The sequence below is a fragment of the Sphaerotilus uruguayifluvii genome, from assembly GCF_013294065.1.
GTDB lineage: Bacteria > Pseudomonadota > Gammaproteobacteria > Burkholderiales > Burkholderiaceae_C > Sphaerotilus > Sphaerotilus uruguayifluvii.
Window position 1 is genome coordinate 1 of sequence record NZ_JABSNM010000028.1, and the last position, 44,144, is coordinate 44,144.

General features: G+C 63.9%; 36 protein-coding genes, 4 pseudogenes and 1 other annotated feature. Of the genes and pseudogenes, 21 read left to right on the plus strand and 19 right to left on the minus strand.

What is annotated here, in order from left to right; translation table 11 throughout:
* Positions 1–301: 301 nt before the first annotated feature.
* Positions 302–1,471, plus strand: coding sequence for a sensor histidine kinase (locus HNQ01_RS20550; RefSeq protein WP_173807386.1), 1,170 nt, complete (start codon positions 302–304; stop codon positions 1,469–1,471).
* A 17-nt stretch (positions 1,472–1,488) separates the two neighbouring features.
* Positions 1,489–1,686 carry a sensor histidine kinase gene (locus tag HNQ01_RS20555; RefSeq protein WP_173807387.1) on the plus strand — a complete coding sequence of 66 codons (198 nt, stop codon included), beginning with the start codon at positions 1,489–1,491 and terminating at the stop codon, positions 1,684–1,686.
* Between the two features lie 236 nt (positions 1,687–1,922).
* On the opposite strand, the gene HNQ01_RS20560 is transcribed toward HNQ01_RS20555, so the two are convergent.
* A complete protein-coding gene (locus tag HNQ01_RS20560) occupies positions 1,923–2,117 on the minus strand; it encodes a hypothetical protein (protein WP_173807388.1) in 195 nt (64 codons plus the stop codon).
* A 228-nt stretch (positions 2,118–2,345) separates the two neighbouring features.
* A pseudogene (locus tag HNQ01_RS20565) lies at positions 2,346–2,491 on the minus strand (IS3 family transposase); the annotation flags it as partial.
* Positions 2,492–2,558: 67 nt separating this feature from the next.
* Between HNQ01_RS20565 and HNQ01_RS20570 the strand changes: the two are divergent.
* A protein-coding gene (locus tag HNQ01_RS20570) for an IS3 family transposase (protein WP_173807389.1) occupies positions 2,559–3,697 on the plus strand; the annotation gives its coding sequence in 2 pieces (ribosomal slippage) (positions 2,559–2,820 and positions 2,820–3,697; 1,140 coding nt in all).
* A 54-nt stretch (positions 3,698–3,751) separates the two neighbouring features.
* On the opposite strand, the pseudogene HNQ01_RS20575 reads toward HNQ01_RS20570, so the two are convergent.
* From HNQ01_RS20575 to HNQ01_RS20585, 3 genes and pseudogenes are all read right to left on the minus strand, one after another.
* Positions 3,752–4,842 (minus strand): annotated as a pseudogene (locus HNQ01_RS20575) (IS3 family transposase); the annotation flags it as partial.
* Positions 4,448–4,563 (minus strand) — a sequence feature (AL1L pseudoknot). It overlaps the preceding pseudogene by 116 nt.
* 47 nt (positions 4,843–4,889) lie before the next feature.
* Positions 4,890–5,060: a transposase gene (locus HNQ01_RS20580; RefSeq protein ID WP_173807390.1), complete on the minus strand. Its 171-nt coding sequence runs from the start codon at positions 5,058–5,060 to the stop codon at positions 4,890–4,892.
* A 161-nt stretch (positions 5,061–5,221) separates the two neighbouring features.
* On the minus strand, positions 5,222–6,145 hold the full coding sequence (locus tag HNQ01_RS20585) for a LysR family transcriptional regulator (protein ID WP_173807391.1): 924 nt from the start codon (positions 6,143–6,145) through the stop codon (positions 5,222–5,224).
* A gap of 83 nt (positions 6,146–6,228) precedes the next feature.
* Here HNQ01_RS20585 and HNQ01_RS20590 point away from each other — a divergent pair, with 83 nt between their 5' ends.
* The 9 genes from HNQ01_RS20590 to HNQ01_RS20630 all read left to right on the plus strand — a co-directional run bounded on the left by HNQ01_RS20590 (position 6,229) and on the right by HNQ01_RS20630 (position 13,451).
* Positions 6,229–7,080: a carboxymuconolactone decarboxylase family protein gene (locus tag HNQ01_RS20590; RefSeq protein WP_173807392.1), complete on the plus strand. Its 852-nt coding sequence runs from the start codon at positions 6,229–6,231 to the stop codon at positions 7,078–7,080.
* Positions 7,081–7,130: 50 nt separating this feature from the next.
* Entirely contained in the window at positions 7,131–7,754 is a 624-nt protein-coding gene (locus tag HNQ01_RS20595; protein WP_173807393.1) for a hypothetical protein, read from the plus strand.
* Between the two features lie 11 nt (positions 7,755–7,765).
* A complete protein-coding gene (locus HNQ01_RS20600) occupies positions 7,766–8,569 on the plus strand; it encodes an SDR family oxidoreductase (RefSeq protein ID WP_173807394.1) in 804 nt (267 codons plus the stop codon).
* Between the two features lie 11 nt (positions 8,570–8,580).
* Complete coding sequence (locus HNQ01_RS20605; RefSeq protein WP_173807395.1) at positions 8,581–9,777, plus strand: MFS transporter; 1,197 nt, start codon at positions 8,581–8,583, stop codon at positions 9,775–9,777.
* A 159-nt stretch (positions 9,778–9,936) separates the two neighbouring features.
* Positions 9,937–10,755: an AfsA-related hotdog domain-containing protein gene (locus HNQ01_RS20610; RefSeq protein WP_173807396.1), complete on the plus strand. Its 819-nt coding sequence runs from the start codon at positions 9,937–9,939 to the stop codon at positions 10,753–10,755.
* Between the two features lie 26 nt (positions 10,756–10,781).
* The gene (locus tag HNQ01_RS20615) at positions 10,782–11,627 is read left to right on the plus strand and encodes a hypothetical protein (RefSeq protein WP_173807397.1); all 846 of its coding nucleotides are present in this window, start codon (positions 10,782–10,784) and stop codon (positions 11,625–11,627) included.
* A gap of 14 nt (positions 11,628–11,641) precedes the next feature.
* Positions 11,642–11,863 (plus strand): tautomerase family protein, encoded by a 222-nt coding sequence (locus HNQ01_RS20620; RefSeq protein WP_173807398.1) that lies wholly within the window; start codon positions 11,642–11,644, stop codon positions 11,861–11,863.
* A 32-nt stretch (positions 11,864–11,895) separates the two neighbouring features.
* Positions 11,896–12,633: an HAD family hydrolase gene (locus HNQ01_RS20625; protein ID WP_173807399.1), complete on the plus strand. Its 738-nt coding sequence runs from the start codon at positions 11,896–11,898 to the stop codon at positions 12,631–12,633.
* A 26-nt stretch (positions 12,634–12,659) separates the two neighbouring features.
* Positions 12,660–13,451 (plus strand): NHL repeat-containing protein, encoded by a 792-nt coding sequence (locus HNQ01_RS20630; RefSeq protein ID WP_173807400.1) that lies wholly within the window; start codon positions 12,660–12,662, stop codon positions 13,449–13,451.
* 229 nt (positions 13,452–13,680) lie between these two features.
* Here HNQ01_RS20630 and HNQ01_RS20635 read toward each other — a convergent pair.
* The 3 genes and pseudogenes from HNQ01_RS20635 to HNQ01_RS20645 all read right to left on the minus strand — a co-directional run.
* Positions 13,681–13,977: pseudogene (locus HNQ01_RS20635) on the minus strand (integrase core domain-containing protein); the annotation flags it as partial.
* A gap of 9 nt (positions 13,978–13,986) precedes the next feature.
* Positions 13,987–15,075 carry a ParB/RepB/Spo0J family partition protein gene (locus HNQ01_RS20640; protein WP_173807401.1) on the minus strand — a complete coding sequence of 363 codons (1,089 nt, stop codon included), beginning with the start codon at positions 15,073–15,075 and terminating at the stop codon, positions 13,987–13,989.
* Between the two features lie 56 nt (positions 15,076–15,131).
* Positions 15,132–16,385 carry an AAA family ATPase gene (locus tag HNQ01_RS20645; protein WP_217427635.1) on the minus strand — a complete coding sequence of 418 codons (1,254 nt, stop codon included), beginning with the start codon at positions 16,383–16,385 and terminating at the stop codon, positions 15,132–15,134.
* Between the two features lie 594 nt (positions 16,386–16,979).
* On the opposite strand from HNQ01_RS20645, the gene HNQ01_RS20650 reads away from it, so the two are divergent.
* Entirely contained in the window at positions 16,980–18,398 is a 1,419-nt protein-coding gene (locus tag HNQ01_RS20650) for a replication initiation protein (RefSeq protein ID WP_353621751.1), read from the plus strand.
* A gap of 73 nt (positions 18,399–18,471) precedes the next feature.
* Here HNQ01_RS20650 and HNQ01_RS20655 read toward each other — a convergent pair whose 3' ends face one another.
* The 7 genes from HNQ01_RS20655 to HNQ01_RS20685 all read right to left on the minus strand — a co-directional run bounded on the left by HNQ01_RS20655 (position 18,472) and on the right by HNQ01_RS20685 (position 31,680).
* Complete coding sequence (locus HNQ01_RS20655) at positions 18,472–21,333, minus strand: ATP-binding protein (protein ID WP_173807403.1); 2,862 nt, start codon at positions 21,331–21,333, stop codon at positions 18,472–18,474.
* A 76-nt stretch (positions 21,334–21,409) separates the two neighbouring features.
* Positions 21,410–21,967 carry a DUF4276 family protein gene (locus HNQ01_RS20660; protein ID WP_173807404.1) on the minus strand — a complete coding sequence of 186 codons (558 nt, stop codon included), beginning with the start codon at positions 21,965–21,967 and terminating at the stop codon, positions 21,410–21,412.
* Entirely contained in the window at positions 21,964–23,154 is a 1,191-nt protein-coding gene (locus tag HNQ01_RS20665) for an AAA family ATPase (RefSeq protein WP_173807405.1), read from the minus strand. The genes HNQ01_RS20660 and HNQ01_RS20665 overlap by 4 nt, the downstream gene beginning before the upstream one ends.
* A 16-nt stretch (positions 23,155–23,170) precedes the next feature.
* Positions 23,171–26,068, minus strand: a complete 2,898-nt coding sequence (locus HNQ01_RS20670) for a DUF1156 domain-containing protein (RefSeq protein ID WP_173807406.1) — start codon at positions 26,066–26,068, stop codon at positions 23,171–23,173.
* Between the two features lie 11 nt (positions 26,069–26,079).
* Positions 26,080–26,724 (minus strand): retron Ec78 anti-phage system effector HNH endonuclease PtuB, encoded by a 645-nt coding sequence (gene ptuB / locus HNQ01_RS20675; RefSeq protein WP_173807407.1) that lies wholly within the window; start codon positions 26,722–26,724, stop codon positions 26,080–26,082.
* Positions 26,711–28,144 (minus strand): AAA family ATPase, encoded by a 1,434-nt coding sequence (locus HNQ01_RS20680; protein ID WP_173807408.1) that lies wholly within the window; start codon positions 28,142–28,144, stop codon positions 26,711–26,713. The genes ptuB and HNQ01_RS20680 overlap by 14 nt, the downstream gene beginning before the upstream one ends.
* Complete coding sequence (locus HNQ01_RS20685) at positions 28,135–31,680, minus strand: helicase-related protein (protein WP_173807409.1); 3,546 nt, start codon at positions 31,678–31,680, stop codon at positions 28,135–28,137. The genes HNQ01_RS20680 and HNQ01_RS20685 overlap by 10 nt, the downstream gene beginning before the upstream one ends.
* A gap of 369 nt (positions 31,681–32,049) precedes the next feature.
* Between HNQ01_RS20685 and HNQ01_RS20690 the strand changes: the two genes are divergently transcribed.
* From HNQ01_RS20690 to HNQ01_RS20715, 6 genes are all read left to right on the plus strand, one after another.
* Positions 32,050–32,349, plus strand: coding sequence for a hypothetical protein (locus HNQ01_RS20690; RefSeq protein WP_173807410.1), 300 nt, complete (start codon positions 32,050–32,052; stop codon positions 32,347–32,349).
* Between the two features lie 170 nt (positions 32,350–32,519).
* Positions 32,520–33,488: a DUF932 domain-containing protein gene (locus tag HNQ01_RS20695; protein ID WP_173807411.1), complete on the plus strand. Its 969-nt coding sequence runs from the start codon at positions 32,520–32,522 to the stop codon at positions 33,486–33,488.
* 41 nt (positions 33,489–33,529) lie between these two features.
* Positions 33,530–34,558: a YqaJ viral recombinase family nuclease gene (locus tag HNQ01_RS20700; protein ID WP_173807412.1), complete on the plus strand. Its 1,029-nt coding sequence runs from the start codon at positions 33,530–33,532 to the stop codon at positions 34,556–34,558.
* A gap of 78 nt (positions 34,559–34,636) precedes the next feature.
* Positions 34,637–35,557 (plus strand): recombination directionality factor, encoded by a 921-nt coding sequence (locus HNQ01_RS20705; RefSeq protein WP_173807413.1) that lies wholly within the window; start codon positions 34,637–34,639, stop codon positions 35,555–35,557.
* 215 nt (positions 35,558–35,772) lie between these two features.
* On the plus strand, positions 35,773–36,054 hold the full coding sequence (locus HNQ01_RS20710) for a type II toxin-antitoxin system TacA family antitoxin (protein WP_173807414.1): 282 nt from the start codon (positions 35,773–35,775) through the stop codon (positions 36,052–36,054).
* Positions 36,051–36,548, plus strand: coding sequence for a GNAT family N-acetyltransferase (locus tag HNQ01_RS20715; protein WP_173807415.1), 498 nt, complete (start codon positions 36,051–36,053; stop codon positions 36,546–36,548). The genes HNQ01_RS20710 and HNQ01_RS20715 overlap by 4 nt, the downstream gene beginning before the upstream one ends.
* A 135-nt stretch (positions 36,549–36,683) precedes the next feature.
* Here HNQ01_RS20715 and HNQ01_RS20720 read toward each other — a convergent pair whose 3' ends face one another.
* Entirely contained in the window at positions 36,684–37,151 is a 468-nt protein-coding gene (locus HNQ01_RS20720; protein WP_173807416.1) for a nuclear transport factor 2 family protein, read from the minus strand.
* 96 nt (positions 37,152–37,247) lie between these two features.
* On the opposite strand from HNQ01_RS20720, the gene HNQ01_RS20725 reads away from it, so the two are divergent.
* On the plus strand, positions 37,248–37,835 hold the full coding sequence (locus tag HNQ01_RS20725; protein WP_173807417.1) for a TetR/AcrR family transcriptional regulator: 588 nt from the start codon (positions 37,248–37,250) through the stop codon (positions 37,833–37,835).
* A gap of 137 nt (positions 37,836–37,972) precedes the next feature.
* On the opposite strand, the gene HNQ01_RS20730 is transcribed toward HNQ01_RS20725, so the two are convergent.
* From HNQ01_RS20730 to HNQ01_RS20740, 3 genes are all read right to left on the minus strand, one after another.
* Positions 37,973–39,220: a YagK/YfjJ domain-containing protein gene (locus HNQ01_RS20730; protein WP_173807418.1), complete on the minus strand. Its 1,248-nt coding sequence runs from the start codon at positions 39,218–39,220 to the stop codon at positions 37,973–37,975.
* A 1,095-nt stretch (positions 39,221–40,315) separates the two neighbouring features.
* Entirely contained in the window at positions 40,316–42,055 is a 1,740-nt protein-coding gene (locus tag HNQ01_RS20735) for a YfjI family protein (RefSeq protein WP_173807419.1), read from the minus strand.
* Between the two features lie 725 nt (positions 42,056–42,780).
* Positions 42,781–43,755: a tyrosine-type recombinase/integrase gene (locus tag HNQ01_RS20740; protein WP_173807420.1), complete on the minus strand. Its 975-nt coding sequence runs from the start codon at positions 43,753–43,755 to the stop codon at positions 42,781–42,783.
* A 150-nt stretch (positions 43,756–43,905) separates the two neighbouring features.
* Here HNQ01_RS20740 and HNQ01_RS22235 point away from each other — a divergent pair.
* Positions 43,906–44,144, plus strand: a pseudogene (locus HNQ01_RS22235) (transposase); the annotation flags it as partial.

Genomic DNA, 44,144 nt, shown 5'->3' on the forward strand with positions numbered 1-44,144 from the left:
CTGGCCAATCTGTGGATCGCCAAGCGGCGAATCCAGGGAGCGTGGGCATGAGTGCGTCCGGAAACGGGCAAAGCGGCCTCGAAGGCTGCTGGCGATGCTCGTTTCTGGCGCGTTGGGCATCAGAGGGCCTCGATTTCAGCGTTCATGCACGCCGTGCGGCGACTTTTGCAGAGCATCCCTAGCCCGATTCGTTATAATCACGCCCTCCAGGGATCGCTCAAGCCGGACGTCGTGCATTTATTTTTCGGGTTGGTATTCCACTTCAAAAACGCGCATATTTAGAATATGCAAGGAGCCAATGATGGAAAGGGATCGCCTAGATTTGCCAGCGGATTACAACCTCCGGCATGGGCGGCCGCGTCTCAGTCTCGATGGCATTCTTAATTGGGTGCTGACCGAGGAAGTGGTGGATTCGGTTGTTCGTGATCCTGCCCGGATACGGCTGGCGCACGGCCTGGCGTTGTTGAGCCATGGTCGGGACGAGCCCCTCAATGAACTGGTGAGTCTGGCCCGGACGCTTTTGCAGGCCCCGGTGGCCTTTTTGGGCGCGATTGGCGAGGACTTTGACTTCTATAAGGGTTTGGAGGGCGCTGGAGAGCCTTTCGCAAGCGAGCGAAAACTCACTGGCCGGACCTTTTGCCACTACACCCACGCTGCCGGTAGCACGCTGGCACTGTCGGACGTACGTGGCATGGGAGCGCCTTGGTGTGACGTGCCGACTGTGCACAGCATGGGTATCGCGGCCTACTTGGGCACGCCAGTCCGCATCCAGGGCCATGTGGTGGCATCGCTGTGCTGCGTCGACTTTCAGCCGCGGACATGGACGGATCGCGATCAAACAACCATAGAGGCATTGGCCATATCTTTCCAGCGCGAACTGGAATACCGAGTCAGCCTGGAATCTTGGCGCCGGGCCGCAGAGGATAGGGAGGAACTTATTCGCCACGCAGAGCGACTTGTGGCAGGCGTGGCGCACGACCTGAGAAACCCCATGATGGTGACCCAGTTGTGCGCGGTCACCCTGACGTCCAAACCAGCTGAGCATACCGCTAGGGCCGTGGCGCCGCGCCTGCGCAGAGCGAATGAGCAGATGCGCTCGCTTATCGAATCCTTGCAGACCGACTGGATTACACCGAGCAGCCCGCGGGATCTGGCCGCGCAACAGGTATCGGAGCTGCTACGTCAATCGCAAAAAATGTACCAGATCAAGGGGGCGCAGGGTGGAGTGGTAGTCTCCATCGGGCAAACCTGCGAGGCCCAAGTTCTGGCGGACTCGGGACAAATCCTGCGGGCGCTGTCCAATCTCGTGAGCAATGCTGTCAAGTTCAGCCCGGATCAAGGCAACGTGGTGTTGTCGGCGCACTGGCTGAGTCGGGACAATGTGCTCGAGGCCGCAAAGCACGACGGCAAGGTCGCACAGGCTTTGGCTCGAGCGGGTGAGGGCACGCGAGCTGGGTGGAAATCGCGGTGACTGACCAAGGACCCGGCATGAGCGCCAACGATTTGAAGCATTGCCATCGCCGTGGCTATCAAGGAGAACAGGCACTGGAGCGCGGCGACGGCAGCGGCTTGGGCCTGGCCATCGCTGCCGAAATCGCCGAGCGGCATGGCGCCTGCCTGCGAATGCAGAGCGCCCTAGGGCAGGGTACCCGTGCGGCGTTATGGTGGCCTGCGGTGTGTCAATGACCGGTGTGGCGGCACGGGACGAAAAAAACCCCTGGTCACGATGAAGCGATCAGGGGTCAACCGCGCCAAGATCTGCAGGCTCGCTGCCAAGAGAACCTGCAGCCGCTCAAGCCGTCGGACAAACCGACGCCGAGCTCGGGCGCGGAGCCGCTAATGAAAGGTGCCGGCTGCGAGCAGCCCCGAAAAAACAAAAGGCCCCAGGGGGGCCCTCGAGCATGCAGTCGGCAGGTTGCTGCTTACTTGCTGGCCGCCGGAGCAGCAGCTTCAGCCTTGGCAGCGGCCTTCTTGGTGTGGTGATGCTTCTTGTGGACCTTCTTGGCCGGTGCAGCAGCAGCGGCAGCCGGAGCCGCATCAGCGGTCGGCGCAGCGTCAGCGGCGAAGGCGCCGACAGCAAACAGGGAGGCGATCAGGGCAGCAAGCAGCTTCTTCATGGTCAGTGACTGAGCTTCAGTCCGTGGGTTGGTGTACCTCCTCAACGTGGCGCACCACAGGCTGTTGACCGTCATGATGCAAAGAAATGTGTCTATTTCGCCTCCCGCTGCATTCAGGCAAAGAGCCATGAAGGGTACGTGCAGTTCCGCCTCCCCGACACCCCCTGACCCGCGCATCCCCTCAAACTTTGAACCGCCCCGGATTTCGTAGAGGCCCGTTGGGTTAAGTCAAGCCGCCTCCTTGACGGTTTGACGGGAGAGTTGTCGATAGTAGTTGGCTTCGGCCTCGGCAGTGGGATGTAGCCGATAGGTTCGAGCAGCCGCTGATGGTTGAACCAGGCGACCCATTCGAGGGTGGCCAGTTCGACTGCTTTGACCTGCCCCCCGCCAGCCGTACCAAGCTGAAGTAGCAGGAGTCCGCCAACCAGGAGAATGGCGGACATGAGGAAGAGCAAGTTCACCGAGGAACAGATCATCGGGTTCCTCAAGCAGGCAGAGGCCGGAGTGGCCGTGGCGGAGATCTGCCGCAAGGGCGGGTTCTCGGATGCGACGTTCTACAAGTGGCGAGCCAAGTTCGGCGGCATGGAGGCGTCGGATGCGAGGCGGCTGCGCGAGCTGGAGGCGGAGAACGCCAAGCTCAAGCACCTGCTGGCCGAGGCGCACCTGGACATGCACGCGCTCAAGAGCGTCCTCGGGGTAAAAAGATAGCCCCACAGGCCAAGCGGGAGGCCATCGGGCGGCTGATTGCGCAGCATCAGTTGTCCGAGCGGCGGGCCTGCAGGCTTGTGGGGCTGAGCCGAGACAGCTACCGACACCCGCCGGTGGCCAGCGCCCAGACCGAGGCGCTCAAGACCAGGATCGTCGAGATCGCCCATGTGCGCCGGCGCTTCGGGTATCGACGCGTGCACGACCTGCTGCGTGCGGAGTTTCCGGGCGTCAATCACAAGCGGGTGTACCGGCTGTACAGCGCAGCCAACCTGGCCGTGCGCAAGCACAAGAAGGCGCGCAGGCCACCAGCCGAGCGCACGCCGCTGAACATCGCCACCAAAGTCAACGAGGTGTGGAGCATGGATTTCGTCAGCGACAGCCTGGCCAACGGCAGGCGACTGAAGTGCCTGACGGTAGCCGACGACTTCAGCCACGAGGCGGTAGAGATTGCAGTCGACTACGGCATCAGCGGCCAGTACGTGACGCGCCTGCTCGACCAGGCGGCGCTGTGGCGGGGCTACCCATCAGCGGTAAGAACCGACAACGGCCCGGAGTTCACCAGCCGGGCCTTCATGGCTTGGGCGCAGAGCCATGGCATCAGGCATATCCTGATCGAGCCGGGGCGGCCGATGCAGAACGGCTACATCGAGAGCTTCAACGGGCGTTTCAGGGACGAGTGCCTGAACGAGCACTGGTTCGAGACGCTGCATCAGGCCCGTACCGAGATCGCCAGGTGGCGGCAGGACTACAACGAGGTGAGGCCGCACGGCAGCATCGGACGCATACCCCCGGCGCAATTCGCCGAGCAGCATCGCCGGCATGCTGGCGATGCTGCTCGACACCTGGTTCCCGCAAACAACGAGATCCAGTAACCTTCAAACCCAGGACTCCTGATGAATCGCTGGTACGGTAAATGGGGGCAGGTCAGCTTCGCCACTCTTCCACGATGGACGCCGATGGATGACCTCGGCCTTGTACAGGCCGTTGATGGTCTCGGCCAAGGCGTTGTCATAGCTGTCGCCGGTGCTGCCCACCGAGGGCTCGATGCCGGCCTCGGTCAGGCGCTCGGTGTAGCGGATGCTGACGTATTGCGAGCCACGGTCCGAATAGCAGATCAGCCCGTCGTTGGCTGCCGGCTGACGGGCGTAGAGGGCCTGCTCCAGCGCGTCGAGCACGAAGTCGGTGCGCATCGAGTGGCTCACGCGCCAGCCGACGATGCAGCGAGCAAAGACATCGACGACGAAGGCCACGTAGGCAAAGCCCTGCCAGGTCGAGACATACGTGAAATCGCAGACCCACAGCTGATTGAGCCGCTCGGCCTGGAAGACCCGGTTGACCTTGTCGAGCGGGCACGCCGCCTTGGCGTCGGGCACCGTGGTGCGAACCGCCTTGCCCCGGATGACCCCGCGCAGACCCAGTCGTCGCATCAGCCGCTCGACGCTGCAGCGCGCCATGACGATCCCTTCGCGCTGGAGCTGGCGCCAGACCTTGTCTGCGCCGTAGACCCGCCGGTGGGCGTGCCAGACCCGTTCGATCTCGGGCATGAACAGCTCGTCGCGGCGGGCTCGCGCGCAGCGCCGCTCGGGCTCTCGACTTCGGGCCGCGTGGCGCCGGTAGCCCGACGGGGCGATCTGCAGCACTCGGCAGATCGGCTCGACCCCGTGGACATCCCGATGCTCGTCCACCAGTCGGTACATCACTTCAATCGGCGGTCGATCCGGCAAGGGCGAAAAACGCACTGGCCAGCTTCAGGATCTCGTTGGCTCGGCGCAACTCTCTGACCTCGCGTTCCAGCTCCTTGATGCGCTGCGCCTCGGCTGTAGCCACCCCCCGGCCCCGCACCTGCGTCACTCTCGGCTTGCTTGACCCAGTCCAGCAGCGTTTGCGGCACGCAGCCGATCTTCGGCGCGATCGATTCGATCGCCGCCCACAGCGAGGCGTACTCCCCGCGATGCTCCTGCACCAGCCGCACCGCACGCTCTCGGACCTCCGGCGAGAACTTGTTCGTCTTCTTCATGGCTCCATCTTCTCAAGTGTTGGAGCCTCCTCAATTCCCGGGGCGGTTCACCGCGTGGCCGGTTTCTCGGCGTAGAAGCGCTTGAGCCGGGCGTTCTCCGCTTGCAGCTCGCGCATGCGTGTCAGGTCCGAGACCGTCGCGCCTGCGTATTTGCTTTTCCACGCGTGGTACGTCGATGCGCTGATGCAGTGCTTGCGGCACACTTCGGCCATCGGCATGCCTGCTGCGTATTCCAGTGCAAAACCACCAGCGATTCCGCTTCAACAGCGTCAACCGTTCCAGTTCAAACCCGTCACTGATTCCGATTGAAGTCCGCCACCCTGCCTGACGGTGCCTCCTGTCATATGTCATATGGGCAGAAATGCAAGGCGTGCCTCATTCATGCTTCGTGCCTAGCGTTACGCGCCGCGAACCATTCCTTGAGCATCGAAACTAGCGCCTGAACTTGCTCATCTGAGTTGGTCGCCTGATAAGCCACACCGACGCGGATGCATAGCTGGTCCCCTTCCACAATCTTCTTGAACGTCACGCCCTTACGCGTCACGTTGTGCAACGAGTTGGGCACCAGCGCGAACCCCTGGCCTTCGGCGATCAGTCCAAGCAGAACGTGATGATCGGCCGGCTCCCGAATCCGCTGCGGCGAGAAGCCGACCCGCTCGAAGATCCGCTCGCAGTAGTCGTAATAGACTGGGTTCAGCTTGCGCTCGAACCAAAACAGTTTGTCGTCTCCCAAGTCGAGGATCGAGACCCGTTGGCGCTTGGCCAGCCGATGGCTGGATGAGATGCAGGCGACCATCGGATCGTCGAACAGCGGCTCGACGGTCAATCCGTCCGCTCTCGACGGCAGCCCGATCACCGCAATGTCGATCCTGTCTTGATTGAGGTCGCGGATCGAATGCGCGGAGATCTGGCGTTTGGTGCTAATGCGCATACCGGGGAACCGCTGCTCGAACGCCGGCTCGATTCCGGCGAACAGCCCGACGTCGACCACAGTCGTGATGCCCACCCGCAGCAGTGGAAGCTTGTCCGCAACACCCGACGGCTTGAAGCGCCTCACTACCTGCTCCGATTCGCGCAGCAGGGCTCTTGCGTCTGCCAGGAAGCGTTCCCCCGCCTCGGTCAGGCGCACGCCACCGCGATCGCGATCAAGCAGGCGGGCGCCTACCGCCTCCTCAAGCATCTGGATCTGCCGGCTCAGCGGCGGCTGCGTGATGAACAGCCGCTCGGCCGCGCGCCGGAAGTTGAGTTCTTCAGCCACGGCGACGAAGTACTTGAGCTGTCTGAGATTCAGTTGCTGAGTCACGAGATCTCCCTTCGCACTGATACTTCAAAGGTATCAGAAAAAAAGCAATGGCCTGACCGCGTCAGCGGACCTACTGTTGGGCCATGGAAAACCCTCATCAAGTCTCCCAAGACGCGAACTACGGCATAGGTCTCGACTGCCTGTGCCGGCTGGAAGCCACTGATCGGCCGTCGATCATCGAAGCCCTCGCGGACGTCGCACCAGACTTGGCCAGCCTGGCCATCAGCTTCGTCTACGGCCAGATCTACCCTCGCCCCCACTTGACGCTGAAGGAGCGCCAGCTCGTCACCGTCGCAGCGCTCGCCGCGCTGGGCAATGCCCGCCCTCAGTTGAAGTTCCACCTTGCCGGCGCGCTGAATGCTGGTGCAACCAGCACCGAGCTCGTGGAGTTGATGTTGCACCTAGTCGTCTACGCCGGCTTTCCCGCTGGGCTCAACGGCGTCTTCGCCGCGCGCGAAGTGTTCGCCGAACGGGGCATCGCCCACACCCCTGCGCAGCAGGATGCGCGGGCAGCGGCAGGCAGCGACGCGCGCTACCAAAGTGGCTGGGATGCACTGCGCCGCATCGACGGGCACGTCGGCGAACAGATCGTTGCGTCGCTGGCGGACTTGGCGCCCGACCTTGGGCGCTTCATCGTCGAGTTTGGCTTCGGCGACATCTACACCCGGCCCGGTCTCGGGTTGCTCGATCGCGAGCTGGCGACTGTCGCACTGCTCGCGGCTCTGGGCACGGCGGCGCCGCAACTCAGGGTCCACATCCACGGACTGCTCAACGTCGGTGGCACGCGCGAGCAGTTGGTCGAGGCGTTGATCCACACCGCCGCCTACGCGGGGTTCCCGGCGGCGATCAACGCGATGCTCGTGGCCAAGGAAGTTCTCGCCGAGCGCGGAACCGCTCCGACCGGCAGCGCGCCGACTTCCGCTTCCCCTCCGTGAGCCCGCCATCGGGCCGAATCGCCTCCCTCTCCACTCCAGAAAGGCACGTCATGTCCACTCCCGTCCTGCTCATCACCGAAGTTACGCCGAAGCCCGGCGCAGCGCTGCGCGTCGCCCGTGCGTGGAATGCCCTGCCCAGCGCGGCAACCGTGCGCGAGCGCAGGATCTATACGGCGCTGGACGACAGCGCCGTGCTTGAGCTCGCTGCGCTGGAGACCCTGAATGCTGCAGCGACGCTCGCGATGTCGTGGCAGGTGGCATGGGACCGCTTGGGGCAGGACCTGGCGAGCGACTTCCGCCGCCAGTCGCTGACCTTTGTCGAAGCCCCCAAAGACACGGCCGCGGCGCTGCCGCCCACGCCCTACGTGCAACTGCGGCATGTCGAAGTGCCGCCGGGCAACTTCGCGGACTACCGCGCTTGGCGTGAACGGACGATCTTCGACGTGGTGCGCGGCGCGCCGGAGGTCGAGGTTTTCCTCGCCTACCACTCAGCCATCAGCACCGAGCCCGGCGTCATGTTCGTCTCCGGCTTCTCGGGCGACGTCGACCGCTACGGCGCCGTGTTCAGCTCGACGCGCTACCAGCAGATCGTGCGCGAAGCCGGGGACCAGTTCATCACCGGCGGCCACAACGGCCTGTACACGCGGATTTACCGTCACGTGGCCAGCGAATGAGCGCGCGAACCATGAACGAGCCCCCGCACCAGAACAGCCTCGACCGGCTGGCCCTCGTCAGCGGCGCGACCGGCGGCATGGGCCGGGCGATCTGCGCCGCGCTGCTCGCCGATGGCTTGCGCGTGGTTATGCTGGGCCGGGACGCCGCCCGGCTGGAGGCCGCACGGGCCGAACTCGCCGAGGGCGCTGCTGCCGAGCGCCTTGCCGCCCAGGTCATCGACATCGGCGATGCCGCCAGCGTCGACGGCGCTTTGGCACGGATTGCCGCGCGATTCGGCGCGGTGACGGACCTCGTGCATGCGGCCGGCGACGGTCCGGTAGCGCCGCTGCTCGAAAGCTCGGAGCGCCAGTGGGTTGACACGGTCAACGGCAAGCTGCTCGGCACGGTCCGCCTGACGCGTAGCACCGCCGCTGAGATGGTCAAACGCCGCAGCGGCCGCATCGTGATCGTCAACGGCGTGTTCAGCCAGGAGCCGGATCCGTTGTTCCCGATCAATAGCACCGTCAACTGCGGCCTCGCGGGCTTTGCCAAGGCGATTTCGCGCGACCTTGGCGCGCATGGCGTACGTGTCAACGTGGTTAACCCCGGCGCGACGCGCACACCGCTATGGGGCGAGATCTGCCGCGCGCTCGCGCCGCGCTTCGGCGTCACGGCCGAAGAAGTCGACCGGACGGTTCAGGCCAAAGTGCCGTTGGGCCGTCTCGCCGAATCCGAGGACGTGGCCAGCGCGGTCGCGTTCCTGCTTTCACCGCGCGCGGCCCACATCAGCGGCGCCGTGCTCAACGTCGACGGCGGCGCCACCGCGGCCGTTTAGGAGAGAGAACCATGCGCACGTCCGCCTCCTTCCGCACAGGCCTGGCCGTGTCGATCGCCTGCGCGGCAACCTGCTGCGCGGTCGCGATCGTCTACTCCACGCAAGCCGTCTTCAGCGACATTGCGACCAAGTACGGCATCCCGCTCAGCGACGCTCGGTTGTCCTTCAGCGTGTGCAGCATCGCCTATGCCTTGGCCTTCTTCGTGCTTGGCCCGCTGTCAGACGTCGTCAGCGCTCGTTGGCTGGCCGCGGCGGGGCTGTCGATCGCGGCAGCGGCCACGGCGATCACGGCGATCACGAGTAGCGCACCGGCCTTCCTCGCCGCTTCGGCGATCCAAGGCGCTTCGACGGCGGCGGTACCGGTCGCGATGTTCGCGCTGTTGCCGCGACTAGCCCGCAAGGAGCAGCTCGGCACCTTCTTCGGCTTGATCATCGCTGCCTCGGTCCTTGGCATCACACTGGGACGGGCGGGTATGGGACTGTTGACGGCCGCTGCCGGACTGAGTGGCGCACAGATAGCCGGCACGCTGATGCTGCTGGTCATGGCAGCGCTGCTGACCTTGCTGCCGCCAGAGACGCTGGCAAACACGGGCGGTGCCGGCGTGCAGACCTATGGACGCGCGCTGCGCATGCTGGCCTCGAGCGAGCTGCTACGGCTGTTCGCGACCGGCTTCCTGCTGTTCTTTGGCTACTTGGGCACCGTCACGTTCCTGACCCTTCGGCTGCATGAAGCGCCCTTTGCGCTCGACAGCGCCACGATCGGCGCCATCAGCCTGCTGGGACTGGGCGCGATCGTCGGCGCGCCAGTCTCGGGACGCTTGACGGCGCGCTATGGCTCGCTCGCGGTCGGCACCGCTGGCCTGTGCATCGTGGCTTTAGCCATCTCTTGTCTTGCGCTAGCCGACACGACGCCGCTTGCCGGTCTCGGCCTGTTCCTGATCTTCCTGGGCACCTTCGTTTGCCAGCCGGCGGTATTCGTGCGCATCGCCGAGCGCGTGCCAGCCGACCGACGCGGATCGGCCTCCTCGCTGTACCTGCTGACCTGCCTGGGCGCGGGTAGCTTGGCCAGCGCCGTACTTGGACCGCTTTGGCAGCACGCCGGCTGGCACGGCGTCACTACAGCATGCTTGGCCGCCACCGCCGGGAGTCTGGCGCTCCTGGCGAGCGATGGCGCCTCCCGACGCACTGCCCCATTGCCGAGCGCCTGAACACGCAACCCACGAATTGCCCCCTGCGGCTGTTGCACAACGTAGCGCGGGTGGATTGATACACAACGAGACCATCCGGACCGATGGCATTGCAGGAGACAGAACGACCGTGCCGTGATGCGGACACGGATAGCTCCACCTTCCAAGCGGAGGAATCAGATGAAAACCATCTTTGTCGTCGGCAACAAGTTCCGCGATTTCGCGCGCAACGAGGGCGTGGTCACGATCGGCGAACTCGCCGAGATGGTGCGCACCAGCAACTTCGAGCGGCTTGCGCCGGGCAGCCGCCTGGTCGCCGGCCAAGGCGTACGCGAGGCCGATCTGCAGACCATCCACGACCAAGCCCGCCACGCGCTGAAGGCGCAGGGCATCGACGTGCAGCCGATCTTGCGCCGCGGCGTGCGCGCGAGCCGTTTGCAGACGCACAAGCACCGCATCGAGAACGCCATCATCTCGCATCCGGCACAGGTGACCGAGGACTGCTTCGAGGCGGCCTTGCTGCTCGACGAGCGCAGCGAACTGATGGCGGATCACCAGACCGGCCAGCACATCCAGGGGATGATCCTGATCGAGGCGGCGCGCCAGATGTTCCTCGCCGTGACCGAGGAGTACTTCATTGGCCAGGCCGTGCACGATCGCTACTACTTCGTGATCCATGGCGCGAACGTCAAATACACCGGGTTCGTCTTCCCGCTGGCCGCGACGCTGCGCTATGAGGTCGTCTCGAAGGAGACGGGGAACCCGGCCCGTATGCGCTTCGAGACCCTTGTCTCCGTGCTGCAGGGCGGCGCCTGCGTCACCCAGGTGGAGTTCACCTTCACGGCCTTCCACGCCAGCAAGATCGAAGCGAAAGAGCAGCAACAGGCGCTGGCTCTGCTGCAGTTCGAGCGGCAGCCCCAGGAATCGGAGGCGCCGCAGCCGGTTGAAGCGGTGTCCTCGGCCACTCCCCACGCCGTGCTGCAGTTGGTCACGGTTTGAGCCGTGCAGACGTCCGGGAGAAAGACATGGACAACGAGAAGCTCTTCGAGCTGAGTGTCACCACGCAGGGGCCGACCTACCCGCCGAGCGAGGTAATGGACGCCCAAGGCAATTTTATTGTGATCGGCCGAGTAAACCGGCGCGCAAGCGACGGCGCGCTGCGCTCGGACTGGTCGAGCGCCGTCGTCTCGGCTTCCAGCGCGGTGCCTGCATTCGGCGAGAACCTGCCCTACGACATTGTGCGCGAACTGGACGAGACGCTGACGCCCGCCGACGAGGCGATCGTCCTACACACGCTGCCGCTTCCATTACCGTGCAACAACTACCCAATGGTTTTCGCGCCGCAGCAGTGCCCGGATGCCGGCTCGCTGACGCGACCGAGCTACCCGCTCCACGAAGTGCCCATTCCTGACCTTCGCCCCGAGGATGGCCCGAAACGGAAAGGGCCTATCACGCTCGGCGCGTGGTGCCGCGCGCGCGGCGAGCTCGCGGTAAGCATCGCCCAGGATCGGCGGTCCGCGGCCTTCGACTTCGCGTTCTCCGGGCTGATTCCCGACAGCCTCTACACCGTCATGTCGCTGCGCCAGCGCGACCTCGATCCATCGGGGCCAACCCGGCCGGGACCGCTGGGCGTGCCGAACGTCTTCGTCACCGACGGGTACGGCGACGGGCGCTACCAAGCCGTGCTGCCGAACCCGTTCCCGGCAGCCGGCACGCCCGGTGCGAACCGGATCGTCAATGTCGTCGTGCTGTGGATGAGCTACCAGATGAACCGCGGGGGTGCCATCGGCTGGTTCGGCCTTGGGGGCGACATTCATGCGCAGCTCAAGCTGCGAGCCGGCTCGTTCGGCGAGTTCGTAACCCTTCCCTGATCGAAAGGACCACCATGCCCTTCATCTCCATCACTACTTGGCCGACGCTCGGCGACGAGAAGAGCCAGGCCCTGATCGAGGCCGTGACGCAGACCGTACATGAGGTCTCCGGCGCTCCCCTCGACAAGATCGTTGTGGTCATTCACGAAATCGCGCAGAACCGCTGGGGCGAGGCCGGCGTGTTGGGTTCGAACCCCGCCTTCCCCGAACTCAGCCGACGCCGAACCGCGTCCTGATCCCGTCCACCAACTTCTCAGGGACTATTGCCATGCCCCATGCCTACGCCTTCTTCGACGTCGACGGCACGCTGCTGAACATGAAGAGCATGTTCAGCTTCCACGACTACTGGTATCGCCGGTGGCTGCCGTCGCACAGCGGCGCCGTCGGCGACGAGTTCGAGGATGTCTCCGCCATCCTGCGAGCGCTCACCGAGAACGGGTCTCCGCGCGAGTTGGTCAACCGCCGCTACTACGCGTTCTTCGCCGGCCGTTCGGTCGAAGCCGTCGCCGCCTGCGCGGAGGCGTGGGCTCGCAGCGTACTGGCTGACCCCGGCCTTTTCATTCCCGAAGTGCTCGATGAACTGAGCAACCTGCGCGCCAGGAGCGTCGAGCCGGTGTTCGTGTCAGGCTCCTTCCTTGAGATCCTGCAACCTATCGCCGAGCACCTAGGCGTGCGCCAAGTGCTGGCAACGCGGCTGTTGCAGGCCGGCGGCAAGTACACGGGCCGCTTCGAGGCGCCGCAGACGATCGGCACCGGCAAAGCCGTCGCGATCACAGCGTTCCTCGCGCGGGGAACGGCGCAGGCCGCAGAGTGCTGGGCCTTCGGCGACGACGCATCGGACCTTCCCATGCTGGAGGCCGTAGGTCGTCCGGTGGCGGTGATCGGAGACCCAGAGCTCGGCGCGATTGCGCAAGCGCGCAGCTGGCGCCGCCTGTATGTGGGAGCCGACCCGGACCAGTCGCTGCTGCTCGCGGGGTCGTCCGTTCTGGCCGAGGATGCTGTATGAATGCGCGCCGTAGGCTCCTGTACACCATGGCCTCGATGCTGCCCCTGCTGTGCACCCACGCCCACTCGGCCCCCAACCGCTGGAGCAGCGACCGGGTGGTGGCCACGGGGTTGTCCTCGCCCGTAGGCATGGCGCTCGACCGCGACGGTCGCCTGCTGGTGGCCAACTGGAGCGCCGGCACGGTGCTCGCCATCAATGCCGACGGTAAAGCATCGGTCGTCGCCGAAGGCCTGACCGGCCCGTCTGGCCTAGCCCTCGGCCCGCGAGGCGAGATCTACGTTGCCTCGTATAGCGGCGACTTGGTGTGGAGGTTCGGCCGTTCCGGGCAGAAGGAGGTCTTCGTGCGAGGACTCGCGACGCCAGCCGGGCTGTCCTTCGATTTGAAGGGGCGCTTGCTGATAGCCAACCGCAGGACCAATCAGGTGCTGGCAGCCGATGCCGCGGGGCGGCTCTCCATTGCCGTTGAGGGCGAGCTTCAAACCCCCGTCGGCGCCGTCCAACTGCCCGACGGCAGCTACTTCGTTTCGAACATCAACGGCGGCGTGTCCTTCGCGGGACCGGACGGTCGGGCGCGCACCGTGTCCACGGAGTTCTTGCAGCCTGGTCCGGGTATCGCGATCGCCGACAGCGATTCGGTGTACGTGGTCGACTATGGCGGGACCGAGGTGAAGCAGGTATCCAAGGATGGCAGCACGCGGGTAGTTGCAGGCGACCTTCGCAGCCCGGTCGGCCTCGTGGTAGCCGCCGATCAGGGCACTGCGATCGTGGCCGACTGGGGCACAAACACCGCCTACGGCTTCCGCATCGGTGTGGCGTGAAAACGCCTGCCCGACACAACTGTGTCGGTATCGTAGTGGCATCTGTGCGGCTACTCAGGTCCGCAGGCTGTGCATCCACCGCCAAGGCATCCAGCAGAATAGTCTGTTGACGATCCACATTGCCCCAAGCCACAGTGCCAGCGTGATGGCCGACCCCAAAGACTGCTTCCATGATGGTGCACTCGACTGAACCGCCCCGGGTTTCGCGGAGGCCGGTTGGTTTAAGTGCTCATGCCGCCGCGGCTGACTGTTCGGCGAGTTGGCGCCAGTAGTTTGCCTCGACCCCGGCTGGCGGGATGTAGCCCAGCGGCCCCATCAGTCGGTGGTTGTTGAACCAGGAGACCCAGGTCAGCGTGGCGAGCTCGACGGCCTCGCGGGTCTTCCAAGTGCGGTGGTGGATGACCTCGGCCTTGTACAGGCCGTTGATCGTCTCGGCCAGAGCGTTGTCGTAGCTGTCGCCCTTGCTGCCCACGGAAGGCTCGACACCGGCCTCGGCTAGGCGTTTGGTATGGTGAAAACTGATGTAGTGTCAGTATCAGACGGAATCAAGCAGCCGGGCCACGGCTGCCGCCAGGGCTTCCGGCGTCATCGCGCCGCCCAGAGCGCTGGCATCGATCTGGATGTACATGCGACCGTCACGGTCCTGGCTCCAGCGCCCCGTCGATCGCCCGTCACCTCGGAGCAGCTGACCGGCCGATCGCACTTCATCCGCCGCCGCGCCGACCAGCTCGGCCACCACCGCCGCAGCCCCAAGCACGCGCTCTTGCAGACGCAGGCGCTCGGCCCGGCGCAGCACGCCCTTGGGGTCGGCATCCAGGGCCGCCGTCAGCGTCTTGGCATGCCGGTGCGTGATCGTCGTCGGCGAGGCAAAGCAATCGATCACGGCCGCCGGCAGATCGGCCACCAGCAGCACGTTCGCCACCCAGGTGTGCGACACCCCCAGCGCATCGGCCAAGCGGCGGTTTGACAGGTACAGCCCCTGATCCAGCGCACGCCGGTACATCATCCCCTGCTCGTAGGGCGACAGGTCCGCACGCTCGCGGTTCTCGCGGTCCATCATCGCGAACAGGTCCGCATCCGACAGCGCTTGCGTTTCCACGGTCGCCAGCACCGGCAGGCCCAGCTCGGCGCAGGCGCGGTGACGCCGATGCCCGAAGACCAGCTCATAGCGGTCCGGCTGATCCACGAGCGGCCGGACCAGGATGGGCTGGACATTGCCGCCGGCCTGCTGGATGTCGCGCTTCAGGCTCTGGAAGGCCGGATTGGCAAAGGCGTCCGCGTGTCGGTTGGCCCAGCGGCTGGGCACGATCTGCGCCGTGTCCAGCCGACGCGTGACCGCAGCACCGTCGTAAGCGCTCAGCTGTTCCTTGAGGCGGCTGATCTCGCTCTCGGTCGCCAGCATCTGGCCACGGAACTGCAGCATCTGGCCCGGACCGGTGCGCGGCACGCTGCGGGGCACCACGGGCGGAAACTGAGTCCCCGCCGGGGCCGGCTGCGCAGCCGGAACGGCCGGTGCATCGTCCTGCCGCGGCCCGATGGGCGCAGCAGCAGGGAGGAGGGGAGAGTTGCCCGTGAGTGCCCGCAGGCTGTCGGTGACGGACTGCAGCTTCGACTTCGTGCTCATGTCGTTGTTCTCTTGCTAACTGACTGGCTGACTGGCAACCGGGTTGCCACAGTGACTCAGACCGCCGCGCGGCGTGCGCGCCAGGCCTCGACCAGCGACTCCTCGACCAGATCGACGAAGCGGTCATAGGCATCGAGCGCACGCTTGTAGGTCTTGACCGCACCTTCGTACTTCTGGATGTCGTAGACCGTCGCGAACTCAGCCGCCTTGTTGCTTGTGACCGAGGTCTTCGGGATCTCGACCGGCAGCACATACTCGCCATAGGTCGCCTGGATCCACTGACGCACCGCAGGCGAGGCAGTGTCGGTGTGATCCACCCGACTCAGCAGGATGTGCAGGAAATCGAAGGCCTTGCGGGCGTCTTCCGGCTCCTGCTCGTCCAGGCTGGCGCCCAGGTCCGACAACAGTGCCCAGAACTGCGCCGAGCTGGCGAAGTCGAGCCCGGACGGCGGCACCGGCACCACCACGCCGTCCGCCGCCCACAGCCCGTTGATCGTCACGTAGGACAGCGAGGGCGGGGTGTCGATGATGATGACGTCATACAGATCGCGGACCGACTCCAACCCCTGGTTCAGCACATCCCAGAAACGCACGGACGAGTCGCTCATCTGGCGAGCCGGCAGCGCGAACTCGGCCGAGAAGAGAAACGGCGCAGCCGCCACCAGATCGATGCCATCCCAGTAGGTCGATCGGATCGCCGGGGTGATGTCATCGCTGGCGCCGTGGCACAGCGGCGCGATGGTCATGTCCTCGCTGACCTCGGTCTCGGGCAGGATGCCATGCAGGGTGGTCAGCGAGCCTTGCGGATCGATGTCGATGGCAAGCACTCGGTGGCCCCGCATGCTCAGGCCCTGGGCCAGGATCATCGCGCTGGTGGTCTTCGAAACGCCGCCCTTGAAGTTGGCCACCGCAATGCACAGCGCCGGCTGACCACGCGGCCGCATCTTGTCCTTGCGGTAGGTGCGGGCCCAGATCCGGGCCTCGGTCAGAGAGAACTCCCGCTTGCCTCCGTTGGGCGTGAGCTTGCCTGACGGCAGGTCACCCTTGGTGACACGGTAGTTCACATGCGGCTTGTCCACACCGCACAGCGCCGCGACCTGAGCCGTCGAGAACACCGGCGCCACCTTGCGCGACTCCGGCGCAAGCAGCCGTCCGCGGATCTGCTCGACCATGCTTGAGGCACGCGCAGAGATCGCATGAATGCGCTGCATGTCGATCAGATGACGAGGAGACACAGAGAGGAGAGGGTCGCTGGCAACCTGGTTGCCAGCCTCTGCGGACAGGGTTCGAGCGACTTTTGGGGAGGTCATGAGGGCAGTCTTGTTGCTTCCCGGACAGTCTACTTTTTTCCACCCTCGTTTCAACGCATCAGCGCAACAAGATTTGGAAAACGGTGAGACAATTTGGGGACCGCACTTTTTCAGGAGACTTTATGGGGATCCCGGATGAGCCAGGACGGCCGCCGGATTGGTTCCAAACGGAGGCAAGTGACCAGCCTCACGGACCTCCGCTTCGGACACCCCAGATCCCCATATCCACTCCGGAACTACCCCAGAAGCTCTCCGCAAAAGCCACCAAGATCCCCAGAAGCTCTCAGCGAGTCTCCCACAGACTCTCCGCGACAATCCCATATCCACTCCACAAAAGACACGTAAGTCTTTGATCTAAAACGTTTTTTTGGCTCTTCAAATCTTCAAGTATTCAAGTCTTGTATTTCAATCTATCAAGAGGAGTCCCCATGGGGATCCTCGCGTTGTTGATGTGAACAAAAGACTCCGTCCTGTGACATGGCCTTTGGACCACACCTCCGCCACCAGGCAATGGCGAAAGAGAGATGTGAATTGACAAGCTCACAGTTCGCCGACAAGCTAGCGCGCTTACCTTTGCAACGCTCCTTTGATCTCGTGCATCAGACCGACTGTGGCAACCCAAGCTTGGCTGATGGGACTGTGCATGACGCGACCGATCCGAAAGAGAAGGAGCAGGCTGTTGCCAAGGCCAACGAAGCCATCGCCATCCGTCCAAAGCGCGGGAAACTGACGCTGCTGTCGCGTCGCATTTACAACGTCTTCCTGTTTCACGCACAAAGGCAGGGTGTCGACAAGCCGACCTACTGCCTGCCACTGGCTGAACTCATCAAGGACGCACGCTTCAACTCGAACAACACCGAGATCCTGAAGTCGCACATTCGTGACATGCAAGCCACCACCATCGAGTGGCACACCAGTGTGGGTGGCACACGCAGATGGACCTCGACGCAGCTGCTTGGAACGGTCTCAATCGACGATCCAGGCCGCGGGCGGCCGTGTCATATTTCGTGGACCTATCCCGATCCGATACGTGAACACCTGATCAGGCCTGCGCACTACACACGCATCCTCCTCGAGATCAGCTCGCAGATGCGCAGCTACGCAGCCTCCGTGCTGTACGAGCTGGGGGCACGCTATCTCTCATCGCCAACGCGGCTGACCATGCGCGAGGACGTGCTGTGGTGGGCCTCCGTCCTGACGGGGCGCAGCGACATCGTCAAGGTCGACTACCGCATCCTTCACCGCGACACGATCAAGAAAGCGCTGGCTGAGCTGGACACCCTCAGCGAGGACTTCCGGATGGAAGTCGTTGAACACAAGCGGGGGCGCAAGGTCGAGGAGCTGCAGTTCAAGATTCTTCCCAAGGGAGAACAGCCTGCTGACAGCCGATCCTCCCCAGTGCCTCTGGCCTGCGTGCTGGACTTGGCACTTATCGAACAGCTCGTGAGCCTGGGTTTCAAGCCCAGGGATGCGCAAGATTTCTACGCTGCGACGGATGAAACGCTGCTTCGTGCCGCACTCGATCACGTCACTGAACGGATGCAGAACGCGGCTCTTCCACCACTGAAGTCGCCTGCAGCCTATCTGCGCACGGCCGTGAAGAAAAAGTATCCTGGCTTGCCAGCACGCGAGCGCACAAGCGAGGGCACGGCAAGCGCCGTATCCGCTCCGGCCGTGCCTGAAACCCGTCTGGCAATCCATCCCGGGCCTGAGCTCAGCATGGAAGAACGGTTGAGACAGCTCAGGGAGGACTGGAACCAGCACCAAGCCACGATGGCACGCACCCGATTTCTGGCGATGGGTGTCTCCGAGCAAGATGCCTACGTCTCCCGCTTCGAGATCGAGCGACTGCCACACGTGGTCATTCCGGTGGCCAAGGCCTGGCGAAAGGACGGCATCGACAGCCGCATTGCGGGCAGCACCTTCAACCGGTGGCTGGCAAGCGTGCTGTGGCCGGGTGACGCAACGGATGCGGAGCTGCTGAGGTTCGCGGTGTCGCTCAAGCGGGGCTGATTTTTCCTACCGCTCGTAAGCTCCCCCTGCAAGACCAGCGCCTTGGGCACCGCGGGGATGGCGGCAGGCCCCGTCACTGATCGGACTCGAACTCGGCAGAGTTGAAGCGCAGCACCTTGCAGTTCTCGTTCACCGCGCGTTGCACACCATCGTCAAACCCGACGGGCGCCTCTGCCTCGAGCTCGATCGAGATGCGCACCTTCACGCCGTGCTTGGCGGTGAACTGCTGAACCACCTCGTCAACGATGTCGGCGAACTGCTTCTTGGCCAGGGTGGGGTCGAGGTCAATGCTGCCGTAGAAGCGGCGCTTGGGTGCTGCGGGTTGGGGCGTCGGGGCGCCCGTGGAGCCGCCGGTGGCTCCATACCCTGACGTGCCTTCTTTGACGGCAGGGGATGGCGTACCGGTGTTCGTTCCGCTGGGGGCCGGTGCAGGCGGATGCGTCGGAGTGGTCTTGCGGGCAGCCTCTTCTTCAGCGCGCAGCTTCTCGGCATAGGCCTGGGCAGCCGGCGGCGCGATCAGCAGCAGGCTGGCATCCAGGATGATGGTGCTGCGCTTGCCGTAGACGAAGCCCAGGTAGCGCCCCTCGGACTTGCCTTGAGCCACGGCGAAGAAGTCCTGGCTCTCGACGCCCGCGCCCACGGTCAGTTGGAAGATCTGGTCGTCCTTCAGCCGCGGCAGGTACAGGTACTGGCAGGTCTTCTGCCAGACCTCCAGGGCGTTGGCCTCGGGCTGCCCATCCTTCCAGAACCACTGGCGCAGCATGGCGGCCATGTGGATCGGGGACCATTCGGTGATCAGGAGTTCGTTCTCCTTCATCACGCGCTCGATTTCCTGCGACGCGTTGGCCGCGCCCGGGTTCAGCGGGAAGTGCTCCCACTGCACCTCGCTCAGGCCCTTGCCGGGGCGGGCTTCTTGCACCGGCGCCAGCAGCCACTTGTAGGTCTCGCGCATCATGCGACGCAGCGCGTCGTTGGCGTCATCAAGTCCTTTCTGCGCCTGCTTGGTCTGGATGCCGTCCAGGTTCAGCTTCCCATCCTTGCCGTCGCTGACGATCGACTGCCACGCCAGCATGGAGCGCACCTGGTCGCGCAGGCGGGACACGTTGTCGTAGTCCGCCGCTATGAAGATCAGGCGGTTCTGCTTCTGGCGGGGTGACTCGCCGCGGTTCTTCAGGATCTCGTTGGCGCGATCAACGGCGAGGTTGGTGCCGCTGCGGCTGAAGCCCGCGTCAGGTGCCAGCACCACGAGGCGCAGCGCCCAGTCGTCGGGCACATCGCCACTGCCGGTGAACACGTGGGTGCCGGTGAACATGCCCGTGGCCAGGCTCTTGCGCACGCGGTCCTGGATGGCCGGGAACACGTCCTCCTTGTCCTGGAAGCGGCGCTTGCGGTCCTCCATCTCCCGGCGCAGATTGGGCCGGGTGTCGAACCAGAAGCGGTTGCCGCCGCTGTTCAGGTAGTGCAAGCGGTCACCCAGGCGGCGCAGCGCGTCCTTGTAGACGCCCAGCTGCTGGCCGGGGATGGCCACACCCAGCACCACACGCTCCAGCTCCAGCCCGCGCACCACCTGGTTGGCCGTGCTTGGCGCGCTGCCCAGGAAGATGGCCCGCGCCGTGCGGCGGCAGGCCTGCACCGCGCCCAGGCGGGTGTCCTGGTTCTCGATGCCGGTGGTCTCGGCGCGCTCGCCGTCCACGTCGCGTTCCAGCACCGGGTCCCAGCCCTGGGGCAGGTAGTAGATGATGTCGTTGCGGGTGTCGGCATCGTAGACGGGCAGGCTGCCCGGCATGATCAGCGGGTCCTTGTTGTCGTCCTTCCACAGCCGGTGGATGACCTTGGCCATCAGCTTCAGCACGCCACGGGTGCGCTGGAAGTTGTCCAGCGACGACCAGTCCTCGTACAGCCGGTCGAACACCTCGGGGTGGATTGGGTAGGCGTGCAGCAGGCGCTCGTAGTAGCGGCCTTCCTGCGTCTCACGCGGCAGGTCGTCCTTGTGGGCGACGTAGTAGTCGGCGAAGGCGCGGCACACGCTCTCAGCGGCCAGCCGGTCGCCGATCTGGCTGAACAGGCGACGGCGCACGATCTCGAAAGCCTCTTCGGTGGCCACCGGCTTCCACAGCGCCTGCACCCGGCCGAAGTAGTGCGCCAGGGCGGCCAGCGCTTTCACGCCGCGTTGGCTACCGGCTTCCTTGTCCGACTCCGGCAGCGAGGCCAGCAGCACGGCCGTGGGCACGGCCTTCAGCGCTTCGGTCAGGGCCTGGATGAAGCTGAGGTTGGAATCGAAGGTGCCGCCCGTCAGTGCCTTGCCTTCCTCGAACTGGCGCACGTAGGCCACCAGCTCGTCGATAAGGATCACGCAGGGCGCATAACGCGCCAACAGCGTCTCCAGCACAGCCTTGCCCGGCGAGGTGCCCGAGGCGTCTGCATCGGCCACCAGGGCGTAGCCATCCGCACCGCCCAGCTGCCAGGCCAGGTCGCCCCACAGCGTGCGCACGGTCACGCCGCCGTGGCTCACGGGCTGGTTGGGCGAGGACTTGATGCCGTCCAGCACCGCGATGCGCGCGTGTGGCAGCTCGGCCACGCCGGCAACGTCCAGGATGGCCGAGACGCCGGGCATGTCGCTGGCGGGCGCCTTGGCGCTGGCCAGGTGGTAGACCGCCAGCATCGTGTGCGTCTTGCCGCCGCCAAAGGCCGTCTGCAGCTGGATGACCGGGTCACCGCCCCGACCCGACAGGCGCTTGACCACCGAGTCCAGCAGCAGACGCATGCCCTCGGTGATGAAGGTGCGCTGGAAGAACAGCGCCGGGTTCTGGTACTCGGCCGTGGCGGTGCCGGCATGCACGCGCGAGATGTCGGCGGCGAACTCGGCTTGGGCGAAGGTGCCCTTGAGCACGTCTTCGTGGGGGACGGCGATCTCGCGCCAGGGTTTCAGAGTCATGACAACGTTTCCTCGGCGTCGTTTTGAAGTCCCATCGTGGAACTGCGCCGTATCCTGAGAGCAAACAGAACTTTGATCAGATAGACAGGCGTTTCAAGCCGTCGATGAGTGCGCAAAAACTGGCAGAAGTGTTGCGGCCGTCGATTCGAAGGTGGGGCCCGATCGCACGTGAACCTGCCAGTTTCTGGTAGCGGGACTTGGTCAGCTTGTCGAGCTCTTCGGCTGGATTGGCCAGACGGTCCGGGGTCTTGAACTTGCTGGACGCCTGCTGTTTCGCCAGTCCGCGCAACTCGAGCCCTTGCTCGACCGCCGCCAGATCACCCAGATAGAACGTCTCCAGCTCGTGACAGGCGATGCGAACCAGCGCCTGAGACCGACCGGCGGCCTCGCACAGCAAGCGCAGTTCCTGCTTGAGCAGACGGCAATCCGAGCTGTCTTGATCGCGCAGCACCACGAAGCACGAGTCAGGTGCCAGCCAATGCTTCAAGCGATGTGTCAGCCGCTTGTGCATGTCCTGCTTGCCCTCGAAGACGATGTACTGGACCTGCACCCCGGGCGGCAGCAGACGGGGCAACAGGCCCTGCAGCATCGCCCGGGCCGAGGGCTCTTCCAGACAGAAGACCAGCGTGCTCATGCCGGATCGACTCCCGTGAAGAAGCCCTGCTTCCACAGATAGCCGAGCTGATCGCCTTCGGCCATGTAGGCGGCCAGCTGGGCGTCGTCGCGCGCGCGCTTGACCTGGGTGTAGCCGGCCTGCTTGGTCAGCCAGAACACCTCGTCAAGTCGCAGGGCGTTGAGGAAGTCCGGCGAGTGGGTCGAGACGATCACCTGGCCACCGCGCTGCGCGTAGGCCCGGAACTCCTCGGCCAGCTCCCACAGCAGGGTCGGGTAGAGCTGGTTCTCGGGCTCCTCGATGCACAGCAGCGGATGCGGCGTCGGGTCGTGCAGCAGCAGCAGATAGGCGAACATCTTGAGCGTGCCGTCCGAGACGAACCGGTCGATGAACGGATCGACGAACGCCCCATCGCGAAACTGCAGCAGCAACCTGCCGTCTTCGGTCAGCTTCGGCGTGACCTCGCTGACACCCGGCACGCGGTGCTTCATGCGGTCGAGCACCTGCGCGAAGAGATCCGGGTGGTTCTCGTAGAGGTTGCGCGCCACCAGCTGCAGGTTGTCGCCCGTGACCGAGAGGTGGTCGTCGATGCCGATCGCGTCCTTGCTGCCGCGCGCCAGATTGATGTGGAAGTCGGAGACGTGCCAGCTCTCGATCATCTGCCGGAAGGCATTGGCGGCCTTGAAGCGCTGGAACTGCCCCAGCCCGCTGATGGCCAGCGTGTCGGGGGAGACCTTCTGCTCCTCGCGCTCCAGTTCCTCGTCCGGGCGATTGAAGTCTTCCTCGTTGGTGATGGCGTAGCCTTCGCCGAGCCGGAAGTCGATGAAGTGGAACGGCTTGCCACTGGCGCCGCGCTTGTAGCGCAGCACCTCGCGCAGCACCACCGGTCGGCCCTTCTGCTCGCCGATCACCAGCCAGTAGGTCACGAGCCGGTTCACGCCGGCGATGTCCACGCGGAACTTGATCTCGATCTCGATCGGCTCGGTGCGTGCCACGCCGCGCGACAGCACTTCGGCAAACCCGCCCCGGCTCTGCAAGGCCGGGCGCACGCCGTGCAGCATGCTGTCCTTGAGCAGGCCGAACACGCTGAACAGCGTCGTCTTGCCGGTGCCGTTGGCGCCTACCACCACGCACAGCCGCGGCAGCTCGGTGATGCGCACATCCCGCAGGCTCTTGAAGTTCTTCAGCGACAGGCTCTCGATCTGCATTGCGGCTTCCTCTCGCTCACCAGTCCATGGTGGTCTGCTGCCCCACCGGCCCCGATTCTGCGGCCGCCGCCTCCACGCTGCCCCACGCCGCCACCAGCTCGTTGTAGGCCCGCGCATCCTCGGCCCAGCCCTGGCGCTCGCACAGGGTGTAGAGGCGGTAGGCGAGCGATCGGATCGGCTCGGCGCGGGCGGGCATGCGCGCCAGCAGGGCGCCGGCGGCGGACTCGCCGTCCTTGTTGAGGGCGCGGATCAGCTGGTGCAGCGCCTCCCACACCGGGGTGCGGGCGTCGTCCTCGGGCGACCAGCCGGCATCCAGCTCGGCCCAGCGCAGCAGGCGCAGATTGCCGCCGCTGCTTTCCAGCACGCCAGCCTCGTTCAGGCCGTTGACGCTGGTGCCTTTGGCGCGGGCCAGCACGTCGGCCTCGCCAAACTTGCCGGTGGCCCAGCCCAGCTGCTCAAACCAGGCCAGGCAGAACTGCGTGTCGTGGTCGAAGTCGTCTTCGGCCAAGAAGCGGTTGATCAGCTGCAGCGCGGTTTTCACGCTCATCTCGCTGCCGTCGGCTTCGAGCACCGCGCTGTATTGGCTGAAGATGGCCATGCCGGGGCCGATGATGGCTTGGCTCAAGTCCACGGGGGCGACGGGGCAGTTGACGCCGCCTCGGGTCATTTCGTCCAGGGCGTCGGGCAGGGCGGCGTTCAGCTCGCGGATGAAGGCGCGGCGGCCGATGGTGGGGGCGTCGTGGGCGCGTTGACGGCAGACGAGCACGATGCTGGAGGCCAGGGCGTTCGAATCCGAGCTTCGCATGCGATTGCCCAGCTCGGTACGCATCGGCCAGGTACCAGTAATGGCAAAACCGGCGTCTAGCACCGCTTGCAGGAAGGTTTCCCACCCGGTGCTAGAGGTACCAGAATCACCTGCCGTCTCACTCTGCTTAAAGGCGTAGTAGATGGTGACAGGAAAGGCCGGGTGCGCTTTTTCGGCTAGGTTGTGCATGGCCTTGGTCATGCCGTCGAGGAAGAATTTTTCGGCTTTGTCTTTGTTGCCGTGGCGGTAAGGCGTGGCCACCAGTTCTTCGGCCTTGGGCACCGCCAGGGTGGCGTAAAGACCGGGGTAAATGGGTTTCAGGCTTTTGCGCAGCCAGACGTAGAAAAAGTCGGATAGGTCGGCGTAGCCGATGTTGTCGTAGTAGGGAGGATCGGTTGAGACAAGTTTTTGCTGGCTGACACCCTGTGATTGAGCGTCACTGTGGACTGCATGGCCTTCTTGTTGAGCGGGAAGCTCCAAGATCGCCCTGACAAGGTTTCCCAGGCTGATGATGTAATCCCCAGCTGCCGCGCCAAATACATTGTTTTCGGCAAAGTCCCAAATCATGGGAATGGCCTGACGACCAAATAGATTTCGGACTTGCGTTTTCGTGATTTCCCATCGACATAGAGAGTTACAAATATCCGTTAGGCGGCTCAAAGCCAGCGCCAAATACACCCCCACGGCTTCTGCATACGCCGCCGCCCCACTTCCTCCCGCATCCAACCCCACCCCGTCATCCGCCATCCCAGCCGCCAGCGCATCCTGCCGGCAGCGGGCGATGGCGTCCTGCACCAGATCGGAGAAGGTGGTTAGCGCGACGAGTTGGCGGGGGGTGAACAGGTCGCTCCAGCGCGTCATTCCGTAGTTACCAACGCGAAATCCGAGAGCCTGTTGGAAAAACTCGACATCGGGTTTCCAAGTCGGCGTAGTGTTAGCTGCGATAGATTCATGCTCGTCTGTCGGCGTTAGATACACCCGCCCGCGCTGACCTTCAGCGACGATGGCCATCAACCGCGCGCCCATGCGCCCGGCTTGCCCTTCGGCCTTGATGTAGTCACCACTGATCGGCGTTCCAGACATCAGGCACAGGAAATTCGCGCCGCGACCTTTGGCCTTGGTGCCAGCCTCGGCCGCCTCATCCGGCTCACCCACCTGCACCGTGAAGCGGTAATCCCCGCCCTCCACCACCGGCCGCACATAAGCCTGCTTGCCCTCCTTGCTGGACAGCACAAACGTCGAAGCCAGCGGCACCTCCACCTCGGCAAACGCCGGGTTCGGGCTTTTCACCGTGCGCGCCCACAGCCAGGCAATCACCGTCAGCTTTTCGCCCAAATACGGCCGCAAATCAGGCCGGGGGTTGGCGGGGTTGGCCACCATCTCGGCCGTCACCTCGATCTTCGGGTACAGGTGGCCGATGCGCTTCTCGGCTTCAGCCCGCATCCAAGCGCCGTAGCGCCGCACGTCCTCGGCCAAGCCCTTGGCGCCGCTCCAGTCCTCACCAAACCTGGCCTGCTTGTCCTCCGCCAGACGCGGCCCTACCGGCGCACGGCCCGCAAACTTGGGCGGAATCTCGATCATCGCCTTGTTGATCGTCACCGCCACCGGGTTCAAATCGCTCGCCCAGCTCTCCAGCCCCAGGCGCTGCGCCTCCAGCGGCAGCGCCCCACCGCCCGCAAACGGATCGTGAAAGGCCGGCAGCTTCTCCGGGTTGAACAACTCGGCCGCCTGCGGATGCCCCTTGTTCAGCCGGCAGGTCTCCACCCAGCTCTCGCGGATGGCAGCGCGGGCGCGCTCCAACACGGCCTCGTTGTTGGTGTTCTCCCACTGCACCAGGTCTTCGATGATCTTGAACAGCTCTTCGCGCTTGGCCGCGGCCTGCGCCTTGGTCATGCCAGCGAAGTAGCCGCGCTCACCGCCCGGGTCGTTCACCATCTGCGCAAAGATCACCGCCCGCGCCGCCGCCAGCGGCCGACGCGCCCACCACAAATGCAGCGTGCTCGGATGGCCGTGGCGGATGGATTTTTCCCGCGCCGAGGCGGCGTTGATCGCATCCAACGGCAGCGCGACTTCGATGAGTTTTTTGGGGGATTTGATGGGAGCGGTCATACTTATTTTTATTAAGCCGATTGATTCGATAAAACGTGTTTGATGGCCGTTGCAAATGGCAGGTGTGATGTTCGGATTATTTCATTCTCAAGTTCAGGCAGCCATTCGTTCTCTGGGTATTCCTGCGCCATTTCCGCAAACGCTTCTGCGGTCTTGATGTAGTGGCGAACCGCCTCACGGCGGATTTGATTCAGTGCGCCATCGAGTTTGAGGATCCTTATGGTTTCCTCTGCCCGATGTCGCTCCTCGTCTGATAGACCATTTCTTGGGCACACCGTACCATTCGGCAAAAACAAGAGAAAATTCTCAGGGTCTTCCACATCGGGTTTAATCAGCACTTCATGCGGATAGTTGCCGCACTTGTCTTTGTGATCCCCACAGGTTCCAGCGCGATTGCAAGAGCCAAACAGGTTGTGCCAATCAAAAGTTCCCTGAGGATGGCGTGATCGCTGGCGGAAATGCTCAATGTGTCGTTTGGTGGTGTCACTGACATCTGTCTCGCAATAAGCGCACCGCCACCCTTGCATCTGACCAAAACTGTTCCAAATATCGCCCCTCTCGTCAGCGTTTGGGCAGGTGTCGCTCCATTGGTCTTGACCATGTCGGTAATTTTGCAGTCCGCCAGGGATGGCTGGGTCTCGATTAAGCTTGTGCATCTTGCTCTTCCCCTGCGACCCGGCGTGGCAGCCTTTGTTTGAAGGTTTGTAAACGGATCATGCGCTCGCACTCCCGCATGACGGGATGGTTAGCGCCAAAGTGGTTTTCAAGCTGGGCACGCAAAGCCAAACCAGCATTTGTTGGATGAAGGTTTTGCTGAATCAGTGCGTGGTAATCTGAAACCCAGCGTGCTTCATGGATGTTCGGAATGGGATCGACTCCCATGATCTCAGCCAGCAAATCCGAACTGGCAACCCCCCGGGTTTGCTGATTAACTTTACTGACTGTGATGTTGCGTTGCCCAGTTTCTGGATCAAGTTCTTCATGCAAACGACGGATGCACGCTGCGTCAATGCTGGAGAGAACTTGCGGGCTGTGGGTGGTGACGATGAATTGAATTTGTTGGAAAGCTTCCATCAGTGAACCCAAAATGGTTTGCTGCCATGAAGGGTGCAAAAACATATCCACTTCATCAATCAGCACCACACCTGGGGTTTGCCGTGCAGCTTCTACCCCTAAATGGGGGTTGAGTTTGCACGCCCGGAATGCCAAATCGGCCACCAGGGAAATGGCATTGCGCAAACCATCACTCAAATCTTCAACCGGCATCAATCCGAGTTGATCATGCTGCATCACCAGTTGCTGTCCCAGGCTGGCTCTATACTCCAGATCACGCCACCCCGTTGGTTCTTGAACCAATGCATTGATGGCCGACTTAATGACGCCAATGATGGTTTCAAAACGCCCATCGTTGGGCGATAGCGTCCGCCCTTCTTGCATGAAGCTCTGAATTTCACGGTAGCTTCTAAAAACCCACCCATACCAAGCCGCAAACGCCTTGAAACTGGAAGAATAAGACAAGCAGTTCAAATAACCTGATGTGCGTGAAAACTCGGAAACATCCAGCACCACATCCCGAGCCTCCGAGCTAAAGCGCCCCTCAAACCACAGCCGCGATGTGCCCAAATAAGAAACCAGCGGCAGCGTAACATCGGCCCCCGCACGAACTTGGCGTTCTAACTGCTTGCCATAGGCCGTGAAAGCTCGTGTGGTCGCATCCCCGCGCGTATTGGTGCCTGGGCGCAAGCTCTCGCGGAATTGCTCCCATGGGGGTTCATCCGTGCTTTCCCGCTCCCACTCTCCAGTGGCACGGATCACGGCGGGAACCTGCCCCTCCATCGTGCCGCCCTCCATCCATTGGCGCCGCACATCCGTCACTTGAATGGTGGCGCTCTTGCCGGTTTGGCTGCCCAGGTCAAAGCCCTTGACGAAGGGCCACAACGCAATGCGCGCCGCATCCAACACCGAGGTTTTGCCTCCACCGTTGGGCGCCACCAACACCGTCAACTGCTTATGCAGATCAATGCTCAGCGACGAAAAGCAGCGGAAGTTTTGGAGTTCGATTTTGTTCAAGCGCATGGGCTGCTTCTCTTGAGGAGTTCATTCAAATCCAGATTCACGCTCGTCACCGCCCAGTCCGGCTCCCGCGTGAAGGGCCGCCGAATGTAATGCGGCCCGTCCACGCTGTCACCCTCGCCGACCAGCACGATGGCCAGCCAGAACTTGTCCTGCTGGTTCAGCGCGTAGAGCACTTCGTTCCTGGTCACGGTGATGGTGCTGCTGCCCTTGGCACGGCCCTTCACTTCGATGTGGCGCACCTCGGGAAGGCGGCCGTTCACGGCCGGCGGGATGGCCGTGATGTCCCAGCCGCACTTCTCGGTCGAAACGTCGATCACCTCGTGGCCCAGGGCACGCTCGGCCGCCATGACGGCCTGCATCGCCAACTGCTCCACCCGTGAGCGAGCGGCCGCATCAGGACTCCAGCCGGGCTCCCCCCGGCGCTGCATCAGCAGACCGGCCGGAATCACCAGCGCGCCGCCCACCACCACCGGAGTGGCCGAGACCACATGGCGCTGGGCCAGCAGTTCCTGCTCCCGCGCACGCCTGCGGGCGGAGAGCTCATCGAGGGTGCGCTGCACGTTCTCCAGTGGCAGGCGCACGTCCTTGCCGGCGGCCTTGTCTTCCCTGAGCTTGATGTAGCGATCCGACCAGTGGTTGATCTCCTTGACCAGCCGTTCATGCACGGCTGCCAGGGTCTTGTCGATCTGGGCCTCGCGGTGCTGGCGCACCTCGTTGAAATGCTCGGGTGCCAGACGGGCCGAGGCATGAGCCAGAGCGAGCTGCTCCAGATCACGGGCGATCCACGGTGCGGCCAGCACATCCGGGACGAGCGCCAAGTCTGCCGCGTCAGCAGCCTGCAGATCCAGATGCGGCGCCCAGCCGGCGTGGATGGCGTGGCCCTGTGGATCGATCTCGACGAACTGCAGCCGGCGCGAAGCGATGCGATCCGGGTCTGCTCCCTCTCGTACCGCGTGGTCGATGATGAACAGCACCCGGGGTGTCAGCCCGAAGTCGGCCGGATCGATCAGAACGGCCCCCTGCTTGAGCAGGGGGCGGTGACGCTCCAGCATCAGGTCGGTCACCGCCTGCATCAGCGGATGGGCCGGGTGGATCAGGCTGGCCGTGGCGGCGTTGGGGCGGCCGACCATGCGCACATGGCCCTTCTCGAAGCACACACGCTCGTAGCGGCGCAGCACGGGGGCCAGATGGCGGCGGTCGCGGCCGCTGATCTGTCGGTCGCGCTCGCGGATCTCGGCGGGCACGTTGGTGATTTCCCAGCGGCCGGTCTCGCGGGCGCGCAGGTCGCCACCGAGCTGCTGGAAGGCCTGGCTGAAGAACGCACGGATGAAGTAGGGCTGCAGCTTGCGCGCCTCGGCCTTTTCCATCTCCTCCTTCAACGCGAACAGACGCCGCGCGTCCATCACCTCATCGCACAGGGCGTTGCGCTGGATGATGGCTTCCAGGTGGGCGGTATCCAGGGCTCCATCGACCTGGCGGTGCAGCCGGGCACGCACCTCAGGGTCATCGCCGTAGCGAATGGCGTCGATCAGCAGATCCTTGAGGCTGCGGTCCTCGAACACCTCGCCCAGGATGTCGAACACGCGCCCCTTGAGCGCCACGCGCTCGATCTCCAGCTTCTCGAACAGGCGTTGGAAAACGGCACCTTCACGCGTCTCCTTGGCCACCAGGTTCCAGAGATGGCAGACCTCGGTCTGACCGATGCGGTGGATGCGGCCGAAGCGCTGCTCCAGCCGGTTCGGGTTCCACGGCAGGTCGTAGTTGACCATCAGATTGGCGTTCTGCAGATTCACGCCTTCGCCTGCCGCATCGGTGGCCAGCAGCACACGCACGACTGGATCGTTGCGAAACAGCTCCTGCACCTGGCGGCGATCCTCGCGCTTGACGCCGCCATGGATCATCACCACCGACTCATCCGTGCCGATCAGGCCGCGGATCTTCACGGCCAGGTAGTTCAGCGTGTCCTTGTGCTCGGTGAAGATGATGAGCTTGCGCTGGCGGCCGTCGGCGTCTCGCATCTCGGGCGTGTCCTGCAGCAGGCGCGACAGCTCATCCCACTTGCGGTCCTGGCTCGAATGCACCACCTGGCGGGCCTGTTCCTCCAGGGACTGCAGGCTGACGATCTCGGCTTGCAATTCGACGAGGGTGCGGGCGGCAGTCGCCTGATCGACCACGGATTCCTCAAAGGCCTCGTAGTCCTCGGGCGTGAGCGCGTCGGCCGATTCCCAGATGTCCTCGGGTGAGCTGGCCCGCAGACTGTCCTCGACAGGCAGCGTTTCCGCCAGGGATCGGCGGGACGAGGCACCACGGGCGCGCAGCGTCTCTTCTTCGACCCGCTGCATCAGACGTGCGCGCCGCCGCTTGAGCGACTGGTAGATGGCCTCTGGGCTGGAGGCCAGTCGCCGCTGCAGGGAAGTCAGTGCGAAGCCTACCGTGCCTTTGCGACCGCCATCCTGCAGCTGGTCGGCGCGGTTCATCTCTTCCTTGACGTAGGCCGTGACGCCTTCGTAGAGCGCGCTCTCCAGGCCGGATAGGGTGTAGTTGACCGTGAGTGCCCGCCGCTCGGGGAACAGCGGCGTGCCGTCAAACTTCAGCAGGTCTTCCTTGACCATGCGCCGCATCAGGTCGGTGACATCGACCTTGTGAGCCTTGTCGCGGAACTTGCCGTAGAAGCGGTCGGCATCCAGCAGGCTCATGAAAAGCTGGAAGTCCTCTTCCTTGCCGTTGTGCGGCGTGGCGGTCATCAGCAGGAAATGGCGCGTCGTCGCGCCGAGCAATTCGCCGAGCTGGAAGCGCCGGGTCTTGTTGATCTTGTTGCCGAAATAGTTGGCCGAGAGCTTGTGCGCTTCATCGACCACCACCAGGTCCCAGCGTGTCAGGCGCAGCTTGTCCTGCAGTTCAGTGCTGCGCGCCAGCTGATCGACGCGGGCCACCATCAGGTCCGCATCATCGAACGCGTTCCCCCGGCTCTGTTCGACCATCTCGCGGCTGAACAGGGTGAAGTCCAGACCGAACTTCTCGGCCATTTCATCCTGCCACTGCTCAACCAGACTGCCGGGCGCCACGATCAGGACCCGGCGTGCATCAGCCCGCATCAGCAGCTCGCGGATCAGCAGCCCCGCCATGATGGTCTTTCCAGCGCCCGGGTCGTCCGCTAGAACGTAGCGCAGAGGCTGCCGCGACAGCATCGACTCGTAGACCGCCGTGATCTGGTGCGGCAACGGCTCGACGTTGGAGGTGTGGACCGCCATCATCGGATCGAACAGGTGCGCCAGATTGATGCGCCAGGCCTCGGTGGCCAGCTTGAACGATTCCCCCGGAGCATCGAAAGCCCAGGGGCGTCCGGATGTGGCGACGGACAAGTTCGGCTCATCTGCGCGGAAGAGCAGTTGCTCCACCAGCTTTCCCCCCGGCTCGCTGAAATAGACCGTGATCGAGTCAGGTCCCGCAGGCCGTGTGAACAGCACGGAGATGACTCGATCAGGAACGATTCCGTTGATCGCCAGATCCGTCTTGATGTCTTCCAGCTTCAGCATGTCGTCGTTTGCATGTCCAGGCGGCCAAGGTCTTCCTCTGATTCCTGGGCTCAGGCTTCATCTTGCCCTGCCAAGCCAACAAGCCCGTCCGCCTCGATGTGACTTTTTGCCCAAGGACAGCTGAGCTGATTGAGCACGCTCACCCGGTAAGCCGGCAGATCCCTGCTGCGGAAGACGGCACCTTCACCAGGAATTCCCCTCCAGAAATTTCCAGTCCCATATCACCGTGGGGAGAGGGCCCAGCCATGCTGGCCCGCTCGAATTGCTGCGGCTCGCTCCATCGGCGCCGGCTCAGGTCCTTGAGATCAGAGCCGGCGCTGTGCTTTGGAGTGCCGTGTCCTTGAGCCTTTTCCCTGAGGAGATCCTGTCATGCAACGGGCTTGTCCTGTCTGTCATTCGATCCACCTGCTGCCCCGCGACACCGCCGAGCGCGTGGGCGGCTCCATCGGCCTGCTCGCGGGCCTGGCCGGCGGCCTGAGCGGCGCCTTGCGCGGCATCGTGGTCGGCCTGCCCGAGGGGCCTGCCGGCATGGTGCTGGGCGCCCTGGTGGGCGCAGCCATGGGCTGCGGCCTGGGTGCCAGCGCCGGCGAGACCGTCGACGAGCGGCTGCTGGGCAACTGGGAGTGTGGCTTCTGCGGCCATGTCTTCCGGAGCTCGAGCGCTGCCTGAGGCCCTCGGCCTCCCGCCAGTTCTCCCTCTGCCCCCCGCGCGGGGGGCATCGTCCCTTCCTTTCGTTCCCTGTCTTGCCTTTCGGGCCGCCTTCGTCTTCGTGAGCTCCTGCGCTCGCGAAGGCGAGGCGGCCCTTTTGCTGTGACCTCACCCCCTTCGGAGATTTCCCCATGGCACACCTCATCGAACAGATGGCCTACGTCGGCGACACCCCCTGGCACGGCCTGGGCAACGAACTGCCCGCCCGCCAGCCCATCGAAGTCTGGGCCGAGCGGGCGGGCATGAACTGGACCATCGAGCAGGCCCCGGTGCAGTACGTCGTCAGGCAGTCCGGCTCCTTGAGCGAGATCTGCGCCTTCGACGACCAGAAGGTGCTCTTTCGCAGCGACACCAAGGCGCCGCTGTCGGTGGTGGGCAACCGCTACCACGTCGTGCAGCCGCGCGAGGTGCTGGAGTTCTACCGCGACCTCACCGAGGTCTCCGGCTTCGAGCTGGAGACGGCCGGCGTGCTGAAGTCGGGCAAGAAGTTCTGGGCGCTGGCGCGCACTGGCCAGGAAAGCGCCCTCAAGGGCACCGACCTGGTCAAGGGCTACCTGCTGCTGGCCACCTCCTGCGACGGCACCCTGGCCACCACCGCCACGCCCACCACCGTGCGGGTGGTCTGCCACAACACCCTGTCGATCGCGATCCAGGGCGCCACCGGCGCCATCAAGGTGCCGCACAACACCAGCTTCGACGCCCAGGCGGTCAAGCGTCAGCTCGGCATCGCCGTCACCCAGTGGGACGGATTCATGTACCGCATGCGCACCCTGGCCGAGCGCAAGGTCAGGAGCCATGAGGCGATGAACTACTTCCTCAAGGTGCTGTGCCAGACCGACGTCACCAGCGACAGCGCGCAGGGCCTCAGCAACGAGCGTGCGCTCAAGAAGGTCCAGGCCCTCTACGACGGTCAGGGCCGGGGCGCCGAGCTCACCGCGGCCAAGGGCACGGCCTGGGGCCTGCTCAACGCCGTCACCGAGTTCGTCGACCACGAGCGCCGGGCGCGCAGCACCGAGTACCGGCTTGACTCGGCCTGGTTCGGCCAGGGCGCGGCGCTCAAGCAGCGCGCGCTCGACCAGGCCCTGCAGCTGGTGGCCTGAAAACGCGCCACGCCTCTCTCCCCCTTCCACGAAAGCCTTCCATGACCCTTTGCGACACCTCGATCCCGAGCGGCGCGCTGCGCCGCGTTCCCCGCGCGGGCACGGCCGTGCGGCTGGCGCGCACCACCGGCATGAGCCGGGCCGAATGGCTGCAGGTGCGCCGCAGCGGCATCGGCAGCTCGGACGCGGCGGCGGCCGTCGGCCTGAGCCCGTACTGCTCGCCCCTGGCGCTCTGGCTGGAGAAGACCGGCCAGGGCGAGGCCTTGCCCCGGCCCGACCCGGACGACATGGACAGCCCCGCCTACTGGGGCACCGTACTGGAAAGCCTGGTGGCACGCCAGTACACCCGCCGCACCGGTCGGCAGGTGCGGCGCGTCAACGCCGTGCTGCAGCATGCCCGGCACCCCTGGATGCTCGCCAACCTCGACCGCGAGGTCATCGGCTCGCCCGAGGTCCAGATCCTCGAGTGCAAGACCGCCGGGCTGCATGGCGCGCGGCTCTGGAAGGACGGCGTGCCCGAGCATGTGCAGCTGCAGGTCATGCACCAGCTCGCCGTCACCGGCCACCGGGCGGCCGACGTGGCGGTGCTCCTGTGCGGGCAGGAGCTCCAGATCCACCGCATCGAGCGCGACGAGCCGCTCATCGAGCGCCTCATCGCCCTGGAGGCGGCCTTCTGGGCCCAGGTGCAGCAGCGTCGGCCCCCGCCCACCGATGGCTCCGACTCCTGTGCGCAGGCCCTCAAGGCGCTGTACCCGCGCAGCACCGAGCAGACCCTGGACCTGCGCCAGGACTTTGAGGGCAGCCAGGCCTTTCGGGAACTGCTGCAGGTGCGCCGCACCCTCGAGTCCATCCAGCAGCGCGAGGCCGAGCTCAAGCACCTGCTGCAGTCGCGGCTGGCCCAGGCCACCCGGGCCGTCTTCGACGACGGCGCCATCAGCTGGAAAAGCAGCCAGGACCGCCTCGAGCTCGATGTGGCCGCGCTGCTCAAGGACCAGCCCGAGCTCCTGCAGCGCTATGGCGCGACGCGCAGCGGCACGCGCCGCTTTCTGGTCCAGCCCCGGCGCGAATGAGCCCGCCGGAGCTGGGCATGCCTGTCCGGGCGCGTGGGCCTCACCGCCCGGGCGCCTTTCACCTTCTGGAGACCGACCATGATCAAGGGCCTGGCCCTGACCCCGCCCGTCATCGGGCGCCTCTCGATCGGCCGGGTGGTCGAGAAGAACGGCAAGCGCCTGCCGGAGAAGGATGACGAGTTCACCCTCACCAGCCAGATCCAGGGCCGCGACGGCTGGGTGCCGCACCCGCTCGATGAGGTCCTGCGCCAGGCCAGCCCCGGCCAGGCCAAGCTGCGCAGCCTGCCGGTGCAGCTGCTCTTCAACGACCCCGCCCTGAACCTGCGCGTGCACTACACCCAGTTCGACCGCAGCAGCGGCCGGCCCGTGTGCGTGGGCAACGGCGAGAGCTGCCGGCGCCTGGGCAGCGAAGGCGTGCAGCAGCTGCCCTGCCCGGGGCCGCTCGCCTGCGAACGCGCCCAGGGCGGAGCCTGCAAGCCCTACGGGCGGCTGCATGTGCACATCGGCGAGGACGACGAACTGGGCACCTTCGTGCTGCGCACCACCGGCTTCAACAGCATCCGCACCCTGGCCACCCGCCAGCAGTACCTGCAGGCCCTCTCGGGCGACCGCCTGGCCTGCCTGCCGCTGGAGCTGCGCCTGCGCGGCAAGTCCACCCAGCAGTCGCACCGCACGCCGATCTACTACGTCGACCTGGTGGTGCGCCAGGGCCTGAGCCTCACCCAGGCCCTCGCACAGGCCCGTGAGCTGCAGCAGGCCCGCCAGGCCGCCGGATTCGACCAGCAGGCCCTGGACGAGGCCGCGCGGCTCGGCTACGCCCAGAGCGCCTTCGAGGAGTCCGAGGAAGAGGGCGCCGCGGTCGTGGAGGAGTTCTATCCGGATGCGAGCGAGCCGCCCCTGGCGCCCGCGCCGAGCCCACCGGCTCGCCGGTCGCTGACAGAGCGGCTGGGCGAGCGCATCGAGGCGCGAACACGGCCCGGCGCACCGGCCGCCATGTGACCCAAGCCGGTTCATCCACCCCCGCCGGTCTGGCGTCCGCGCCGCCTGCTGCGGGCGGTGGGGACGCCAGGCGGGGCCCTTCTTTTTTGTCGTCTTGCCGCCGAGCTTGTGACCATCCGATCTCACCGATCTGCACGCCGCAGCCGCAATCGTCGACAATTGCGCCTTGATCAGTACGGCAATCTGCCGTACTTTCGAGCCAGGAGGACACAAGCATGCCCGCAGCCAGCACCACGGCGCGTCTCGAAGCCCGCATCAGCACCGATCTGCATGCGATGCTCAAGCGTGCCGCCGAACTTCAGGGCCGCACCATGACCGACTTCGTGGTGTCCGCCGTGCAAGACGCGGCACAACGCGCCATCGAGCAAGCCGAAGTCATGCGCTTGTCGCTGGCCGATCAGGACTGTTTCGCGCAAGCCCTGCTGTCGCCGCCGACACCCGCGCCGGCGCTGGAACGTGCCTTCGCCCGCCGTCGCAAGCTCCTGCGCGCTGAATGAGTGGCGCCCCGTTCCGGCTTGCGCTGCTCGATGGGGCCCATGATCGCGCCGGCTTCTGCAGCGATTCGGAGCCGCTGAATCGCTACCTGCGCGAGCAAGCCACCCAGGCCATGCGCCGCCGCGTGGCGGCCTGCTTCGTGGCCTTGGCCGAGGGGCCGCGCATCGCGGGCTACTACACCCTGGCATCGGCCAGCCTCCTGCTGGCCGATCTTCCCGTCAGCACCAGCAAGAAGCTGCCGCGCTATCCGACCGTGCCCGCCGTGCGCATGGGCCGCTTGGCCGTCGATCAGGCCTTCAAAGGGCAGGGGCTGGGCTGCGCGCTGCTGGCCGATGCGCTCGACCGTGCCGCCCGTTCGGAGATCGCCGCTTTTGCCCTGATGGTGGACGCCAAGGACGAGACGGCCGTGGCGTTCTACCGGCATCACGGCTTCATCGCCTTGCCAGACTCGCCGCTGACCTTGTTCCTGCCGCTGGCAACGGTCCAGCGTTCTTGAACGCTCGCCGCGCCTGACCGTTTGATCCGAGAACGGCTCTCGTGCCAGGCGGCTCTGGGAGCGATCCCTGCGCCACCCGACTCCAGACGAGGCCCATCCCGTTCTCCTGCATCAGGCGTCCCGTCTGCGTCCCTGTCAGAGCCCCAGCTCGCTCAGGCCCGGATGCTCATCGGGCCGGCGGCCCAGGGGCCAGAAGAACCGACGATCGGCCTGGGCGATGGGCAGGTCGTTGATGCTGGCGAAGCGCCGCGCCATCAGCCCCTGCGCAGTGAACTCCCAGTTCTCGTTGCCGTAGGAGCGAAACCACTGGCCCGAGTCGTCATGCCACTCGTAGGCGAAGCGCACCGCGATGCGCTCGGCCGACCAGGCCCACAGCTCCTTGATCAGCCGGTAGTCCAGCTCGCGCGCCCACTTGCGCTCCAGAAAGCCCTGCACCTGCGCCCGGCCCACCGGGAACTCCGCCCGGTTGCGCCAGCGCGTGTCCTCGGTATAGACCTGCACCACCCGGGCAGGATCGCGCGAGTTCCAGGCGTCTTCAGCCAGCCGCACCTTCTGGCGGGCCGAGTCTTCGGTGAAGGGGGGCAGGGGGGGCTTGAGGTCCATCGGAGCTCCTGGGGGTTGGGCAACAGCAGGGTAGACAGATCTGTCTACATGGACCCAGTGTAAGGCCGAGTAGACAGCTCTGTCTACAATCCGGCCATGACCCCTGCCCCACCGACGCCCACCGCCCGCGAGCGCATCCTCCACACGGCCCACGACCTGTTCTACCGCGAGGGCATCCGCGCCACCGGCGTGGACCGGGTGATCGCCGAGTCCGGCGTGGCCAAGCTCACCTTCTACCGGCACTTCCCCAGCAAGAACGACCTGGTGCTCGCCTATCTGGCCCACCGGCACCAGACCTGGCTGGCCTGGTTCGAGGCGGCCCTGGCGCGGCATGGTCAGAACGCCCACGCCATCGCGCCGGCCGTGGGCGAGTGGCTGCGGGAGCCCACCTACCGGGGCTGCGCCTTCCTCAACACGGTGAGTGAACTCGCCGGCGCCCTGCCCGAGGTCACCGAGATCACCCGTCGCCACAAGGCGGACATGAGCGCGGCCATTGCGGCCGTGCTGCCGCCTGCACAGGCCCACCTGGCCACGGCCATGGCCCTGGCGGTGGATGGCGCCATCGTCCGGGCGCAGTTCGATCGCTCGGCCCACGAGGCCTTGCAAGGCCTTGATCTGATCGTGCGCAGCCTGCTGGGTGGGACCGGCGAATCGCCGCAGACACAAGCATGCCGCATGTCGTGATGAGCGTCAGGGGCTCGACACCGCGGCCGAGAACCCCCCTCAAGGAGAGTGAACTCATGGCGCCCTCTTGTGCGCCCTCAGGACGCTTTCTGAGGCTCCTGGGCAGGTGTGGCCCCCAGCGCCGTCTTCAGCGCCTTCTAGCGTGCTTCTGACGCTTCCTTGGCCGCTTGCCGGGGACTGACGGTGGAGAGCTTTTCCCGAGGTCGCCCGCGCTTGGGCTGTGTTGTCTTGGGCACGCCTCCCTTGCCAAAAGTGCGGCGATTGCCAGGCAACTGCAGCCGGATCCAGAAGTCGGGCTTGGTCAGGTATTCGATGAGCCTGTGCATGCCATCCCACAAATCGGGATCGCTGTGGCTGCGCATGCCCACTGCACAGCTCTTGTAACGGATCTCCTTGTGAGCGTTGCAGTTGAAGTAAAGGCCCTTGTTGTCGGTGATTGTTTCCTTCCATTGCTCACCCAGAATCTGTGCAATGGTCTCATCTTCCCTGTACACCGATCCGTCCAGGAAAATGATCGTGTGGTAGTGGTACCCTTTCAGCGAGCCATGCTCCAGCTTCCAGACGTAGCCCCTCAAATCCTTGCCGAAATTTTCTCTCAGGTAATCGATGAACTGTTCTCGGTGAGAGATCACGTCATCAACCGTGACTTCATCGTGGCCCACGTCGGTCACATCAAGCCGTTCCATCATCGCTTCGGTCTTGTAGCTCAGATCCAGTCGAATCACCAGCAAGCGTGAATAGCTTTCGAACAGTTGGTGGATGTAGTCAAGCAGGCTCTGTCGGTTCTTGTTGTAGACACGCCTGTAACTGTTCAACTGTTTTTTGAATTGTGGTCCTTGGGACGCTTCGATCAGCTTCTTTGTCAACTCATCGAAGCGTGAGTTCAGATCGCGAACCCATTCATCAGCATCGACATTCTTTCCGCAGACAAGATCTTTGCAGACATTGATTCGACTCAGCTTTTCCCTGAAATCTGCATCAAGAAATACTGAAAAGAAGAGTTCGGCAAGCGGATTGACCTGTTGCTTTTGTAGGCCATCCCAGTCGACGCCATCGTCGATGGCCTTGATGACTTCCTTGACTTTACCTGCCCAATGGCTGATCCGGTACACGCCCTTGTCTCTTACAACCAGCGCTGGTTTATTTCCGGTCGAATTGTTTTCAATCAGTGCTGCCGCAAGATAAACTGCTTGCTTGATTGGGAAAGAACGAAATCTTTCTTCTTTCAGAAAGGCAACTTCTCTCTTCTTGTCCTCGCCATCGCCCTCGTTTTTTTCCTCGAGTGAGATGAAGGCCGAATCATGCCAGCGGTCTAACTCGGACAGTTCCTTTGAACTGAGAGGGGGGAGAGTTCGTTTGTTTTTTCTGCCTGGCATGATGGTCATCCGATCACTGCAGCCTTTGAGGCTGCTGTGTTGAAGAGAGGCAGATGCTCTGCCTGATGTGTTGATGGTTCGGGTAGATCTTGGGATCTACCCTCTCATCAGGTAGGAGTGGGATGAATAGATTCATTTTTGATGGGTCTTCAGTGTCGGATACAGCTGGCGTACTTTGGAGTACACCAGCTGATCCCATTGAGGTTACCTTTTTCTTTTAATAACATAAAAACCATAATTGCGTCTGCCACTCGGGCGGTTCATGATTCGGTTTTCCATGCAAAAACATCGATTAAAACCATGTTTTTGCCTTAAAAACTCGATCGCAAAGCGCAAAAAATCATGGCCTCACTGACAAAGATACTAAAAAGTTAGTACGAAAATCAAGATAAAGCCGAGCGTGATCATCTGAGACGACATGGCCTGTCGAATAGCCGCCGAGAGCGGGCGCGTGTGGTTCCATCGCCGCGTCAACTGCTGCGGCATCCACGCGGCTGCTCTGCTGCGGCGCAGTGCTTGGGAGGTCTCTGGCGTCGCCACATCCCACACTGCGCACTGTCTTCACCCATGCACACGCACATGAGTGACACTACACTAAAATTAGTTCTCTCCATAGGGGAGAAGAACTAACTTTCTTGACTTGAAGAACCAATTTCCAGGACTGCATGCATGGCGGCAATGCACAAAGTGGCGCCGACTGGGACCGCGACGGTCTCCGTTCGACGCATCCTTCTCGTTCGCTGGGCAGGTCGACTCCTGAGGCAGGCATCACGCCTGACCGACTCTTCCTCAAGGAAGACCCCAACAGCGAGACGACTTCTGCCAAGCCAAAGACTGCCGGCCCTGAAAATATGAGGCAGTTATTTTGCCCCCAGTCTGAGTGCGGGCATGCAGGGTGAACTGCCGCGTCAACTGCAGTCCGAGTCGCCACTCGATCTGCTGAAAAGACGAGCCGGTTCGGCAGGGTGTCTCTGAGCCAACCTGCCATGACTCGGCCCATTTCAATCCGCTATCGCGCATGTCTTGAAGGCGTGAGCGTGCCGCGACATGAGTTATCCTTGTGACCCATGACAAAAGTCTGTTTTGTGTGGGTCACAACTGCGGTCATAAATTTTTCAGAGACTTCAAGAGGTGCGCCCTGATTCTTTCACTTGGGCTTAAGGCCGGCTTGCGTCGTGGACTTGCGCGAACAGATCGAGTTTGACTCGGCTGAGCCGCTTGTGGCGCACCGATGAACCCACGTGAATTTGGGTCTAAAAACAGACAAGCGATTGTTTTTTGTCCATTCTGGGTGTTCGGTCCGATCAGAATAGTTCCGTTTGTTTCCAGCAAATTCAAGACTGTCTTGACTTTGGACTTGCTGCCGAATTGTGGGTGTGCATACTCGACGACAAATTCGTATGTTAAAAGAGGCGAGTGAAATTGACGGCAGGCCTGATCAATGAAGCCAAGCATCCGCTGCACGTCTTGCGCAGCTTGAAAAGCCGGAGAAGTAGGGCCGAGCAGCGCCAAATATTGCTCGATATACCAATTGACGAAGCAAGTGGCTCGATAAATCGAATCCTCTGTGATAACGGAGTTATCCTCCTGGAACTGACTGAACAGGGCTGCCATTCGCAAAGCGTGTGAGCCGGCTTTCGAGGCGAACGCCGTGATCTGGCTGTAACGCCCACCGGGTCGCACTTGGTTGTTAATCGTGTCCGTAAATTCTTTCAGTGTCCTTGCGGCGTCTGGTGTGCAACTGACGACTCGTCGCGGCTCTGCGCGCACAAAAGCCAGCCAAGACTGCTCGAGCCAGCTTCCAAGACGCTGTTGCAGCGGTTTGATTCCCTGTTCCAGATGAGAACGATCTTCTCCACCTCGATGACCCTGTGTCGATGTGGGATAGCTCACCAGGCTGCGAGGCAACAGCCCGCTTCTTTCAGCCAGATTGTTCTGTTTTTCATTGAACTTCGCAAAAACCTCAGGCTGCAGCATGAGCGACATGGTAAAGCGCGGCGATTTTATTTTAATCGGCCCAGTGCTTTTGCGATTTATCTCAATCTGGTGGCCATCCCACAGCTCGTTGAAAAGATAAGGTGTGGGGGTCGCGGGGCCGTCAAGGACCGTGCCTGCCTCGTCGGACATCAGGCTTCCGAAAGGGCTGAATTCATGCAGACTATTCAGAATGGCCGCTGGCGTGGCGTTGGAGGAGATCATGTCGATCACCTTTGGTTTTTGAGGCTCAGGTTCCAGCGCTGCTTCACTGCGCTGTCTTTTCCTCGCTTTCATCACGCGCTGATATTCCTCATATTCCAGAAAACTTTTCTCGTGCAGCCGATCATGAACTGCCCGCAGCTCTCGCGTGAACATCTGGTCGCAGGTGGTCTTGCGTTCGCCAGATTTCCCCAAAGTGATCAGATAGAGCGCACAAGGCTCAATCGATCCGTGGGGAGTCTGAACATCGAGATGAGCTTGCTGCGACAAGGACAAGGCGCCCAGCGCTGAGGCACCGACCAGGGCCAGTGGCGCCTCGGTTCGGTACGCCACATCCATGACGGCGCGTCCGAGCTCAGGCGGAAACCACCACCAGGGATAGTTGTCCGGGTTCGGAAGGTGGCCGTAGGTGTCGGTGAGCTTCTGGATGTCTGGATCGACTGGGCATGCTCTTTGCCATGTGGTGTTGGGTGGGTAGGGCAGCACATGTGGTAGTGCCAGTGCAGGGTGAGTCGGTTGAAGATGCTGGTACATGGGGAGGGTTGCGGTGATGGGGACTTGGCCCGCCGCGCGGCGCGCGTGCTCAGGCTGGTGGTGCACTTCGTGGGTGGCGCCGGGTCGGCGCGCATCGCCGCCTGCCGTGCTCATGTCGAGCACGCAGCAGCGTGTGAGCCGATCAAGGGCTCACGTGCGCCGCACAGGGGCGCGTCGAGGCAGGCGCTTGCCCGGTGGGCAGTGGCGCTTGCAGTGCGCTGGCGAGGTCAGGCGACCGCCAGGCAGGCGTCTATGGCGGGCATAAAGAGCCGCCATGCCGTGTCAGTACACGGTCCACACATTCAACCGCGCAAGACCGGCATAGGCCACCGGTCTGGGGTTGTCATCGCAGCAACGAGGCTGCTTGAGCTGTCACGCGGCAGCTCATCATGATGTCGGCCAAGTAGCAATGCGCCTTGACGCACGCATCTGCTGTGACTTGCCGTTGAGCAAGCGCTTGCACGCCCTTGCTTCAGCACCTCCACCGAAGGAGGCCAATCCACCGGCACCCCAAGTCCGGCATGCGTTCCAATCGCCCAATGGCACTGGTTGTACGAACAAGCCAGCACGACCACGAGGGACCGTGCTTGTCGGAGTGCCGCCGACGAATCGGCAGCTAGGTCATTGTGAGACGATCATGCGCCAAACCTATCCGATCACGCAAGAGGTTAGGTGCCGAGTTCTGCCTGCTCGTTAACCCGCGTGCGCAACAGTTCCGGCCGCTGGGCTTGCCACGGCTTGAGCGCCTGGACGGGCGAGCGGTGATCGAGCGCCTTCCGGGGGGGCCGTTCAGTTTCGAGGAGACTCCGTCGCTTGAGAAGGCACCCTGCCTGCCCCCTTCAATACGTCACCTTGAACGTCGGCGAATCTTCGGGCCGAGAGCGGCGCCGGTCATAGATGCGGGTGGTGGAGATGTTGGCGTGGCCGAGCCACTCCTGGACCTTGGCGATGTCGGCCTGGTGATCCAGTGCATTCGTCGCTGCGGTGGCCCGCAGCGCATGCGCCCCCACCTCGAAGCCCAGCTGGGCGGTGTAGCCTCGCACGATCTTGTAGACCGCATCGGGCGACATGCCTGCGGCGCTGCCGGCGCCGCGTCCCTGCAGCGAGCGAAACAGGGCGCCCTGGCTGTCGTTTGCATGCCCTGCGGCGTCCAGGTACTCCGCGATCAGACCGCCGGCGGCCGGATGCAGGGGCACGAAGCGCACCTTGCCGCCCTTGCCCTGCACCCGCAGGTGCACCACCCCGCGGCGCTGCTGCTGCGCATCCTTCACCGACAGACGACATAGCTCCTCGCGACGCAGCCCGTGATAGAGCAGCGTCGCCAGCAGCGCTTGGTCTCTCTTGCCTTTGAGGCAGTCGTCGCGGGGGGCGTCGAGCAGCTGCCGCGCCTGGTGGTCGCCGAGCGCGGGCGTCTTGCCCTCGTAGGAGTCCACGGCGGGGCGCTTGATGCCTTTGACCGGGTTGTGGGTGACGGCGTTGCGTTCGCACAGGTACTCGAACAAGGACGAGAGGGCGGCGAGTCGGTGGCGCACCGTTGCGCTGCCGAGGCCGCGCTGCACCAGGTCATCGCGCCAGGCGATCACATGGGCGCGTGCCACGGTGCGGAACGCCTCGACCTGGGCGAGCCCGACGAAGCGCATGAAGTCCTGCAGCGCGGTCTGGTAGGCGCGGCGGGTGGCGGGGTTGCCGAGGTTGGCGAACCACTCCACTTCGGGGGGCACCTCGGCCAGGCGCTGGAAGGCCACATCGCTGAGCAGCGAGCCGGCGCGCGTCGGCAGCACCGCGCGCACCTCATCGTCTGGCTTGCTGCCCATGACCTGCCTCCGGCTATCAATTATTGATAATCTATTTTATCGATAAAACAAGATCAATCCCAGTGTCAGAACCATGAATTAAGGATGCTCTGCACAAGTCCACCCCACCCGTGCTTGGCGCCCAGATGAAGAGTTGAGACGATCGCAGCCATGAAGCAACAAAGCCTGGGTCTGGGTCAGTCGAGCAAGCGCACGCGACGTCGGGAGTTCCTCGGCGAGATGGAGCGCGTGGTGCTGTAGACGGAGTTGGTGTCGTTGGTGGCGCCGTACCTGCCCGAAGGCCGGCGTGGGCGCCCGCCGTTTCCGGTGGAGGCGATGCTGCGCATCCACTTCATGCAGCAGTGGTTCAACCTGTCGGATCCGGCGATGGAGGATGCGCTGCACGACGT

Coding starts and splice junctions, on each gene's coding strand:
- HNQ01_RS20550 (WP_173807386.1), top strand. CDS start 302: ATGGAAAGGGATCGCCTAGATTTGCCAGCGGATTACAACCTCCGGCAT.
- HNQ01_RS20555 (WP_173807387.1), top strand. CDS start 1,489: ATGAGCGCCAACGATTTGAAGCATTGCCATCGCCGTGGCTATCAAGGA.
- HNQ01_RS20560 (WP_173807388.1), bottom strand. CDS start 2,117: ATGAAGAAGCTGCTTGCTGCCCTGATCGCCTCCCTGTTTGCTGTCGGC.
- HNQ01_RS20580 (WP_173807390.1), bottom strand. CDS start 5,060: ATGCCGATGGCCGAAGTGTGCCGCAAGCACTGCATCAGCGCATCGACG.
- HNQ01_RS20590 (WP_173807392.1), top strand. CDS start 6,229: ATGGAAAACCCTCATCAAGTCTCCCAAGACGCGAACTACGGCATAGGT.
- HNQ01_RS20595 (WP_173807393.1), top strand. CDS start 7,131: ATGTCCACTCCCGTCCTGCTCATCACCGAAGTTACGCCGAAGCCCGGC.
- HNQ01_RS20600 (WP_173807394.1), top strand. CDS start 7,766: ATGAACGAGCCCCCGCACCAGAACAGCCTCGACCGGCTGGCCCTCGTC.
- HNQ01_RS20605 (WP_173807395.1), top strand. CDS start 8,581: ATGCGCACGTCCGCCTCCTTCCGCACAGGCCTGGCCGTGTCGATCGCC.
- HNQ01_RS20610 (WP_173807396.1), top strand. CDS start 9,937: ATGAAAACCATCTTTGTCGTCGGCAACAAGTTCCGCGATTTCGCGCGC.
- HNQ01_RS20615 (WP_173807397.1), top strand. CDS start 10,782: ATGGACAACGAGAAGCTCTTCGAGCTGAGTGTCACCACGCAGGGGCCG.
- HNQ01_RS20620 (WP_173807398.1), top strand. CDS start 11,642: ATGCCCTTCATCTCCATCACTACTTGGCCGACGCTCGGCGACGAGAAG.
- HNQ01_RS20625 (WP_173807399.1), top strand. CDS start 11,896: ATGCCCCATGCCTACGCCTTCTTCGACGTCGACGGCACGCTGCTGAAC.
- HNQ01_RS20630 (WP_173807400.1), top strand. CDS start 12,660: ATGGCCTCGATGCTGCCCCTGCTGTGCACCCACGCCCACTCGGCCCCC.
- HNQ01_RS20640 (WP_173807401.1), bottom strand. CDS start 15,075: ATGAGCACGAAGTCGAAGCTGCAGTCCGTCACCGACAGCCTGCGGGCA.
- HNQ01_RS20645 (WP_217427635.1), bottom strand. CDS start 16,385: ATGACCTCCCCAAAAGTCGCTCGAACCCTGTCCGCAGAGGCTGGCAAC.
- HNQ01_RS20655 (WP_173807403.1), bottom strand. CDS start 21,333: ATGACTCTGAAACCCTGGCGCGAGATCGCCGTCCCCCACGAAGACGTG.
- HNQ01_RS20660 (WP_173807404.1), bottom strand. CDS start 21,967: ATGAGCACGCTGGTCTTCTGTCTGGAAGAGCCCTCGGCCCGGGCGATG.
- HNQ01_RS20665 (WP_173807405.1), bottom strand. CDS start 23,154: ATGCAGATCGAGAGCCTGTCGCTGAAGAACTTCAAGAGCCTGCGGGAT.
- HNQ01_RS20670 (WP_173807406.1), bottom strand. CDS start 26,068: ATGACCGCTCCCATCAAATCCCCCAAAAAACTCATCGAAGTCGCGCTG.
- ptuB (WP_173807407.1), bottom strand. CDS start 26,724: ATGCACAAGCTTAATCGAGACCCAGCCATCCCTGGCGGACTGCAAAAT.
- HNQ01_RS20680 (WP_173807408.1), bottom strand. CDS start 28,144: ATGCGCTTGAACAAAATCGAACTCCAAAACTTCCGCTGCTTTTCGTCG.
- HNQ01_RS20685 (WP_173807409.1), bottom strand. CDS start 31,680: ATGCTGAAGCTGGAAGACATCAAGACGGATCTGGCGATCAACGGAATC.
- HNQ01_RS20690 (WP_173807410.1), top strand. CDS start 32,050: ATGCAACGGGCTTGTCCTGTCTGTCATTCGATCCACCTGCTGCCCCGC.
- HNQ01_RS20695 (WP_173807411.1), top strand. CDS start 32,520: ATGGCACACCTCATCGAACAGATGGCCTACGTCGGCGACACCCCCTGG.
- HNQ01_RS20700 (WP_173807412.1), top strand. CDS start 33,530: ATGACCCTTTGCGACACCTCGATCCCGAGCGGCGCGCTGCGCCGCGTT.
- HNQ01_RS20705 (WP_173807413.1), top strand. CDS start 34,637: ATGATCAAGGGCCTGGCCCTGACCCCGCCCGTCATCGGGCGCCTCTCG.
- HNQ01_RS20710 (WP_173807414.1), top strand. CDS start 35,773: ATGCCCGCAGCCAGCACCACGGCGCGTCTCGAAGCCCGCATCAGCACC.
- HNQ01_RS20715 (WP_173807415.1), top strand. CDS start 36,051: ATGAGTGGCGCCCCGTTCCGGCTTGCGCTGCTCGATGGGGCCCATGAT.
- HNQ01_RS20720 (WP_173807416.1), bottom strand. CDS start 37,151: ATGGACCTCAAGCCCCCCCTGCCCCCCTTCACCGAAGACTCGGCCCGC.
- HNQ01_RS20725 (WP_173807417.1), top strand. CDS start 37,248: ATGACCCCTGCCCCACCGACGCCCACCGCCCGCGAGCGCATCCTCCAC.
- HNQ01_RS20730 (WP_173807418.1), bottom strand. CDS start 39,220: ATGACCATCATGCCAGGCAGAAAAAACAAACGAACTCTCCCCCCTCTC.
- HNQ01_RS20735 (WP_173807419.1), bottom strand. CDS start 42,055: ATGAGCACGGCAGGCGGCGATGCGCGCCGACCCGGCGCCACCCACGAA.
- HNQ01_RS20740 (WP_173807420.1), bottom strand. CDS start 43,755: ATGGGCAGCAAGCCAGACGATGAGGTGCGCGCGGTGCTGCCGACGCGC.